The organism is Rosistilla carotiformis (assembly GCF_007753095.1).
GTDB classification, from domain to species: Bacteria; Planctomycetota; Planctomycetia; order Pirellulales; family Pirellulaceae; genus Rosistilla; species Rosistilla carotiformis.
This window is the reverse complement of sequence record NZ_CP036348.1, coordinates 5204125-5261795: the sequence shown is the minus strand read 5'-3', so window position 1 is coordinate 5261795 and position 57671 is coordinate 5204125. Positions and strand designations below refer to the sequence as shown.

Sequence of the window (57671 nt, the reverse complement as noted above, 5' to 3'; positions counted from 1 at the left end):
CGGCGACCAGCCAAGTGGTTGCCGAGGCGATGGGGCTGACCGTTCCGCATGCGGCGCTGGCACCCAGCGGCCAGCCGATTTGGTTGGACATCGCGCGGCAGAGTGCTCGCAGTCTGATGGCCTTGGATGCTCGCGGGCTCACGCTGGCCGATATCGTTACCGACGATTCGATCTACAACGCGATGTTGGTTCACGCGGCCTGCGGCGGTTCGACAAATCTGTTGCTGCACATTCCCGCGGTCGCTCATGCGGCTGGGCTGCGGTCACCGACTGTCGATGACTGGCACCAAGTCAATAAACTGGTCGCTCGGTTCGTCGATGTCTTGCCCAACGGCCCCGTCGGGCATCCGACGGTCCGGTTGTTCCTGGCCGGCGGTGTTCCGGAAATCATGTGGCATCTCCGCGAGTTGGGGCTGTTGCGCGGCGATGCGATGACGGTCGCCGGCGTCAGTTGGAACGAGATCCTCGACGCCTGGCCACAGTCGGCTCGTCGGAGCGCATTGCGCCAGCGTTTGATCGAATCCGATCGCGTCGATCCCGACGATGTGATCATCCCTCCGGCAACCGCTAAAAAACGTGGACTGACCAGCACCGTCTGCTTCCCGCAGGGGAATCTTTGTCCCGAGGGATCGGTGATTAAATCGACATCGATCGATCCGAGTGTCGTTGGCGACGACGGCGTCTATCGTAAGACTGGCCCGGCGCGGGTCTTTGTCAGCGAACGCGATGCGATCGCGGCGATCAAGGGGAACCATCCCCAGCCGGTTCAGGCGGGAGATGTTGTTGTTCTGGTCGGCCGTGGCCCGTTGGGGAGCGGAATGGAGGAGACCTATCAAATCACGTCGGCTTTAAAGTTCTTGCCCTGGGGCAAACATGTAGCGCTTGTCACCGACGCTCGGTTCTCGGGGGTCAGCACCGGCGCGTGCATCGGCCATGTGGGCCCGGAGGCGTTGGCGGGAGGACCGATCGGCCGCGTCCAGGACGGCGACCAGATCGAAGTCGTTGTCGATCGAATCGGATTGCACGGCAGCGTGAACTTAATCGGGACCGCTGACAAATCGCTGACGCCGGCGGAAGCCGAAGCGCTGCTCGCATCGAGGTCGCCGCATCCGCAATTGGCTGTCGACCCCAAGATGCCCGACGATTCAAGACTCTGGGCCGCACTGCAGCAAGTCGGCGGCGGCACGTGGAGCGGATGCGTCTACGATGTCGACAAGATTATCGCCACGCTCGACGCGGGCCGACAGGCGTTGGAAAAGGAAGGCACGTGAGCGAGCTACCTGGGCTGACTCGATGCCAACCGTGTTGAGCGGTCTGCGGTCTGGTGTGCGATGCTGGCTTGTCGGTTGTGATTACTGATTCTTGGCGGATGTTACCGTGCGTATCTTGCGCGGTGAATGATCCTGGTGCTGTCTTGGGCGTTCTCATTTTGCGCGTTTGGCAGACTTATGCGATGTCCCACCTCTCGCCGCCATGGTTGCCATGGAGTCACGGCCGGAGGGATTGAAAGAACTCAGCCTGAGTCGAAAGGCTGCCAGTTGTGGTGCTTCATTGGCGAAGATGAACGCTGATCAGTGCGCCCTCTATTCTGGAAGCGCTGCGTGCAGTGCCGTTTGCAAGAACGCTAATCTTTGCTGATTTGCACTATTGGGAATGTGCATTGAAATTCGTTGACTGTTTCGCTGGCGGAGCGATTGTTGGTCCGGCGGGACCATCGTTCTGTCGGCACGGTGGCGCGAGGCGATTGGCTGTGGGCAAAGACGCTTGAACTGCGGTAGACGAAGTGCGGATTTGTGTTCCGCCCTGTTGAGGCTCTCGATCGCGAAATGCGAGCTGGAGCCAGTTGCGAGTGACTTCGTCGATCGGTGTGCCTTCGCGGCATACCTGATAATCGAGCTTGGCAATGATGTCGTTATCGAACCTTAGAGAATCGAGTTTCGTTAACTGCTCCTGCGTGAACAACGACTCCTTGTCTTTCCTCAGTAACAACACGGCTTTGTCAACAACTCCCAATAGCCCCTTGGGATCGCTTAGGTCACGAATCGTGTAGCGAGAATGTAAAAACTGCGGCTTCCAGAGCGGGACGACGAGCCACTCTTTGTTTGCGACAGCCTTCTCGAATGCGTCAAAGCAATCTTCTTCGGTGCCGTGGTGGAATTGGTAGCCTGCATCGCCAAGTCCGTATTCGTCTATCATCTTGACGGAAAACCGACTGATTCCCGCACCGGGATTAATGCCCTGAATGTCCCGCTTCATCTTCTCAAGCACTTCCGGCTTCAGCAGGTCCGCAACCTCGGCAACCGCCGATTCGGGAACATAATCAGGCACACCCCACAATGCATACGGCTCGTAGTGCAAACCAAGTTCAAGCAGCGGTACCGTCTGCTCGACGTTGGCTTTGTAGCCACCGTGACTGGACGGAAGCCAAGCTGACACGAGCATGTCGGTCTCCCCGGCTTGCAGCTTTTTGAAGTTGTCTTCGTGGGGCGAACAAACACGTTCGACCTCAAACCCCATGTCTTGCAAAACATGGGCAACAAGCGACGCGGTCAGACGATGAAACGAAAGATCGGTCACGCCAATCGTGATTGTTTGAGACACGAAAAACACTCCAGCGTGTTTGGACTAAGAGGAGCCAGAACGATCGAAAGCTTCACTAAGCGATGTGAGTCATTTCGTTAAGTGTGAAATCTTCAACCATTCCGTCAGTGGCCGCCATGTAGTCTTTCAAATGCTGATTGTTCATGTGCGTTTGCCACAGTTCACGCGACTCCCAGTTCTCGTAGAACAGAAAATGCGAGGGGTTTTCGTTGTCCTGATGCAGGTCGTACTGAATACATCCGTCTTCGGCTCGCGTGATCGGAATCAGCTTTTCGAGTTCTGCTTTCACACTGTCGATGTGGTCCGCTTTGACTTTGATGTTGCCGACGATGGTTAGCTTTGCCATGGTTCGTTTCCTCGTAATGGATGAAAAAAAGTGGTTCTGTGTGATCGGACTACTTCCAGCCCTCAATAACGATTTTGCCGATCGCCTTGCCCGTTTCGAGTTTGGCGTGCGCGTCTCGTAGATTCGCGGCGTTGATAGGCGTGACGACGTCGTTGGCCGTTGCTCGAATACGGCCTTCGTCGATCCAACCGGCAATGCGATTGAGCAATCGATGCTGTTCGACCATGTCGGGCGTCTGAAACATCGAACGGGCGAACATGAACTCCCACGAAAATGACGCGGCTTTCATTTTCATGTTCTGCTGATCCAGCGGTTCGCTGTTCTCAACAATCGTGACGATGTGGCCCTGTGGGCGGATTAAGTCCGTCGATGCCGTCCAGTGCCCGTCGGTGTCGTTGAACATGGCGATGTAGTCAACGTGCTTCATGCCGAGGTGTTCAATTTGCGGGCGAAGTGGTTCGCGATGATTGATGACGTGATCAGCTCCGAGGTCGGTGACCCATTGGATCGATTCCGGACGGGAAGCTGTCGCGATCACGCTCAGCCCGGCGATCTTGGCAAGCTGAATGCCAATCGAACCAACACCTCCGGCTCCACCGATGATGAGAATCGTCTCGCCCTTGTTCGCTCCATCAACATCAATGCCCAGCCGGTCAAAGAAAGCTTCATAAGCAGTGATGGAAGTCAACGGCAACGCTGCGGCGTGAGCGAAATTCAGTGACTGTGGTTTAGCACCGACGATGCGTTCGTCAACCAGATGGAACTCAGAGTTCGTTCCTTGCCGAGTGATGTCGCCAGCGTAGAAAACTTCGTCGCCCGGTTTGAACAGTGTGACGTCCGACCCAACCTCTTCAATGACGCCTGAAGCGTCATAGCCGAGCACTTTGGGTGAGTCCTCGATCGTGTCTTTGGGCGCACGCACCTTGTAATCCACCGGGTTGACCGCGATCGCTTTCGTCGCGACCAATACGTCATGCCCCGTTGGCTTTGGCTTGTCGAGTTCGAGGTCCATCAACGAATTCGGGTCGTCGATAGGAAGGTAGTGTGTCAGTCCAACGGCTTTCATCTGTATTTGTCCCTGTATGGATTGTGTTCTGTTTTTGTCGAACGTCTCATCGTCCCAACATGCCTTCGCTAAACGGCTTGAATCGAAAGATATAGAACGGTTTCGATGTTTTGTCTTTGCCGCCATTGAACGCCGATCCCAAGTGGACTTGAGCAGCCGATACGTACATATAGCCGTTTTGGCTGTAGCTGATTCCGTCAGGCCATTGCATCCTCTCGTCAGAGGCAATCATTGAGTACTTACGTTCAGGGGAGGAAACAAAACCGATGCTGTGGCTGCCAACGTTCGTGAAGTAGAGATTGCCCTGCTGGTCAATTGAAAGGCCGCCATTGTTCACTTTGTCGCTGTAAGTCTCGACCTTGTCGCCGAGTTGTTGGTCGGTCATCTCGTGGTCGGCGAGTGCCGCGATCGGCAGGCGATAAATCTTGCCACCGTTGAGAGGGCAGAAATAGAGCCACTCGTTGTTCGCATCGAGCGTAATGCCGTCCGCTCCCACGAAGATTGGCGTCATCTTGCCGTTCGCGCTGACACCCAGCGGTTTGCCATCAATCAATGTCGGCATGTCACGATCGGGAGCCGTCGAATGATGATCTTGCAGGACGCGTCGGACCATTCCAGTTGCCAGATCAACGACCACCAAAGCTGCTTTGGAACCATCGCCGCCCCGAGCGATTCCTTCATCAGCAATCACAATCAGCTTCCGCTTCTCATCAATCGCGAAATCGTTGAGCTGCGAAATATCCAGACTCGCGGGCGCCGGAATGTAGATGATCCGATGCAGCTTGTTCTTCTGAGTATCCCACGCGACCAGCTTGGGCGTGATGTTGTTGCGCGTGCCCATATCGAGCATCCAGACAATGCCCTTCGAGTCATTCCGAATTCCCAGCACATCATCGAGATACCAATCATTCTCATCGCGAGGCGTGTTCCACTGCTTGTTCGGAAACGGCACAACAGTCTTTGCCGTCGCATCGTAAGTCGCTACGCGTATGTCTGGCTTGAAGAAAGGGTGATGGCTCAGAACCAGTGTTCCATCATGCGTGTATGCGATGTTCCCAACCGCTTGGTCGAGCTGAGCAAACAGTTCAAGTTCAACGTTCGGATCTTGCCCCGACGCGTTGCCGCAAAACAGCACCGTCACAGCAAAAGCGAAAATGCAACTGAGTTTGTTCACTTGAAGTCCTCGTTCATGTTTTTAATTGCGACGGCCGCAAATTCGCTTTCCGTCAAATCCCCCTATCCGTTTCCGATTGAACAGATAGTATGGATATCACAATAAATGGCAAGAACGCACATTTTGGACCAGTAGGCACACAATGGATACTAAAGGCAAGAATCGGCACGTTGACTACGACAAACCGGCGTGTCCAGTCGAAGCCACGCTGGAGCTGATCGGCGGCAAGTGGAAAGGAATTATCCTATTCCATTTGCTCGAAGGCCGGCTTCGTTTCAGTGAACTGAAACGCAAGGTGGGTTGCGTAACTCAGCGCATGCTGACCAAGCAGCTGCGAGAACTTGAGGCCAGCGGTCTGGTCAATCGAACCGTCTACGCCGAAGTTCCACCGCGTGTCGAATACGAATTGACGAAAGAAGGCAAGTCGCTCAAGTCCATTTTGAACGCCCTGAAGAAGTGGGGTGAGTCTCACGCGGTCCAACTCATCGACGCACGAGTGTCGAGCGAGTCTTAAGTGCGTAAGATTAGAGAGCGTGCAATTTTTGGCGATTGAGTAAGCTCTACCCGCCACTCATACTGCGGCCGAGCAAATCGACCAGACTCAAAAAGTCGCAACTGTCGAGCCGGATGAACTTTGTCACGTGTTCGGAGATGAAATTGAGGTCACACCTGACCGAAGACTGACACAACGCATTCGACATGGGAGGCAATGACAAAACCCTCAGCCACAGAAGAAGTTGCCATGGAATGGCATTGATTCGGAGCGCGACCCGGACATTTGAAGCTCCCCGTTGCAGACTCGAACGATAGCTGCACCGCCCGCAAGGATAGTGGACAGTGAAACCCAGCAAGTGGTTTGTTGAAAGCCACTTACGAATTCATGCCCCAAATTGCACGAACTGATTGAACTTTTTGAGACCAGCGATTTACACCGAAAAGCCTATGAAAAAAGCCGACGATCGCATTCGATCGGCGGCTTTCATTTTCGAGTGGAGGATAACGGACTTGAACCGATGACCTCCTGCATGCCATGCAGGCGCTCTCCCAACTGAGCTAATCCCCCGGATTTGGGTTCGAGACCGATGGGCCTCGTTTGGTTGGCGGAAATTAACACGGAATCGATCGGGCGTCAAGCGTCACTGGGACTGCGATTTGCCGGGCGATCCTGAAAAATCCCAAGGAATGCTGGTTTTTCCAGATCTTCCGCAATTTCCGTGCCTCGATTTCTAGGCGACCGTTTGTAACGGTTGCACCCGCTGCGAAATTCGCCGGAACTATGTTTGCCTGGCAGGGTTGAATACAATGTCAAAAATTGTGCAACGCGTCGGGCGATGCAACAAATCGCTTGAATCTGGATGAATCCATGGCGATTCGATCCGTTTTGTCCAAGGGAGTATGAAGAATGCGTAAGCAGCGATCGCGCCCTCGCGCGGCGTTTACGTTGTTGGAAGTTCTGCTGGTTTTGATCATCCTGGTGATCATTGGTGGAATTGTGACCGTGAATTTCGTCGGCATCCAAAAGGGGGCCCAAGATGACACCGCTCGGACCCAGCTGAACAATATCAAGAGCGGGATCAAGTTGTATCAGTTGCAAGTCGGCACCCTGCCGAGCAGCTTGGAAGGTCTTCGCGAGAAGCCGAACGACATTGCCGACCCCACCCGCTGGAAGGGGCCCTACTTCGATGAAGAGATCCCTGCGGATCCTTGGGGGAATAACTACAAGTACGCTCCCAGCGGCACCGGCTTCGAATTGCGAAGCGCTGGGGCCGATGGTCAGGAAGGATCCGAAGATGATGTCGTTGTGACCAGCGGTACCGTTTAGGTCTGACGGACAACATCATGCAGCCAACCCCGATTCCAACTCCATCTCGTCGCTGCCCGCGGGCAGTTCGCCGAGGGTTCACCCTGTTGGAACTGCTGTTGGTCTTGGTTCTGATCGCCGCTTTGTCGGCGATGGCCGTTCCGGCGATCAGCGTGCTGATGGCCGATGGGCGGATCAAACGGGCCGGCGATGAAGTTCGCATCGTGCTTGCCCAATCGCGGCTCAAAGCGATGCGAACCGGACGGACGCACATGTTCCGCTGCGAGATCGGCACCAGCCGGTACAGTGTCCAGCCGTGGAACGATGCCAGCGACATGACCGAAGCTGCCGACATGTCGGGGCAGACGTTGCCGGGGACCGCGGGAACTCAAGCCGCTGTCGCCAGCTACACGCCTCCCGAACCAACGGCCGCGGATGTCTTGGAGCTGCCCGAAAACATCGTCTTTGCCGACGAACAAGTCGAATCGTCGCAGCGCAGCATGTTCATTCTTCAACAAGCCGCGATGGCAGCCGAAGAGGGATGGTCGCAACCAATTCTGCTGTACGCCGATGGAACGACCAGCACGGCGGTGGTTCGAGTGAAATCCGAGGATGGCAGCATCGTCAAAGTCCAATTGCGTGGGCTGACCGGCGAAGCGACGGTTTCGGAGGTGACGAGCGATGAAAGTTAAAACCGCCTGGTCACACGAGCTTCCAACCCGTCGCCCCGCAACGTTCCACAAAACAATTCTTCGGACGGGGTTCTCGTTATTTGAGATCATTTTGGCGATCGCGATCTTTGGGATCGCGATGGCGATGTTGGGGAATATAGTTTCCAACGGAGCCAAAGCGGCGATCGAAGCCCGCGACTTGGCCCGCGCCCAGATCATGTGCGAATCGAAGATGGCCGAAGTGATGTTGAATTCTGCCGGTCCGCAACCGATCGCCAACGTATCGTTGGAGTCCAATGACACGCTTCGGCAATGGGAGTATTCGGTGCTTACCGAACCGGCGCCGATGTCGGGGATGGTTTCCGTTCAAGTCAGAGTTCAGTCGGTGTCGCAGGATGCATCGGTGGTGCCTGTTGATTTCACGTTAACGCGTTGGATCATCGATCCGGCGATGGACCTGCAAGGCCTAGAGGACGAAGCGGCGGCATTGGCAGCGGAAGAAGAAGCGATGGCGACTAGCGATGGAGCGGGGATATGATCCGCGAGGTCTTTCACCACCGATCGACGGCGAGGGCTTGTCGCTACCAAGCGACTCGCCGCGGCTTCACGCTGTTCGAAGTTGTCGTCGCGTTGGGCTTGAGCGTCGTGTTGATGAGCATGATCGGATTTGCAATGCAGTTTTATGCGATGCAGTTGAACGTTCGCGATTCCGAAGCCCGCCGAACGCAACTGGCTCGAGCGATCCTGCGAATGATTGCTGAAGATCTGCAGGCTTGTATCTATCCGCAAGAGTTTGATGCCGGTGCGCTCGCCGAAGTCCTGGCCTCGTCGGCGACGGGAGCTGCCGCGGGCGCTTCGAGTGGTTCCTCGTCGAGTTCCGAATCCGATGCGGTGACCGTGGAGGAGGGGGACGAATTAGAAGCGACAGCGATCTCCGATTCGATGGCTTCAACGGTTCGCCCAGGTCTGATCGGCAATCAATATCAGATCCAATTCGACGTCAGCCGGCTGCCGCGGATGGAAGAGTATTTGCCGATGTTGACCAATCCGACCGACGTCGGAATTCAAGACATGCCGAGCGACGTCAAGACGGTCGCCTATTTTGTCCAGCAAGCAAATCTGTCGGGCGTTGGCGACAGCATCGGACAATTGAGCAGCGGCGGGGCGACGAACCTGCAATCTAGCAGCGGCCTTGTGCGACGAGCGCTCTCCCGCGAACTGACAACATACGCCTCCGAATCGGGAGACGTGATGCGGTTGAATCAGACCGGCGACGTGTTGGCGCCGGAGGTGCTGCAGATCGAGTTCGCTTACTTCGATGGCACGCAGTGGATCTACGAATGGAATTCCGACGAATTGCAAGGTTTGCCGATCGCCGTTCAGATTCGGCTAACGCTCGGCAAGCCGCCCGGTTCGGCCGAGGATCCGGCAACTGCAGGCCTTGCGACCGCTGGGGATCCGACGACCGGTGACGTCTATGATTTGATGGTCCGTTTGCCGATGGCGCAGATCGTGTCCGAAGAGGAAATGACCGAGACCGACCTTTCCGCAGCGGGGCTTTAAACCATGGCACAAGTGGATAAATTGCGATGCCCTGTCGAGCTCGATCCCGCGTTGGTGGTCGAAGAGGATGATCGGGCGCCGACAAAGCAGTGCGTCCCGCGTCGCGCCCGTCGCGGGATCTTCCTGCTGATCGCACTTGTTGTGATCGCGGTGAGCACGATGGCTGCTTATTCGTTTACCGACCTGATGTTGGCTTACGACGAATCGACGATTTTGAGCGGACGCAAAACGCAAGCCGACATGCTCGTCGAATCGGGGACGGAGTTGGCGCGGTTGATGCTCGCTCAAACGCCTACCGGCCGCGAGGAGCTGGGAGGCGTCGACAACAATCCGGCGATGTTCCAAGCGATCAATGTGGTACCCGATCTCGATCCGCAGCGTCGCGGCAACGTCACAGTGATCGCGCCGTCGATCGATGCGATGGGAGAGTTTTCGGGAATCCGGTACGGGTTGCAAAACGAATCGGCGCGGCTGAATTTGAACGTGTTGACGGTGATCGAAGAGAACTATGCCGTCGGCGACGAAGCGTTGCAAGCGGCGGCCGATCTGGGGTTGGCGGATACCGATCAGATGGTGGTCAGCGACAGCATCGCCCGCGAGCTGCTGATGGCGCTTCCCAACATGACCGAAGACGTCGCCGATTCGATCTTGGATTGGTTGGACGAAGACGACGAACAACGCGACTTCGGCGCCGAGTACGATTATTACAACGCCCTGCCGACGCCGTACGGTCCCAAGAACGGACCGTTGGACAGCGTGGAGGAGCTGCTGTTGGTTCGCGGTGTGACGCCGGAGCTGCTGTTTGGTGCCGACACCAATCGCAATGGCATCATCGATCCGATCGAACAGACCTACATTACGACGGGCGATCAATCGACCGCATCGCTCGGCTGGTCTGCGTACCTGACGGTCTACAGCCGCGAAGGGAACAAGACCGCCGATGGGGCGGACCGCGTGGATGTCAACGCCGAAGATCTGGAACAATTGCAAGCCGATCTGACCGACGTGTTGGGCAACGAAGATTGGGCCAGTTTTATCGTCGCCTACCGCGTCGCCGGGCAATCGGGTGCCACGGCCACGGCAGGGGGCGATTCGGATGCCGCCGAGGCGGTGTCGCAGGCGAGCGGCGGGCAAGCGTGGACCTCCTCGGCCTTGGGCTCTCTGGATCTATCGGAGGGGAAAGTCGAGGTCTCGCAGCTGTTGGACTTGGTCGGAGCGACCGTGGTCGTTGGCGAAGGGAACGATCAAACGGTCTACCAATCGCCGTTTGCGGACGAACCGTTAGCGATGGCGACCTACATGCCTTATTTAATGGGCTTGTTGACCTCGAAAGACTACGATTCGATGCCGGGACGGATTAATCTGAATGAATGTCCGGCGGAACTGATTTACGGTCTGCCCATCTTGGAGGAAGAGACGGCGCTGGCGTTGGTCGAGGCCCGCGGCGAGCAATCCGAGAGCGAGAACCGACGCTTTGAGACCTGGCCGTTGGTCGAAGGGATCGTGACGTTGGAACAGATGCGACAACTGTTGCCGTTGGTCACCGCCGGGGGCGATGTCTACCGAGCTCAAGTTGTCGGCTATTTCGAAGGGGCGAATCAGTCGGCGCGGGTGGAAGTCGTGATCGACGCGACGACGATCAATCCCGACATCGTTTATTGGCGAAGCCTGAGTCATTTGGGACGTGGCTTTGACGTCGGCACGTTGGGCGTCCGTGGCGAGGACGGGATGCAAACATTAAGTATCGCAGAGTAGTGCAGCGAGAGAATACCGCGGAAGCATACGGCAAAGAAACATGGCAAAGCAGTTAGCAATCGAATGGGACGACAACGAGATCCGCGTGGTCGCGGCGCGGCCGCGCGGCAATCGGTTTGTCGTCACCGATGTCTTTACGGTCGACATCAGCGGAGCGAAGCCCGAAGCGATTGGCAAGCAGTTGGCCGACGCATTGGCAGAGCGTGGGCTGCAGAAATTGCCGACGCTGATAGCGATTGGACGAGGCCGGGCGGAGCTGCGCCAATTGAGTCTGCCGGCGATTCCCGATGAAGAGCTTCCCGATGTGGTGCGGTTTCAAGCGGTTCGGCAGTTCGCCGCCGCGGGGGAACGGGCGGCGATCGATTACCTGCCGATCGCTCGCAGCGAAACGGGAGTCGAAGTTGCCGCGGCCGCTTTGGCTCCCGAACACATCGAAGAGATTCGCCGGGTCTGCGAGCCATCGGAACTGCAGTTGCAGCGGATCGTGCTGCGTCCGACCGCGGCCGCGGCGCTGTTCCAGCTGCTGAAGCAGCCCGATTCGGGCGAGACGATCCTGATCGATACGTTGGCCGACGAGGTCGATCTGATCGTGATGCGTGGCAAGACGCCCGCCTTCTTGCGTTCGGTTCGCGTTCCAACGGACGAGCAAGCTCGGCTGCGGACGATCGTCAACGAAACGCGTCGCAGTTTGATGGCCGTTCGCCGCGACGGCAGCAATTCCAGCCAACGGCAGATCATCGTCTGGGGCAACCCCGCGTATCATGCCGAACTGCGTCAGCAATTGACCGCACAACTGGGAATCGAAGCTCAATCGGTCGATCCCTTCAGTCTGGTCGAAATGCCGGCCGCGCTTCCCAATGGAATGCCACAATACATCGGCCGCTTCGCGCCGCTCTTGGGCCTCTTGGAAGGGGACGTGCTGAAGGGCGAAGGGCTGATCGATTTCCTGAACCCACGTCGTCCGCCCGAACCGAAATCAAATCGCGATCGCTACGCGTTGTATGGCGGGCTGGCCGCTGCGGTGGTGTTGTTGATCGGTTGGTTGGCGTGGAGTCAACTGAGTCGCTTGGATGCCAAGTACCAACAGACATTGGTTGCCAGCAACGATTTGAACGATGCGGTTGCCGCGGCGCAAATCAGCAAAGCAAACCTGGCTCGCATCGACCAGTTCCTCGACGGCGATGTCTTTATGCTGGGCGAGTTGGCATACCTGAGTGAAAACTTAGGTCCGCCTGAACAGATGCAAGTCGAGCAGTTGACGGTCGCTGCCGATCCACGCGGGGGCGCGACGATGTCGATCAAAGGCGTCGCTCGCGAACCGGCAGCGGTGATCGCGATGGAGAGCCAATTGCGCGACGCCGACCACGCGGTGACCGGCGACGGGGTGAAGAGCGATCCGCGGAACGAGACTTTTAAGTTCCAGTTCAACGATACGATCCGCATCCCAGCGGCAAGCGTTCGTGAGCAACGACTCGCCGCGCCGGTAGTTGTCGATTCGGCTGAACCCAAGGCCGCGCAGGCGGATGCGAAAGAGGCGCCTGCGAAAACCGAAGAGCCTGTGAAGACCGAAGCGGATACAACGCCGGAGGGTTCCGGCGAAGAAGAGTCGACCACGACCGAAGCCGCGACGCCAGCAAACGATTCCGATCAAGCAGATCCCGCCGCGGGCGAATCGAAAGCCGACGAATCGGATACGGAAGAAACCAAAGCCGACGCAAGCGATAGCGACGCATCAGAGAGCGACGAAAGCAAGAGCGACGAGGTGTCCGCATGAACCAACGCGAAAAATTACTTGTCTATTTGGTTGGCGGTTTGGTCGTTGCCGTGGGGCTGCAGTTCAGTCTCAGCGGGTATCGATCGGGGCTGCAGACGCGGGCGAACAAGCTGCGGAACTTGGAAGACAAGTTGCTGGATCAGCAAGAGCAGGAATTTGCCGGCTTGCAGGCGGAAACCCAGATCGCCGAATACCGTCGACGTTCTCTCCCCAGCGATCCCCAGCGGGCTCAGGCCGAATACAAGGAATGGCTGGAGAAGTTGGTTAGCGCTTCGGGACTGCAAAATCGAGCTGTCGATTATGTGGGCGAACAGGGATCGAACAAACTGTATCGCGTCTACACGTTCCGGATCGGCGGCGTGGGGAACATTCAAAAGGTCAGTGAATTCCTGACGACTTTCCACGAGAAGAACTATCTGCAACGCGCCAAGAAGTTGGTCCTGCGCCCCTCGAGCGAAGAGGGGAAGTTGTTGATGAACATCGATGTCGAAGCGATCGCCCTGGCCGATGCGGCGCGAGATCAGCCCGCTCCCAGCACGACCGATCCGCGAGTCGATGGGGTTGCGCCGCTGTTGGTCGAAACGATCGTCAACCGCAACATGTTCAGTCCCGCGAACCAGCCACCGCGTTACAGTGGCGAAAAGACATTGACGGCATCGATCGATACCGATTTCTCGAAGCGGTTGAAGTTCGATGACCCCGATAAGGATCACCGCGTCGAATACGAAGTCGTTGGCGATCTTCCCGCCGGCATGCAATTCAGCCGCGGCGAATTGATCGGCCGCCCGAAGGAGAAGGGAGAATTCGATATCAAGGTGCGAGCTTGGGACGACGGTTTGCCAAGTCGCGAGATCGAAACGATGCTGGTTTTCAAAGTGGGCGATCCGCCGCCGGAGCCTGTCGTCGCCGAGGGGCCGCCGCCGTTTGACGAATCGCAACAGGCGGTGCTGACCGGGTTGGTGCAAAGCCGCGGTCAATGGAGTGCGTGGATTCGCGTTCGGACGCAGAACAAGCTGCTGAAATTGAAAGTCGGCGATACGTTCAAAGTCGGTTCGATCGAGGGTACAATCGTGGAAGTGACCGATCGTTTTGCGGTTTTCGAAAGCGATGATCAACGTTTCATTCTGCGACACGACCGCAGCTTGGCCGACGCCAAGGCGGACGATTTGAACTAGTCGATCGTCCGGCGGAAGAAGACGCCGGAACGCGAATCGGTTGCGGATGATTGGTCCGGTGTTCCATCCACTCCCCTACAACTCGGTTCCGTAGCATGTGTTGTCGATCGTCACTTGCCCTGCTGGCGTTGCTGTTTGCAACCGCAACTCCAGCCTCTGCGGCAGACTCCAGTTTTGAGCGAGACGAAATCGACCGCGCCGTCGACAAGGCCGTTCTTTTTTTGGTCGGCAAGCAACGAGCCGATGGAGCGATTGTCGATCGCAGCCACGACACCACGATGACCTCCTTGGCGATCATGGCGTTGGCTTCGGTCGGACATCTGCCGGGCGATCCAACTCCCGCTGGCGAAGCGGTCACCAAGGGGTTGGCTTACGTGCTTGCCGACGGGCGTCAGGATGATGAAGGCTATTATGGTCGGCACGATGGATCGCGGATGTACGGCCACGGCATCACGACGCTGATGCTGACCGAGATGCTGGGGATGGGAACCGACCCGGCGCAAGACCAATTGATCCACGACCGCTGTCAGGCGGCGATCGATCTGATTTTGAAGTCGCAGAAGCATCAGAAGAGTCAAGAGAACCAAGGGGGCTGGCGCTACACGCCCACGTCCAACGATGCCGATCTTTCGGTTTCGGTATGGCAGTTGATGGCGCTGCGATCGGCGAAGAACGACGGATTGCAGGTACCCGGCAGCGCGATCGACGATGCGGTCGACTACTTGAAGCGATCGTACACGGCCAAGTTGGATCGGAACGGGCTGCCCGACGCTGAGAAGCCGGCGGGCTTCAGCTACACTCCCGGCCAACGCCACGCCAGCTTCACAATGACCGCCGCCGGATTGTTGGCGATGCAGGTTTGCGGTCAATACGATTCGCCGCTGGTCGCGGGGGCTGCCGATTGGTTGTTGGAACATCCGCCCAAACAGAACGAACGCTTTTTCCACTACGGCACCTACTATTACGCCCAAGGGATGTATCAACGTGGTGGCGAGTATGCCAAGGAGGCGGAGCAGAATGTTGCCAAGGTCCTGTTGCCGCGGCAGCTGGGAGACGGATCGTGGTTAGCCGAAGGGGGCGATGAGAAGCGGATCGGTCACGTCTATTCGACTTCGTTGGCGATGTTGACGCTGTCGGTGAAGTACCATTATCTGCCGATCTATCAGAAGTAAATCGATGGGGGGCAGGCTTGAAGCGCGGGCCCAATACGGCGATCATGCCCCGATCGAAGACCGCACCAGGGAAGGCTTCCCAAAGAGGAAGACTTCCGGAATCGCCGGAGCATGGATTGGTGCGGTCGGTCGTTTCCTCTAGTCACTCGAAATTCGAAGACCCCCACGATGAGCAACCCCGTCAAGATCGAGCCCCTTTCCTGGCAGCAGGAGACGACCGGCTTTCTTCGTTTGATCGACCAAACGCGTTTGCCGACCGAGCTTGTCGAAATCGATTGCCGATCGGTCGAACAGGTTTGGACAGCGATCAAACGGCTGTCGGTCCGTGGGGCCCCCGCGATCGGTGTTGCTGCGGCCTACGGCGTTTGCATCGGCGCGGCGGAAACGACGCGGCAGAGCGTCGATCAGGCGAAGCAGCAGGCTCACGCCGCGGCCGACTATTTGGCGACCAGCCGGCCGACAGCTGTCAATTTGTTCTGGGCCTTGGACCGCATGCGGCAAGTGATAGACCGCGACGGTTTCGATCAGACCGATGCGTTTTTGGAAGCTCTCCTGGCCGAAGCGCGTGCGATCCATCAACAGGATCGCGACACCTGTCACGCGATCGGCCGGAATGGTGCCCCGTTGATCGCCGCGGCGAAAAATGTGCTGACGCATTGCAACGCCGGGGCGCTCGCGACCGCGGAATACGGCACGGCGTTGGCGGTGATCTATTCGGCTCACGATTCGGGGCAATCGCTGCACGTCTTCGCCGACGAGACGCGGCCGTTGTTGCAGGGAGCGCGTTTGACGGCGTGGGAGCTGCAGCAGCATGGCGTCCCGGTGACGGTGATCTGCGATTCGATGGCAGCTTGTGTGATGAAAGAGGGACGCGTCGACGCGGTGATCGTCGGCGCCGATCGGATCGCGGCCAATGGTGATGCGTGCAACAAAATTGGAACGTATGGATTGTCGGTGCTCGCCAAGCATCACAACATTCCGTTTTACGTTGCCGCACCGTGCAGCACGTTTGATCTCACACTGGCTAGCGGCGATTTGATCCCGATCGAGCAACGCGCCGACTACGAGATCTCCGAAGCATTTGGCAAGCGAACGGTCCCCGAAGGGGTCGATGTCTACAATCCGGCGTTTGATGTCGCGCCGGCGGAACTGATCACCGCCATCATCACCGATCGTGGCGTGATCGATCCGGTGGATGAAGCTAACGTTCGCCGAGTGGTGCAAGATGCCAGCTGAAGAGATCGCAAACCGGTCGCAAATGGAATCCGAATCGCAACACGAAACCGCTCCCGCTGGGCGGCCGTATCGGAATTGGGCACGTCGCTGTGTCCGGATGTCGATCGCCGTCGTCGTGGGACTTTACCTGGCGATGCTGCTGATGTTGACCTGGCTGGAAACCTCGTTGGTCTACCCCGCCCCCGCGGTTGCGGCGGCGAATTGGAATCGTCCCGACCTGCAATTCGAAGACGTGAACTTTACGTCGGCCGATGGCACCGCATTGCACGGTTGGTATTTTGCGCATCCGCAGCCGAGGGCTCAGCTGCTGTTTTGCCACGGCAATGCGCAACAGGTGGCCGATCTGGGGGACTGGATTTCGGAGCTGCGCGATCTCTACCAGGTTTCGATCTTCGTGTTCGATTATCGCGGCTACGGCAAGAGTCAGGGGCAACCGACGGAAACGGGAGTGCTTCAAGACGGCGAGGCCGCGCAGCGGTGGCTGGCCCAGCGGGCAGGGATCGCCGACGACGAAGTGATCGTGTGGGGGCTCAGTCTTGGTGGTGGAATCGCCACACATCTGGCGTCGGATCTGGGCGCGAAGGCGTTGATCCTCGACCGGACGTTCCATTCGATCGTCGAACTGGCACAGTCGATTTATCCATGGGCGCCGATCCGTTGGCTGATGCGCAACCGCTATCCATCGGTCGAGCGGATCCAGAACTATCGCGGTCCCCTGTTGCAAATCCACGGTCCGATCGATGAGATCGTGCCATTTACGTCGGGCAAGCAACTGTTCGACGCTTGCCCTTCCCAGGACAAACGCTTCCTAGAGCTGCAGAATTTTGGGCATCTTGATTCTCCCACGGCCGAATTTTACGCGGCCGTAGGTGAACTGATCGATTCGGTTGCCGACCCGCGAGAAACTTCGTCGGCCGCCGAGTGATCGGCGACCGGAGTGGGATCGGAATCGCTGTTAGAGAGATTACAGTAACGATTCGGTCAAGCGACGCAGTTTTCGCAACTCCACGCGGTGGTCCAAACCATCGATCGGAGTCATGTGGATGCTGAATGCGCGGTCGTATTTTTCGTGCGAAAGTTGGCCGATCAGCTTGGCGTAATCAAGGTCCCCCTGGCCGACGCTCACTTGAAACGCATCGGGCTTCGAATCGCGCAAGTGGACGTGGAAGACGTACTTCATGATCCGGTCGAGGCTCTTGTTGCTGCAAGGACCGCACATGAAGACGCTCGGGTCCAGGGTGATCCCCAAACCGTGCACGTTGTCGCACAGAACCATCAACGTGTCGGGATCTTCGCTCAACCGACCGATCTGCGTTCGCACGGCGACGCGGCAGCCTTCGGTTTCCGCGACATCGACCAGTCGTTGCAGATGCTCGACTTCTTCATTAAACGGAGTGCCTAGTTCCGCCGAAGGGACCGTCAGCGTGACGACTTTGCACATCTTCGCGAACTTGCATAGCTCGGCGAACTGTTCGTAGTGTTCGTTGCCGGTCGATTGCAAGCGGATACTGAAGCTGGCGATATCCAACCGGTGCGACAAACGCACCCGATGGTAGGCGGTGTCGGCATTGTCAAGGATTTCGCTCGGACGAATGTGCCCTCCATCTTCGTGCAGGTCGATTTCAACGGCCGCAAATTCCAAATCGTCCGCGATCTCCACCGCGTCTTCAATTGACAAATCGGGCATGCTTTCCAAAGAGACGGCCACAAACACAATAACATTCCTTCATCGAGTCGAACAAACTTCTACCGGCTTTAAAGCTTAGCGATCGCGCAAGGTCTGTCCAATGGCGATTCTGGGTAGGGTGGCTCAGAATTTGCGTCGCAGACTCCTCGGCGCAGGGTCCAGGGCGCCATCGTCGTGGATTTTCAAGATAGGAAACGGTTTCCAGCCCCCCCAAGCATCAAACCGTATTTAACAAACGGAAGTGCCCTGCCGTGGCGTCTGGCGTTTTAATCCCTCGCGAATTCGATCGTCTACCGCAGGGAGGGCGTTTGGTGTGGGCAGGAGGTTGCAAATGCTAGCAATTTACGTTTTGCGAATCGATGGTGCTACTGGAGCGAAACTTGAGTCAAATCTGATAGGAATACCAATTTTGTGGCAAACCGCTCTTTGTGCCTTGTCGACCGCTCGTTATTCTGGACGTTCCCGTAAATCGATGGAATCGGTTTGTATTGTGGCCAAGGAGGAGCCAGACCCATGTTGTTGGAACGCTTAGACATCGACGTCTACGGCCCGTTCGGTAAGAAAAATATCGGGCCATTTTCAAACGGAATCAACGCAATCTGGGGCCCCGAGGGCTCGGGCAAAACTGCGATTGTCGATTTCATTCGCGGCGTGATGCTGGGCAACCAATACGACCGCCACGGTGCAACCGTTGGCCGCGTGACCTGGGCCGATCATCGCGGGCTGTATCATTGCCAACGCGAATCCGACGGCACCCATGATGGCCGGTTGTTGATCGATTTCTCTCCTCGCGACGCCGCTTACGCCGACGAACGCTACCGACATTACGGTTACCATTCGCGCCGTCCCGATGCGATTCCACCGGCGCTTGTCGACATGGTGGTCGCTCCCGATACCAATGAGACGTCGATCGCCCGCGTCTTCGAAGCGGCCGCATCGGTTGGCTTTGAATTGAGCCACGCGGTCAATCGTTCCTCCGAAGAGATCGAACGGATCAAGATGCGCCTGGTCGACATCGACGCGCAGATCAGCCGCGATTACCGTGGAACCGAGAATCGCGACGAACTGGAAATGCGTCGTCGGCGATTGACCACGGAGTTGGAAACTCTGGAACGTGATTGCGTCACCAGCGAACCAAGCTTGGATCGCCAAGATCGTGGCCGGTTGGAACAACGTTTGCGAACATCGCAACAAGAATCGCTCCGTTTGCGTCACTACCAAGACGATCTGCGGGAATCGATCGCCGACATCCAAGACGAGATGGATCGGTTGAGCCAAGTTCCGCACCACGAACCGCAACGCTGGACGATCGCTGAAGATTACCGTTTGCAGTTGGAAGATCTCGACGCCCAACTGGTTCGTTGGCGTCGCACGCTGCAAGAGGTTCGATCGCTTCGCGAGCGTCTACAAAGCTCGGGCGATGCGCCCTTTTACGCGGAATCCACCAACCGTGGTTCGTATCGCGCCAGTAGCGATCCATCCAGCGATCCGTACGAATATTTGAGCAGCCTGGAAGGCCGTATCGAACATGCCCAACGCCAATTGGATGCGTTGGCCGGATGTTATACCGATGGTTATTACCGGTATGGCAACGATGCGTCGGGACAGGCTCGCAACCTGCACGCGATGCGTGACGAATTGCATGCGATCCGTGAAGGCTTGGGGCGTCGCGACGCGCACCATCCGCACGCACACTTCGACGATGAACTCGCTCAACTGCGCCGCTGCGAACAAGAACTGATGTCGGCGATCGAGCGTCTAATCGCCGATCGCAGCGAATTGATGCGACTGGCATCTCGCGAACATGGCGTTCCCATGGACCAGTTGTCGTCGGCGTACGGCGATTGGAATCCGTACACCGACACTCCACATCTGCGCGATTGGTTGGTCAGTGATCATTGCCCACCCAGCGTCGGTTCGGTCGATGCGGCGATCGCGCGTCGCCAGCGTTTGCAAGATGAATTGACCGGGTTGCGGACCGAATTGCAACGTGCCGACGATCAATTGGCGACCGTGGTTCGCGACATCGACAATCTGCAACGCGAGTTGTTGTCCTTGCCGACCGATCGTAAGCCCGTTGTCGATTCCGCTCGGATGGCCCATCTGCGGAACGAACTGGCGGAAGTACGGCGTCGTTTGGAGTGGCTCGATTCGTTGGACGGATTGCGTCGCGAACGAACACGATTGGCCGACGAACTGCAACGTTTAGAAGCCGCTGGTCACGCAACGCAGTCGCCTCTGACCGCGTGTGCAAATCACTGGCTGACGCGATTGACCGCCGGCCGATTGCGAATGATCGAATTGGTGGGCCCCGATCAAGTTCGCGTCGATGGACGCCGTGAATCGGATATCTCGTCGGACGATCGCCGTACCGCAGCGCTCGCCGTTCGGATGGCTATCTGTTGCTTGATGAACGAAAACCGAACGGGGATGCCGTTGATCGTCGACGATCCCGTCGTGCATCACCACGATCACCGTAGCGTCGCCCGCACGCTGGTTGAATTTTCGGCGGGCGGTAACCAAGTCGTTGTGTTGACTCGTTCGCAAGCGTTGGTCGACGATCTGTCGGAGCAGGGTGCTTGGACCGATGCCCTGCCTGCCCGTAACAACTTGCAGAACGGAGCGGCCAGCAGCGACCTGTACGACGTGAATCGCTTCCTCGATATGGCTTGGCGTGAATCGAACGGTTTGTACGACAATCCGTCGCACACGCCCGGCCGTGGCTGGAGCCCCGCTCACAATTATCCGCGGCGCCGCACGATGCGTGGTTTGTACGAACCCAACCATCGCAAGGAATCGCGAACCGGCACAACGATCGACGGGGAAACCTTGATCGGTCGGCACTTTTTGACTCCCGAGAGTCACATCGACTTGGCCCCTTCGGTCGATTCGGTCGCCGCGGCTCGCTTGCGTGGAATCGGTGTCGAATCGGTGGGGGATCTGTTGACCAGCAACGCCGCCAACATCGCATCGCGAATTGGATTGGCTGGCGTTAGCGATCGCACGATCCGCCGCTGGCAGATCGAATCCGATCTGGTCTGCCGCGTTCCCGGCCTGCGTCCTTTCGACGCTCGGATTTTGGTCGGCTGTGGCGTCACGACGCCTAAGGAATTGGCTCAACTGCATCCAACCGAGTTGTTGGTGAAAGTCGAACGCTTCCTGGCGACCGATTTGGGACGCGAGACGCTCCGCAGCGGAACCAGTTACGAATTGTCGCGAATCACGACGTGGATCGCTTCGGCCAGTCGCGCCGTCCTACGCGGTCATCGCGATGGCGATCGTCAGTCGACGCGAACCACACGGACCTCGACACGCAGCCGTGACGGTGAACTCGCCGATGAGTCGCGTGGTGGGCGAACGACCCGCGTCACCCGCCGTCGTCGCACCTCGTCGCGAGATGGGCAAACCGGTGAAAGCACCAGCCGTCCGTTGGCAAGCGATCATTCGGCGTTCCCGAATCCGTACGAACACGATTCGGTTCGTCAGCGGACCGGTTCGGCAAACAGCTATCGAGAAACTTACGACTACGATGGTGATGGAATCGCCGACTTGGAAGTCGAATACGATTACGATCAACACGGCAATCGCGTGGTCCGCAGCACCAAGCGTTCCAGTTTGCGAAACGGTTCGGGCGGCAGCAGTTCGTCTTCCGTGTCGGGTAGCCGATCGTCTTCCCGTTCGAGCAGCGGGGACAGTAGCCGCGATGGTTCGTCCAACGGGCGAAGCCAACGTTCGACGCGGACTCGCGTCACGCGCACCAGTCGCGGCGAGCGATCGGAGCGATCGACCGTCCCGATCGATGTCGATAGCAAGACGCGGACTCTGCGGTATTACTTGAGCCGGGAGAGCGACGTTGTCGACGCTCCTTCGATTGGCCCATCGATGGCGAAGCGATTGGAGAAGGCGGGAGTCTATACGGTTGCCGATCTGTTGGATGCCGATCCGGCGTTTGTCGCCGACAAATTGAACCATCGCCGGATCACGACCGAAACGGTTCGCGATTGGCAGATGCAATCCAAGCTGATGTGCACTTCTCCGATGCTGCGTGGCCACGACGCCCAGTTGTTGGTCGCTGCGGAAATCACCAGCGTCAAGCAATTGAGCGAGTGCAATCCACAGTGGTTGTTGGACGAAGTCACGCCGATCGCTCGCAGCAGCGAAGGGAAGCGAATCCTGCGTGGTGCTCCGCTGCCCGATTTGGCGGAAGTCACCGACTGGATCACCTGGGCCGGCCAACGCGACCAAGTTGTCGCCGCCTAACCCAAAGCATTCTTACGGTCTTTGCCGTTTCAAATGAAACATCGCCTCAGCTCGCCGACGCACTTTGCGTTGGCGAGCTGTTTGTTTTTGGCGACTCGATTCCACCGCGCGGTGGCAGCGACTAAGATGGGCGTTTCTACCCCCCCAATCACCTCGCAAACCAGGATCGAACCTCGATGACCTCGCGACGAATGACCACTGTTACTTGTTTTCTGATCGCTGCGATGCTGACCTCGGTCGCAAGCGCTCAAGCCACCGCAACGAAGCACGATGCGATCACTCCCGTACCGCGCGACGGGAATTGGATGAAGCGCCACGAATCGATGAACGCTCGCGTTGCCAAGGGGAACGTCGACCTCGTCTTCATCGGCGACTCGATCACTCAAGGCTGGGAAGGCCGCGGCAAGAAGGTCTGGGCCGATTTCTACGGCGATCGCAACGCTGTCAATCTGGGCATCGGTGGCGATCGCACGCAGCACGTCATGTGGCGGTTGGACAATGGCAACTTGGAAGGGATCTCGCCCAAGTTGGCGGTTGTCATGATCGGCACCAACAACTCCGGCCGCAATAAGCCCGAAGAGATCGCCGAAGGTGTCACCGCGATCATTCACCAATTGCGTGAGAAGACTCCCGAAACGAAGATCCTGTTGCTGGCGACCTTTCCCCGCGGTGCCACGCCAGCTGATGCGAAGCGTCAGGCCAACGAAACAAGCAACGCGATCGTCGCCAAGCTGGCTGACAACGAAAACATTTTCTACTTGGATATCGGCGACAAATTCCTCGGCGACGACGGTTCTCTTTCCAAGGAGATCATGCCCGACCTGCTACACTTGAGTGAACAGGGCTACACGATTTGGGCCGAATCGATCGAGCCGAGCGTCTCCAAGCTGATGGGCAAATAGTCGGTTGGTTTTCTGCCCTTTCGCTTTTCATCCCCGCATTGCCGCGAAAGGGCAAGACATTGAAAACCTCGGAATCTTCGGACCCGCATCGGCCGGTCTCTCATGATGCCTTACCCGCCGCGATGCAAGCTTGCACGCGGCCGGGTTATCTGTTGATCGGGCATGGAACGCGGGACCTCGGCGGGACGCAGGAGTTCTTGCAGCTGGGGGCGGTGTTGGGCCAGTTGCTCGCTCCAGCACCTGTCGAAGCTTGTTTCTTGGAGCTGCAGCAGCCGACGATCGGCGAGGCATGGCAGCGGATGGTTGCGTCGGGCGTCGACGGCATCTACGCGATGCCGTTGCTGTTGTTTGCTGCGGGGCACGCCAAGCGGGACATCCCCGAGGAGTTGCAGGCGGCTTGCGATGCGGCAATCGGCGAGAGTCGTGGGCTGCCGTTTGTGCAGACGCCGCCGCTGCAGTGCCATCCGAAATTGTTGGAGCTGTCGGCGATTCGAGCTCAGCAGGCGATCGATGCCGCGGGCGGAGTCGATCGGGCGCGGACGGCGCTGGTGATGGTCGGCCGCGGCAGTCTGGACGACGGCGCGACAGCGGAGATGTATCGCTTCAGCGAATTGCGTGGCCAATCGTTGCGGCCGGCGGTCGTTCGCACCGGGTTTGTGGCGATGGCGCGCCCCGATCTCGCTGCGGTGTTGGACGAAGTCGCTCAGCTGCCCGAGATCGATACGATCGTGGTCCAACCCCACTTGCTGTTCCAGGGCGATCTGAACCAACGTGTAATGCAGATGGTCGATGTGGCAGCGGATCGGCATCGGGATCGACGCTGGATCGCCGTCGATCGACTGGGCCCCGACCCGCGGTTGGCTCAGGCCCTGATCGAATTGGCTGCAGAAATCGACTGATGAGCTAATCGTCTTGCAGCTGACCTTCGGTTCGCTCGGTCGCTGGATCTGGCATCGTGCTCTGGTAGTGTCGGAAGGCGCACCAGAAGACGACGCCGTTGAGCAGGTGCCAGAGTCCATGTCCGGTCAGGATGTGATTGTCGGGATGGCAGACGATGTGCATGTAGTCCAACCACCAGAAGCCCCAGGCGATCAGAAACGTGATCACCATCGCGTAGGCCCAGCGGGTGAGCATGCTGTCGTACAGGCCCCGAGCGACAACGATCACCACGATCACGGCAAACATCGGGCTGGCGAAGGCTGTTGATACCGAAGAGAGACCGGTCAGCAGGAGCGTGCTGACTAGGACGATCGCGATCAACATCCGGTTTCCCGGACGATTCGGATCGCTGCGTTGTTGCTGCAGCGCAGCGATGCTCAAGATGAACATGAACATCCCGCTGAGATCCAAGGTCTCGCCGAGGATCGTGTTGGAGGCGTGGAAATATCCCGACGCGACGCCGGTCCACATCGCGGCAACCCCCAGCAACCGAGCCAACGGGCGGTTGGCGTAGATCAGAATGAAGATACCGGCGACCAGAGGACCGATATTGGTCCACGTGTCGGCCGGATGTTTGATCGGTCCGTCGAGGGTCCGTTCGCAAAACTGCATTCGGGCCGGTTCAAGTAACCATTCCATCGTTCACCGATTGGTAAAGCGCCGCATCGTCCGTGGTTGCCCCAGTGAGCCCGCAGACGCGCGATGCGAAGCGTGTTGCGGTGCGGATTGTGCGTTGCAAATCCCAACCGCTCAATAGACCGTAAATGGTCGTCGCGGCAAAGGCGTCGCCAGCCCCCACGGTGTCGCGCATCGGATTGGGGTTGGGAGCATCGGCAACGATCAATTCACCCCCGGTGACGGCGTAGGCACCGCGCGAGCCACAGGTGACAAAAAACTGTTCCCCACCAAACTCGACGCTCAAACGTTGGACACCCGCACGGATTTCGTCGGCGGTCTTGCAGGGCGTGTCGGTTAACTGCGAAAGCTCTTCGTCGCTCAACTTGACCCATTGCGCTCCATGCAGCAGCGTGTGCAGCCATTTTTTGTCGAACCATGGCATCCGAATGTTGATGTCGACAAAACGAGGTAGGTCGCTGTCGGCGATAATTTGGCGGATCGTGTCGCGGCTGACGGCATTCCGACTCGCCAAGCTGCCGAGATACAACATGGCAAACCCGGTCGAGGTGACTGGAAACTCGGGCATCTTCAGGAAATCGAATGCCCGATCGGGAACGATCTCATACGACGGTTGGCCATCTTGAAACGTAACCTGAACTTCGCCGGTCGGTTGCTCATTGGTTTGCAAACCCGCCGTCGACATCTTCCATGATTTCATCCGGTCGGTGATTCGCTGTCCCGCGTCGTCATCGCCGATCGCCGACACAAACTCCGGCTCCATTCCAAAGCCTTGCAGATTCCAAGCCACGTTGAACGGAGCCCCGCCCAAGATCGACTGGCCATCGGGAAAGTTATCAAACAGCACTTCGCCAACGATCAAAGGTCGGCGTTCGGGGTAAGAGGTCTTAATCGTTCATTCCTTGCTTATTGAATAGATGAAGCCGACCACCAAGCCTACCAAATTTTCGTTGACTCAGAAACGAAGGGGAGGTTGTCACTGCATTCGATTCTCTTTTTCGTTGTCGCGGGAATCACTTGCATCGCGCTCGCACTTCGTCACCGCAATCGTAACGATCCCATCCTCACCGTATTGCCTGCGGTTGATGATATCCATTCATTGATCCTCGCGATCTCACCGCGCCGTTCGCATGTTGCGGCAACGCATCATGTACCGTGACAACGCAACGGGCGATCGATTTTGATGTTGCCAAAAGACAACACGGCGGTTCCGTTTTTCAACGGGGCACGCGACGCAAGTGCTTTGATAGACATGGTTTATCACGGTGGAGAGCGGTGGTTGTCGCGGCGTTGGCATGGCGACTGCTTTCTCTGATTGCAACCTCCCACCATCGCTTCACTCCATTCCCAACGCGCTCCCGCAATGTATCTACTTCTCTTTTTATTGCTCGCGATCGGTCCTGCGACCGAAGCTTCGGAACCTCAGGTTCCGATCGGGCAGAGAGATCCGTATCGGGCGGTCGCCGATGGTTGGCGACGGACGAATCGAGGCTGGGAAAATACCGCGTTATGGAATCACGGACTTGTTGCCGAAACGCAATCGTTGGCTCACCACACACGCCCCTATCCCGCGATCACTGCCTGTGTCGACTTTGTCGCGGGACTGCACCCGGCGTTGATTGCCGGCGTGCAGTTGTTGTCGGCCAGTTATCTATTGCGCGGAACACGCGCCCCGTTCCAACAGAACCATGGGACGCGTTCCGGTGCACCGGTGCGTTAGGCGTTGCCGTCTTCAAACGCCTGATCGAACGCGCGTCCGCTGGGGGCAAAGTCCAATTCTTTGGTGAACTTGCACGCTTCGGTCGCTCCGAAGCAGCGTTCCATGCCGCTGTCTTCCCATTCGATCGACAACGGTCCTTGGTAATCGATGTCGTTCAACGCGCGGATGATTTCTTCGAAGTTAACCCCGCCACGACCTGGCGATCGGAAATCCCAACCGCGACGATGGTCGCCAAAGTTGATGTGGCTCGACAGGATGCCCGACGTTCCGTCCAGTTTGACGATCGCGTCTTTGACGTGAACGTGATAGATCCGATCGGGGAACGCGCGGATGAACTTTTCAGGATCCATGCCCTGCCAGATCAAGTGGCTCGGATCGAAATTGAATCCGAATTCGGGACGGTGATCGAGCGCTTCGAGGGCTCGTTGGGCGGTGTGGATGTCGAATGCGATTTCGGTCGGGTGAACCTCCAAGGCAAACTTGACGCCACACTCGGCGAAGACGTCCAGGATCGGATTGAAGCGATCGGCGAACAGCTTAAAGCCGTCGTCGATCATTTGAGCCGAGACGGGAGGGAAGGAATACAGCAGGTGCCAGATGCTCGATCCGGTGAAGCCGTTGACGACGCTGACGCCCATCTTTTGTGCTGCCCGCGCGGTCTGCTTCAGCTCTTCGATCGCACGCTCGTTGACGCCCGCTGGATCGCCATCGCCCCAGACATAGCTGGGCAGGATCAATTGGTGACGTTGGTCGATGATGTCGCAAACGGCTTGGCCGACCAAGTGAGCGCTGATCGCCAAGCACTGCAGGCCGTGGCTGTCCAGCAATTCGCGTTTCTTTGCACAGTAGTCGTCCTCGGCGTTGGCGCGGTCGACTTCGAAGTGGTCGCCCCAGCAGGCAAGTTCGATGCCGTCGTATCCGAACTCGCTGCACATGCGAGCCAGGTCTTGAATGCCAAGGTCGGCCCATTGGCCTGTGAATAGAGTGACGGGACGCGCCATGCATCTGCTCCTGATTGAAGTCGTGGAATCGAGTGTGGGGGGTAAGCCAATCGGTTAGGGCCGCTAGCTGGCAGGTATTGTGATGGATCGACCCGCGACGATCAACGGGCGGGCGGAGGATGCCCCGGGAGTCGAAATTTGTATACTGGAAAGTTCTGATGTTTGTCTGATGAACAGAAACGAAGGAAATCTCATGAAATACGCTTTTTGTTTGGTGCTGACGACGCTGGCCGGATGCCTGTTGTCCCCTGCGGTCAACTGGGCCGCCGATTTACCCGCCGAACGCCAGTGGTCGGAATTCCGTGGCCCCAGTGGAAATGGACACAGTCCCGACACGAACGTCCCCGTGAAATGGGACGCCCGTTCCCTGCGGTGGCAGACCGATCTGCCGGCACGGGGACATTCGTCGCCTGTGATGTGGGGCGACAAGGTCTTTCTCAGCGGGGCGGTTGCGAACGGGTCGATTGCCGAGCGTCACATGTTTTGCGTCGATCGCAGCACGGGCAAGCTGATCTGGGATACCCCCGTTGCAACCGGGAAAGGGGAACAGATTCACAAGATGAACAGCTGGGGCACGCCCAGCTGTGCTACCGACGGCACCTGCGTCGTCGCCTTCTTTGGTCCGGGCGGACTGCATTGCTTGGACATGAACGGCAAACCGCTTTGGTCGCGCGAATTGGGCAGCTTCCCCGGCGTTTGGGGAATCGGTGCATCGCCGATCTTTGTCGGCGACACCATCGTCCAAAATTGCGACGCGGAAGGAGCGTCCTATTTGGTGGCCGTCGACAAACTGACTGGCCAGGATCGCTGGCGTCAACCGCGCGCCGATACACCTCGGGGCGGTTGGAGCACGCCGGTGCTGTCGGTCACGCCACAAGGTACTGAACTACTGCTGAACGGTGAATTTGGAATCGATGCTTACAATCCCGAAACAGGCCAACCGCTGTGGAACTGTCGCGGGTTTAACGGTCGCGGTACGCCAATGCCCGTCGTCGGTAATGGTCTGGTCTACGTGGTCAACGGAAAGGCAGGAGACGTTTACGCGGTGCGATCGGGGGGGCGTGGCGATGTCACGCAATCGCATATGGCATGGAACACGCCTCGCCGCGGCGGTCGCGATTTACCGTCGCCGATCCTGGTGGGAGATACATTGGTCGTGTTTGGAATGGCGGGAGTGGTCACCGGCTATGACGCGCATGACGGGACCGAATTGTTCAAAGAGCGGCTGGGAGGGAACTACTCCGGGTCGCCGATCCTGGTGGACGGTTTGGTCTACGCCCTGACCGAAACCGGCGAAGTGAACGTCCTGAAGATCGGCCGCACGATGGAACTCGTCAGCCGCAATCGGATCCCTGTCGACGACGATGAGATCTTCCGTTCGTCCCCAACGACCGCCGAAGGGATGCTGCTGATCCGCAGCGACCGCCGCCTGTATTGCATCGGAAATCCATAGATCGATCTGGCGCGATGCGGGTTCCGTGACCGTGCCGGAAGATAATCCGACGCCCGCAACGTATCGATCGCATCTCGCTGGCCCCTCGCGCTCACGCAGGGGGCCAGGAAGTGGCCGCTCCTTGCGACGAAACTACTTTGCTTCCCGATTCAGCGGCTGGTCGACGACGATTGCCGCGGGGAAATCGGCTGCGTCCTTTCCACCGCGTTCCGCCCAGCGTTTGTTTTGCGAACCGCCGCGCGGCTGATTCATCGGGATGTCCATCCCTCCAGCATCACCCAGCATTTCGTACAAGCGATTCTCCATCGCCTTGGCGACCGATCGCATCGCGGGATCGTTGATCAGGTTCTTGGTTTCGCCTGGATCGGCTTTCAGGTCGTACAGTTCGTCGACATCCCACAGGCCGTAGTAGGTGATGTACTTGTACTGATCGCCCCGCAGCGCGAACTGGGTTGGCGATTGGGGAAAGTTCTTTTCCCAGTAGTAGACGTACAAAAAGTACTTTCGCCAATCCATCTCTGGCTTGTTGGGCAGCTCGAGAAAACTCTGGCCGTCCATGTATTCCGGTGTTTCCAGGCCAGCAGCGTGCAGGATCGTCGGGCCGACATCGATGTTGCCGATCACCGAATCGACGACCTTTCCACCTTCGTAGAGGTCGGGACATTGCATCACCATCGGGACGCGGATCGATTCTTCATAGGCGACGCGCTTGTCGATTAAACCGTGCTCGCCCCACATGAATCCGTTGTCTCCCATGTAGATCACCAGCGTGGATTCATACAGTCCCATCGCCTTGAGTTGTTCCATCAAGCGGCCGACGCTGTCGTCGACGGCGAGAACCGATTCACAATAGCGTCGGTACAGGTAATCCAATCCGTTGTCGCTGTGGTAGGAGAAGTCGATCCCGTGCCAGCTGTTGCGTTGATCGCGCACCCAGCGCGGCGCGTTGTTCTCCGCCGAGATCTCCTTGCCACGAGGCAAGAAGCTCAGGTCGGCATCGGCATATCGCCTGGCATGTCGTTTGGCCGGTGTGAAGTTCGAATGGACCGCTTTATGCGACAGGTACAAAAAGAAGGGCTTTTCGGAATCCTGTTGCTGTTTCAGCCAATCGATCGCATAGTCGGTCAGTTCATCGGTGATGTAACCCTTCTGTTTGACCCGTTTCCCGTTGACGTTCAGCGTGTATTTTGGGTTGGGGGCCAGGTAGTTTCCTTGGCCGCGAAAGCTGATCCAATGGTCGAAACCGGGACGTGGATCGTCGTGTTCGCCCCCCATGTGCCACTTGCCGATGAAGGCGGTCGAATAGTCGGCTTGCTGCAAGTACTGAGGAAAAAATCGCGTTCCCGCGGGGACGGTCCGATTGTTGTCGATCACGCGATGCTTGTGCGTGTAAAGGCCCGTCAGGATCGAAGCTCGGCTTGGTGAGCACAGCGATGTCGTCACGAAGGCATTCTTAAGATGAACGCCTTGGGAAGCTATCGCATCCAGGTGTGGCGTTTCCAAAAACGGATGCCCCATGAATCCCATCGCATCGTAACGATGATCGTCGGTCAGGATGAAGACGACGTTCCTTGGTTTGACTCCTTCCCGCTTGCCCAGTTCCGGCAGTTCCGGTGTCTCAACAGCCTGGGCTATGGAACCACCGATCCCTAATAAAACAAACCAAGCAATGACAAAAGAACGCAGGCGCATAGGGGCCTCTCCAAGCAAATAACTCTGGGCGAATCAAAACATCACAACGGGCATCGCATCTGCCCCAGAGGTGATGATAACGTCAACGGATTGGACATTGTAGTCGAATCACGCCGGCGTCGTCGCTCAACCGATGCTCGTCTTGGAAAGTTGTGGTGCCGCGGTTTGCGAAGCGGGCAACACCGCTTCGAAGGTCGATCCCTTGCCGGGCATGCTTTTCAGCCGCATCGTACCTCCAAACGACTGGACGATGTTTTTCACGATCGCCAGTCCCAGGCCGGTGCCACCATACTGTTGATCGCGAGCCTTCTCGACACGATAAAAGCGTTCAAAAACGCGTTCCTGATCTTCCAGCGGAATTCCCAGTCCGTCGTCGGCAACCGCGATAGAAACCAGTTCGTCTTCGGTTTGACAACTGACCGTGACGTGCCCCCCCTCGGGAGTGTATCGCAGTGCGTTACCGACCAGGTTGTTGGCGACGGTCAACAACGCCTCGCGCTCGGCCAAGATCGCTATCGATTCATCAAACGGTTGCAGCGTCAGTTCGATATTTTTCTGCGCCGCGACCGGTTGGTACGTCTCGCAACATTCTTGGATCACCGGCAATACGGGAACGTCGGTAGGTTCGGCGGGCTGGGAGCGATCTTGTGCCCGTGCCAGATGCATCATGTCGGCGATCAAACGTTCCAAGCGATCGGCTTGAGCGAGAATCTGGTTGACAAAGTGGGGTGCCATTTCGGTGTCGTCGATCGCACCCAATTGCAACGTTTCGGCGTAACCCTTGACCGCAGCCAACGGCGTTTTTAGTTCATGCGACACGTTGGCGATAAATTCCCGTCGCATCGCTTCGAGTTGTTTGAGATGCGTTTGGTCGTGGATCGTCAACAGCACACCGGGGCGCGATTGCGATGGCAACGTGCTCGCTTTGACCAACAATTGTCGCATGTCGCTCAATTGAATTTCCGCTTCGGCATCGTCGTTGGTCGCCAGCGTTTGGTTGACCACGGCGGTGACTTCGGGCACGCGGACGACTTCTAACAATTGGCGGCCAACCGCAGTTTCGCTGTTCAGTTTAAGAAAGTGGCAGGCGGCTTCGTTGACCAACAACACGCGACGCGTATCGTCGATCGCGATGATCCCTTCGACCATGTGCGCCAGAACCATAAAGCTGCGTCGCCGGTCGGCCTGCAGTTGTTCGATCTGTTGTTGGGTTGCTTCTTGCAGTCGATTGAGGTGGTGGACCACGGCGATCTGTTCGTCGCCGAGCCGGGGCGATCGGAGTCGCGAGGCGAGGTTCCCGTTGGCCAAATCGTTGACCCACCAAGATAGTTCAGCGTCGGCGTGAGAACGTCGCGCCTCGCGTTGGGCGAACCAAAAAGAAAGGCCCGCAGCGATCACGCCATACGCCATGACAAAGCGGAACACGAGGCGGCTGCGATATTCCATCGGCACCGAAGCGACCAGGATGATGCACAACGGCAAGCCGATCAGGCCCGCAGCCAAGAGTGCCATCAATAGCTTCCGCAGCATAAACACGTTTGCAATCCTATCGGCGACCTAGAGTCCAATGATTCAACCGACACTCGGACCGAATTCGAGCGGTGGGGGGAATCGACGCCTCGCTTCGAATGGGTTCGTCGTTGAATCCTGTTAGCCAATGTAGACAACCGCCGCCGTTTTCAACAATCGGGGCATCTGTTTGTCGCATTGAATAGACGGTCCATATATCGTCGCGGAAACACGGGGCGAGGTGTGTTAATTGTGTGTTAACTTTTGTCCGGCGCAACGGAAGCGAGGGGACTTCGGTCGACCGGTTGTTGCATGAACGTCCACAGCGCTTGCAGGGTTTTGCGGTGAGCTGGATTGACGTTTCGATTCCCATATACCACCACATTGTACATCTCCGCCGTCAGTGTGATGGTTTTGGATTGCGTTGGGAAACGGCGGGCTAATTGTTGCGTGAACTCGCTTGGTGTCAGCTGATCGGGACGTGGACAATCGTGTTCGCGGGCCCAAGCGTTCAATGCATTGAAGGAGATCACGACAGCGCGTTCCATTGAGACCGAAGCATCTTGCAACGGGTTTTGATAAGTCGAAAACGGTCGTGCCCGAACGGCCGGTGCGACCGCGGCGGAAGCCTGCGGCTGTGGGGCGGTTGGTTCGGTTCCACCCCAACCTCCCAGCAATTCTCGAAACCACTGGACGATCTCATCCCAATGTCGCATGCCATAGAAGGCGACGATTCCCGCCAAGACCGCGAAGATCACGAACCGCAGCAGGCCGGATAGCTTCGATAAAATGTCGGGCATCTTCCAGCCATCGTTCGGTGGTGGTGGAGGAGGTTCTGAAGGGGAGTTTCCCTGCTGGTCGCGAGTCTCGCCCGTATCGGATTCCGATTTTGGATCGCGCCCACCGGATGCTGGCTCCGAATCGTCGTCAGGCTCGGCGTCGGAGTCTGACTTCTCGCCACCCGACTTCTCACCGCCCGACTTCTCACCGCCCGACTTCTCGCCACCCGACTTCTCGCCACCTGACTTCTCGCCACCTGACTTCTCGCCACCTGACTTCTCGCCACCTGACTTCTCACCACCTGACTTCTCACCGCCTGACTTCTTACCGTCCGACTTCTCACCGCCCGACTTCTCACCGCCCGACTTCTCGCCACCCGACTTCTCGCCACCTGACTTCTCGCCACCTGACTTCTCACCACCTGACTTCTCACCGCCTGACTTCTTACCGTCCGACTTCTCACCGCCTGACTTCTCGCCAGCACTCCCCTGCTCCCCTTCTCCTCCTCTGGCATCGTCCGGCTTCCCCTTCTCGACTCCTTCGTCACCCCATCCTTGTCGGTTCGATTGAAGTCCCTCGGGCGAGCGGACCGAGGCGGGAAGTTCCAGAGATGCCAACAGCTTGCCAGGCATTGGCAGCAGGAAACACAACGTCAGCAGCCCTGCCACCAGAATCGCTCCGGCCACCAGCCAACGGACGCTGATTCCCGCAGGCATGTCGACGCCCCGCTGTCTCAAATACCGTCGCATTCCAAGAAAGCTGGTGGTGACCAACAGCAGCAGCGAACTGGCGAGATAAATGCCCAAACTGGTCAGCGCTGAATCGCGCGAAGCCGTATCGCTGGGGAGCAGCACTTGGCCCAGTCCATAAAGCGGGATCGCCGCGAAGGCCAGATACAGAATCCACATTCCCGGTCGATGGCCGCTCTTCGGTTTGCTGTGTCGCTGCGATTGGGGCGATTCGAGGGAGGTCTGGCCGCGCGCTGGCGGAAGGTCGGGTTGTTCGGTCGTCCCATCGAGCGAAACATCGGTATCCTGGATCGATGCATTACCAAACAATCCTCCCTGCATCAGTCCGGCACCACTGGCATCGGAATGTTCGTCGATCAGGGTGCAATCAATCGTGATTCGATCGGCCAGGTACCAGATCACCGCCAGCAACGCGACGACCATCAACACCCCTTCGCCGACGAAACGCATCGTCGATAGAAGCGTTGCGGCCCCCAAGGCCAATGCAAATGCAGTCGCGCGGCCGCGTCCCTGTTCGATCGCGATTCGCGCGATCCCGACTGCCGCGACGATAAATAGGAACAGGATGTAATTGATGCGGGCCAAAAATTCGCCGCGATACATGCACAGCGTAAGAAAGTAGACGAGGCTGGCGATCATCGTGACGATCAACAACGGGTTGAGCGCAATCACGATGTAATCGATCGTCGTCTTGTCGCGTCGTTGGACCATTCTTGACAATCACCTTTCCCCAATCGGACACCGCACGCTATTCGCGGAAAGCGGCCCGTTTCAATCGATCCATGATCGCGCGGCCGACTCCGTGAGGCGGGCATGTATCGGTCACGATCGCATCCAATGCCATCGAGTCCAGTTCACGCATCACCGCAAACAATCGCTGGCCGACTTCTTCGAGGTCCCCGGTAGGGCTGAGCACACGGACGACGGCAAATTTTTCTCGTTCATTGTCGGGAAGCGGCGCAAACGCGATCCGTCCGATTCGGCCCTGGAGAGTTGAAGCGGTCCGTTCCGCGAACCAAAGCGGCGTTTGAGGCGAATAATGTTGCAGCATCATTCCCGGGGCTTCCAAGACGACCGGCTGCTGGTCGACCGGCAAGAGTGCTTCGACCGGCACGTTCCAACGCGAAGCGAGCGTTTCCGCTGTGATCGCACCTGGACGCAGCAATCGCGGTCGCTCGCCCAAGGCGACGATCGTCGATTCCAATCCGACCGAACACGCTCCCCCATCCAGGACCATCGCCACCCGATCGCCCAGTCCATCGACCACATGTGCCGCCGTGGTGGGGCTGACATATTTCGATCGGTTGGCACTCGGCGCCGCCAGCGGCAAACCGCTGCGTCGCAGCAACTGTTGCATCACGGGATGACTGGGGATCCGCACGGCAACCGTCGATTGGCCGGCAGTGACTTCGGCGGGCAACCGATCCGAACGTGGCAACACGATCGTCAGAGGGCCCGGCCAAAGATCGACGATCGCATCGAACTGCCGCATCGTGATCGGATCAAGCGGCCAGCGAACCACCTGTTGCATCGCGTCGAGATCGGCCACATGGACGATCAATGGATTGTTGTCGGGGCGTCCTTTGGCGGCAAAGATCTTCCGCACCGCCGCTGCATCCAAAGCGTTGGCCGCCAATCCGTAAACGGTTTCGGTGGGCACGCCGATGAGTTCGCCAGCGGCTAAGAACCGGCATGCCGAATCGATCGCGTCGTCGGTCGGCGGCACGGAGCGAAATGTTTGTTGAGTGCTCATGAGAAGAACGCGTCGACCAATTGGGCATCCAGATCGTCATCGTCCTTTTCGTCTCGGTGAATTTGCGGGGCCGAGAATTCCGCCGGAAACGACTGGGACGCGACGTCCTCCTGGCCACTGAAATGTTCCCCTGACAACGAAAGGATGGACAATCGATTGATCACTCGCAACGCGTCGATTGGAGTCACGCGGCCATCGCGATTCGTGTCGTAAAATCGGCCAGGAAAGCTTGTCATTGTTGCGATCTCCGGCAATACGCGGGTCACCGGATCGATAAACATTTGTCTATTCAGTTCGTTGAGTATGTTTAATGCATCGAGAGGTTCGATGCTTCCCGATCCGTTGACGTCCAGAGGATCCGATGGATTGGTCCAGGTAGGTCCCCCCGTTATACCGATCGTTGCGTCGCCATCGACCAACTCTCTTTGCAGACCCTCTGGACCGATTTGCGTCGCGAGGATCTCCCACTTGCCCAATAAGGTCAACGTTTCGTGATCGCGAATCGACAGATCCAATCGAGCGGCATCGGGTGCTAACCGACCGAAGCCGTTCCGGTCGATGGTGATTCGACTGGCATCTTCGGTCGTGATCGATTCGATCCCAGAATAGAGATGTTCCTCCCCCGACAGATCGATCGTCTGGTCGAAGTTCGTCGTCGTCAGCGCATCGTGACCACCGCCGGCCTGAATCGTAAAGTTTGCACCCTCAGGCAGGATCGGCGACAAATTTCCCAAGCGGATATGGCTGTCTCCGTCGCCATGCTTTACGGTCACCGAAGCTCCCGCCGCGGCACGGAACATCGTCACGCCATCCTGTTGCGCCAACAGTTGGTTCTCGGGCGTTGCCCCAAGATCGATACTTTGGCCGTCCAGCGCTACGACGATAGGGCTTCCTGCGTCGACAATCGAAACACCATCAAAACGATCTCCATCGGCCCACGTGCGGTCGCCGTCGGACGAGATCGTATAGGCGAAATCGATTTCTCCCGACGTCGTTCCCGCTGGGATCGCAAACGGCACGATGGCAGTCTGGTTGGAAACCGGAGCATCGCTAACAATATGTTCTCCCGGGTCGTTGAAGCTCCCGTTGCGATTGAAGTCAGCCCAGATGTCGACGAGTCCCGTCGTTTCGGTTTGGATCGTCAGGTTCGAGACGTTTTCAAAATCGGCGTCGGCAACCAGGCTGCTGGAAAAACTTAACTGCATCGGTTCAGGCAGCTTGGAAATTTCAATCTCAACGCGTCCATAATCGATTTCCTCGACGGCGACGGGAACGCTTGTATCGACCATCAACAATTCGTGGCCAATCCCTTCGGGAGCATCGCCGACAGCCGTAAAAAGCCCCGGCGCGATCGCTTGCATCCGGATGGTCGCCAGCAAGGCGTTACGAATATTGAAGACGTCTGCCACGGCACCGAGTTCGTCGACCAAGTTGCCGCTGATCGATCCGTCGGTCGAGTAATTAAACGTCGGTCCAAATTCGATCGCATCGCCACCGACAGGAACCGCGACCGAGGAATCAAAAATCAAATCGAGATAGGCGGAGAAAACATGACGTGAACTGAACACGCGATTGTCAGCGACGTGGACGGTCAGCAGGAACTCGTCTCCCACAACAAGATTGTCGATCGGATCTCCTGCGATGTCCGAAATGCCCAAATAGAAGATCGCCTGCGGTGTGCCCGCGACCTCAATCGACAACGACTCATCAAACGTGTTCCCTGCCAGGTCGGTATAACGGATGTCGACCGATTGGGGTCCAACATCGGCGGTGCTAGGCGTCCATTGGATGCGACCGGTCGTTGGATCGAGACTCATTCCTGTCGGCGCTGCGATCAGGCTGTAAGCCAAACCATTCCCTTCTTCATCATGATCGATGTCCAGCACAAACGGTCGAGTCGCCAATGCTCCATTGTTGGTCGACAGATTGGATTGCGAAGGAACGCTACGATCCAGAGTGATCATCAACGGAGTTTCGAGCGTCGTGACGACCTGCGCAAACGTTTGACGCGCTTGCAACGCCAGTTCGCCGTCGGCACGTCCCGAGAGGTCAACATTTGCAAATGAAACGGTTGCTCCGGCGGCAACGGAACTGGCCAGTACGTCCTCACCGATCATCAGATCGACGGTTGCCCCCAGTTCGGTCCCCGTGACGGTGAACGATGGCGAGGAGGCGGATGTCACGTTGTCGGTGTTGCTGGTACCCGTGTCGCTGGCCACGTCCAATTGCAGGCTCTGCAAACTTGGGGGCAGCACCGTCACTCGGATCAGTTGCAGATCGAAAGCGGTCGAATGGGGACTGGTCGTTGGGTCGCCAATCGCCTTAACGCCCACCTGCACCTCAAACGTACCGACAAAATCCGCCGGCGGCGTCACGGTGACCTCACCCGTCAATGGGTTCATTGAAGTCGTGTAACCAACCGTCCCGACGTTGAAAACGGCGTAGGTAACTGGGTCCGCTTCGACATCGGTGCTGGACAAGGGAATCGTTGCTGGCTGCCCGGCGACGGTCACGACGTCGCTCAATTCGTCCAAAAACGGTTTGCTATTGGCACTCGATTGGTTGTCTTCGGTAACCATCACCGAAATCACCTGCGACGTTTGATTGCCGTCGCTGTCGGTGACCGTGATCGTGACATCTACCGGCCCGGTGCCGCTTCCGGTCGGCTTGAGCATGATCACCGAGTTTTCGTCGTCGGTGAAGATCGACGCGGTTTCGATCGTGATCTGGCCAAAGGCATTTGCAAACGCTGTCGTCAGACTGTCGCTGCTGTCGGTCGGCAACTCGCTGATCGCTTCGCGGACCGATTCCCCTTCAACCAACTGACCAAAGATCGAGTGATTGAAGTCGAGGTGTCGCGAGTCCCCTTCGGTGATAAAGAACTGCGAATCGTTGGTGTCGTCGAACGTCTTCGCATACGACAGGACCCCTGTCGCGTTGTGCTGTAGATCCTCATGGAACTGATCGTCGAAAGCGCCCAGGCTCGAGCCTCCCGCTCCTGTCCCCGTGGGATCCCCCGCCTGCAAGACAAAATCGTCCACGATGCGATGGAACGTAACCCCATCGTAAAAACCGGCCTCGGCCAATTCGATGATCCGAGCCGTCGGCCGCTCGGCCCGCTGTTCGTACAATTCAAAGACCATATCGCCGTAATTGGCGATCTTCAGTCGCAAGCTGCGATTGCCGCTAATCACCGACGCCTCCAACAGGCTCGGGGCCGAACTGGTCACCGTCACGGTCAACGGTTGCCCATCGGGATCGTAAGCGTCGATCGGGAGATGTAGCGGAGATCCCATGCCGACGCTTTGGTTGTCGACGGGAACAAAGCTTGGGGTTTCTCCCTGCGGAATCGCAATCCCACTGCGTTGGGAAATCTCGGCCAGCGACAGAACGCCTTCGACCTCGGTTCCGCCTTGGAATCGCCAAGTTGGGAAACTGGAGATCCCTTCGGCCGTACCGGTCGCGTTGAGCGAATGGTCGGGATGGGTGACTTCGACAAACGGCAGGTAGTTCTGGCCGTCTTCGAACAGTTCCTTCTGGTCGGTGCAGATCGGACACCAGGCCGCTCCGAAGAAGACAACTCCACCATCACGGAGCGCTTTGGCAAAAGCGACCAAGTCGGGAGCTGCTTCCCCTTCGGCGCTGGTTTCGGAATGTAGCGGCTGGCCGACGAGTTGGTTGTCGTGCAGTGACGTTTCCAATTCAAGGGGCGCCAGATCGACGGCCAGCAGTTGCCGTTGTGTCAAGCTTTCGATCAGCAAACGCCGGTTTCGCCGCCGCCCGGAGGCACTTGTTCGATTGGATCGGGTCTTCATAAACAAGCTACGCCGCCACGAAAGGATGTTTTTGAATGGGAGGTGAGGTGGGAAATGGTTCGCGCAACCGCCCTTCGTCGAGGCTGCGGAGGTTGGTCTATTCTAGGCAAGGCGGGGGAGATCGTAAAATGCCTAACAAAGAATTCGTTGTGAAACTTGGTGGGCATTTAGGGCGTTTTGCTCGGAAAAGCTTCGCTCGATCCAGCCGATTTACCAGCTGAGTAGGAAGACGCCCGCCAGCAGCCCGCCGATGCAAACCGCTTTGGCACGCCAATTGACTTCACCAAACATCAAGATCCCGGCGGCAAACGCGATCAAGATCGAGGATCGGCGCAGCGGGGAGATTACCGAAATCAAAGCGTCCGGCTGAGCGATCGCGGTGAAATACAAGAAGTCGGCGATCAGCAGACCGATCGCGATCGCGGGGATCTGCCACCGCCAAAGGAATGGCGTTTTCGTTCGCTCCCGAAACCACCAATACAGGCACAACGGCGTCATCACGGCGACCAAGTAGATCGAAAACCAAGCCTGTACCGTCGACGGATCGAATCCGGCGCGCTGCAGCAGATATTTGTCGTACAACGCGCTCAACGCACCCAACAGCGTCGCCACGATCATGCATCCGACCCAGCGATTGCGATCGAAGCGGATCCCTTCGCGAAGGCCGACGAAGGAGAAGGCGTAAAAGGCGGCCAACACGATCGCCACGCCAATCCACTGCTGCACGCTGGGCCTTTCGCCCATCCACAGCGTGGCGATCGCAATCGTCCACAACGGGCTGGTCGCTCGGATCGGCGATGCGATCGACAGCGGCAGATGCTTCAGCGCAAAGAAGGCAAAGATCCATGACGTGCCGGCCAACACCGCTTTGCAGAACAGGTACAGATGTTCGCGCAGATCAAGCGTCGTCACGCGAAACGATTCGCTGGGGATCGCGTCGGGAGCGACTTGCGACAAGACGATCCAAGGGAGCCACAAGATCGCGGCGGTCGATGTGCTGAGCATCAGGACCGGCGGGACGGCATTGCCGCGAACCGCCGATTTTTTGGCGATCTCGTAGAGTCCCAAGAAGAGGGCCGACAGAATGCTTAACCAAATCCAAGACATCGACTTATCGGCTCTCTTCTCGCGCGTCGCGATCAAAGTCGCCGCTTTTCCCGCCCGACTTGTGCATCAGTTTTAATCCGTCGATCTCGATCGCGCGGTCGATCGATTTGCACATGTCGTAAACGGTCAACGCCGCCACGCTGCAGGCGGTCAAGGCTTCCATTTCAACCCCGGTTCGCGCTGTCGTTTTCACCGTCGATCGACAGACGAGCGTCGCCGAATCTTCAAACTGGAAATCGACAGCGACCGCTTCGATCGGAATCGCATGACACAGAGGGATCAGCGTCGACGTCAGTTTGCTGCCGCTGATCGCGGCCAACCGCGCGACAGCCAACACGTCCCCCTTTTTCAAACTTCGCTCGCGAACCTGTTGCAGCGTTTCGGGCTGCATCCGCACGCGGACCTCCGCGACAGCGGTCCGAACCGTGATCGCTTTGTCGGTGATGTCGACCATCCGCGCGTTCCCCGCGTCGTCAAAGTGGCTGCTCGATGGTGACATGGGCGGATCGTGTGCGTTAGCGATTGGAGCGTTAGACGATCGCCGTCGATCGTCGACGTTCAATCTACTGCAACGATGCGATCTTCTGAAAGGAGTCCTTCAAGGCGACGTAGAGATCCTGATAGATGGGGAACAGGGCGTCCATCGCCGACGCCGCTTTGCGATCGACCTTGGTCTGCTCCTTCACCTGGATCGTCGCTTTGCAAGCTTCACCGATCGAATCGTAAGCCCCATCGCCCACCGCGGCCAACAGCGCGACGCCGTACGCCGGCCCTTGTTCTGCGTTGAGCGTGACGACGTTCTGGCCAAAGATGTCCGCCTGCATCTGTTTCCACAGCGGATTCTTCGACCCGCCGCCGCTGACTCGGATCTGATCGACCGGAACGTTCAGCGAGCGGATGATTTCGAGACTGTCTCGCATCGCAAAGACGACGCCTTCCATGACCGCTCGCGTCATGTGAGCTCGCGTGTGGGTGAGGTTCAAACCGACGAAGGCGCCCCGCGCCGAAGGATCGGCGTGCGGCGTTCGCTCGCCGTTCAGATAAGGCAAGAAACTCAAGCCGCCGCTCCCCGCAGCGATCTCCGCCGCTTCGGCCGTTGCCGCTTCGTAGCGTTTCCCTTTCGGGATTCCCGCCAGTCCTTGGACGACGTTGTCGATCCACCATTGCAGCGATCCGCCGCTGGTCAGATTCACGCCCATCATGTGCCATTGGCCATGGACGGCGTGGCAGAAGGTGTGCAGTCGTCCTTCGGCATCGTATTCGGGTTGGTCGCTGTGAACGAACATCACGCCGGAGGTTCCGATCGACGTGCTCAAGACGCCACGCTCGACGACCCCGTTGCCGATCGCTCCGGCGGCGCAGTCCCCCGCTCCGGCGACCACTTTGCAATCGGTGCTCAGTCCCAATTCCTTGGCGACCGCCGCCGTCAGTTGTCCGGTGACCTGTTCGGATTCAAAAACCGGGGGCAGCAGATCGGGATCGAGTTCCAGTTTGGAGAGCAGCTTTTTGCTCCATTGGCGTTTCACAACGTCCAACAACAACGTGCCGCTCGCATCGCTCATGTCGCCAGCGAATTCGCCGGTCAAGCGTCGGCGGATCTCGTCCTTGGGCAACAGCACCTTGCGGACCTTGTCGAATTTCCGCGGTTCGTTATTTCGCAGCCACAAGATCTTCGGTGCCGTGAAGCCGGTCAGGGCGGGATTGGCGACCATCTTGATAAGCGCCTTGCGGCCGCCGGCACGCTGAGTGATCTCATCGCATTCGGCGACGGTCCGTTGATCGTTCCACAGCAGCGCCGGCCGGACGACTTTGTTTTTCGCATCCAAGAAGACCGATCCGTGCATCTGGCCACTCAGCCCGATCGCGCGCACGTCGGCCGGTTTCGCCTTCGCTTTGCGAACGACTTGGCGAACCGTCGCCACGGTCGCCTGCCACCAATCCTCGGGATCCTGTTCGGTCCAGCCCGGCTTGGGCTGATGCATCGGGTATTCGGCGACCGCTTCGGCCAATACCTTCCCCGTCGCATCGATCAACAAAGATTTCGTTCCGCTGGTGCCGACATCGATCCCGAGATAATAAGCCATCACATTGTCCCGCTGTGGGTGAGGAAAGGTTGCCTGGGGTTCCCGTAATGCCCGATCGACGGCAGTGAACCGAGCGATACTATAATGCGTAGCTTTGGTACGTTGTACCTGCCACGACAGGTTGCCGTTTTCCCGTGCGACAGGCCCGCTGGGGTCGCGTCGCGTTGAACGTTTCGTTTGCGAACCCCAAGATCCGTCCTCATGCGATTCCTTTGCTCCGTTTTGTGCCTGCTGCCGATCCTGTTGTTGTGGGGATGTAAAACCGAGACGACGACGGTGGAATCGGACGGTCCGCCGCAGGCGTCGTCCACCGTTCCGCTGCGCGTGGCCGTTTACGAATCCGAAGCGTTTGCCAAGCGAATCGAAACCGGTTGGAAGGGCGTTTCGGAACAACCGCTGCAGGCGACGGTTGTTGGTGACCAGACGCTGTCGGATGTCGCGGCCAACAATGATCTCATCGTGATGCCGGCGCGGCTGTTGGGCCAGGCGGTGAAAGAGGGATTGATCACCGCGTTGCCTGAAAAGTTTCTGGCAGATGAGTCGCTTGCGTTTCAAAGTTTTCTGCCTCAGTTGCGGGAAACGCAAACGCGTTGGGGGGACGCTGTGTTTGGATTGTCGCTCGGGTCGCCGGTGGCCATGACGCTGGTTCGCGATGAAGTCGGCGCGTTCGATGGCGACCAGACGCTGACCTATGAGCAGTACGGATCGCTTGTCGAATCGCTAGGTACCGAGAGTCCTCAGGCGGCCGAGGCGTTAGCGGACGGAGGCGCGGCGATTGCGTTTCTGCGTCGCGCCGCAGCGGCAGCGGTGACGCCCTGGTTGTTTGAAGGGGACCGCTTTGAACCGGTGATCGATCAACCCCCGTATGTCCGCGCGTTACAGCAATTGGTCTCCGCTAGGCAGCACTATCCTAAAGAACTTTTGACGGTCGAAGAGGTTTGGCAACGCATCGTCGCTGGCGATTTGAAGCTGGCGATCGGTTGGCCCGTGGAGACGGCCGAAGGGGCTGATGACGCATCGGTGCGCATCTTCGACGCGCCGGTCGCTGCGGAGGTCTACTTGAACAAATGGCTCAGCAACGATGGATCGATCCCTTCGCGGTCGTTTCTGTCGGGCTCGGGGCTGATCGTCGCGGTCTCATCAGCGTGCCGTCAAACGACCGCGTCGCGAAACCTCGCAACCTGGATGACGACCGAAGGTCATGCAGCCCTGCGGCGTACCAGTGTCCATGTGGCGGTCGCTCGCGATGATCTGGCGACATCGGAAATGGCCACGATGCAATCCGCTGCCGTCGTGCAATACGACCGGCTTGCGCAATCGAGTCTTTCGCGTACCCTCGCGCATCCCCCGCTGCGGATTCCCCACGCCGATGAATATCTTGCCGCATTGAACACCGCGATTTTGAAAGCGCTCGACGGATCGATGACCGCCGAAGCAGCGCTCGCGGAAGCGAAGGCCGCGTGGCAGCAGATCAGCGATTCGGCGGATGTCAAAAATCAAAGGAATGCTTGGAACCAAGCCCGTGGTTTATAGATCGCGATGCGATGCGACGGGCTGGAGGTGCACGACCCGGGCATGACGAACGGATGTGACCAAAGCCAGGAGGCTGCGACGCGCGGACCTGGAAGATGGAGCGGTTGAGCCGCAGAGTGCGCTTTGCCGAAGGTTCGTGGCGAGTCGTTTCAAGAGCTGCTTTTGGAGCGCACGGTGCCCGCAAATGCCCCCTAAACTTCCTAGCTTCTGTGGCGGGGAATTTGCCATTGGCTTTTTCCGTCTGAGCCCGAACGCCCATAGTGGGCGAGCACGTTTCTCGGTAGGATTAATCGTTACATTGCTGTTTGTCGGCAAGCTGAAGGGCTGCGAAATCGCAAGCTCTTGAGTTTGGCAGGTGGGAAAGACTGCAAGTCGCAATGGATTCGAATTTGCCAATAACACGCATGCCCCCTAAACTCTCATGCAACTACCTCGATCTTCTGGCATCCTGCTGCACATCACTAGTTTGGACAATGAATTTGGGATTGGGGATCTCGGTGAAGGGGCGTATCGCTTCATCGATTTCCTGCAACGGTCGGGGCAGACGCTCTGGCAACTGCTGCCGCTAGGCCCCTCGGCGGCGGAGAATTCTCCTTACAGTTGTTACTCCGCCTTTGCCGCCAATCCGCTGTTGATCAGCCCGACTGATTTGCAGCGCCGCGGGCTGCTGACGACTGCCGAAGTCGAATCCCTGCATGCGGCCGCGGGCCCTGTCGATTATGGCACCGTCAACAAGCAACGCTTCGAAATGCTGCGGACTTCGTTCGAACGCTTTAAGTCTCCGGTGGGAGATCCGTTGCGTGAAGGCTTCGCGACCTTCTGTGCACTGAACCAGACTTGGTTGGTCGATTTTGCCCGCTACAAAGCGTTGACCGATCATTTTGGAATCGGCGATTGGAGCCAATGGCCCGACCGCGATCTGGTCGCGCGGCGGGATGCGGCGCTCGAGCATTGGGATCGGGAATTGGCCGAGCCGATTGAATTTGCGAAGTACCTGCAGTTCCTGTTCATGCTGCAGTGGCAGGCTTTGAAAAGTTATGCGGGCGAACATGGCGTTCGTATCTTTGGCGACATGCCGATTTTTGTTGCCTACGACAGCGCCGATGTCTGGGCCCACCAGGATCTGTTTTATTTGGATGAAGCCGGCAAACGCAGTGTGGTCGCCGGGGTGCCGCCAGATTATTTTTCGGCGACAGGGCAGCTATGGGGAAATCCATTGTATCGTTGGGACGCGATGCAGGAGCGCGGTTACGAGTGGTGGATCGATCGCCTGCAATCGGCGTTCTGTTACTTCGATCTGCTGCGGATCGATCACTTCCGGGCCTTCGAAGCCTATTGGGAAATCCCGGCCGATGCCGAAACGGCGGTCGATGGAGTTTGGGTACCGGGCCCGATGGACGGACCGTTTCGCGCGGCCCGCGCCGCTTTGGGGCCGCTGCCGATTATCGCTGAAGACTTGGGGCTGATCACCGATGAAGTCCATCATCTGCGCGACCAGCTGGAGTTTCCTGGGATGCGTGTCTTGCAGTTTGGCTTCGACAGCTACGATGATCCCTACCATCGGCCGGTCTCTTATCCGCAGCAAAGCGTTGCGTACACCGGAACCCACGACAACGATACCGTCTTGGGGTGGTTCCAGCAGCGTCGCCAAGAGCGGCACGAGGATCCGCTGTTGGACGAAGTGATCGACCTCAACGATCCGTTACCTCATCGCGCGCTAATCTACGTCGTGCTGGCATCGAAATCGGATACGGCGATCGTTCCGATGCAGGATGTCTTGGGCTTAGGCAGCGAAGCGCGGATGAACGTCCCAGGTGAAGCGGCTGGCAATTGGACGTGGCGTTGTCCACCCAATGGGTTGAATGAAGATGTCAGCGGTTGGTTGCGTCACATGACCGAAGTGACAGGGCGAATCTAGATCGTTCGCGCGCACCGCATCCGCTCGCTAGTTGGCGGCGGTGTGCCGCGGCAGCACGCCGCGGGTGGCGGCAAGCTGTTCGATCGCGTCGACACTTTGCCCAACCGTGTTCGAGGTCGTCATGCGGTCACGAAGTTCGTGGCATCGTGCCCGGATCGAATCGTCATTCAATAGGTCGGCCAGTTGCTGAGTCAGCCTTCGGCGCGATAGCTTGCGATGCAGCAGCGATCGCCCGCATCCGAGTCGTTCGACGCGGCGGGCGTTGTCGAACTGGTCGAAGGCCATCGGCACGATCAGCTGAGGCGTTCCCGCGGCGAGGGCTTGGGATGTCGTTCCAATGCCACCGTGATGGACGATCGCGCGGCAATGTGGCAGCAGGGCTCGGAAGGGGAGATACGATTGGTGTACGACGTTTTCCGGCAGCCGATCGGGTAGCTGTTGAGGGAATTCCGTCAGCAGGATCGCCGGAATGTTGAGCGTCTGGCATGCGTCGGTGGCGATCTGAAAATACTCGGATGCCTGGCGGTTCGCCGTTCCCGGTGCAAAGATCACCGGCGGCTGTGCGTGCTGTTCACGAATCGCTTCGGCCGCGGCGACGTTTGCCGACGCCATTTCTCCGGCGGCGTCTTCCAGTGGGAAACCGGTGCATTGCAATTGGGACGGCCAGTGGTCGGGGTGCGACGCAAACCAATCGGGAAACAATCCCAACACGAGATCGGGCGAAAGATACCAGGACTTCAAGACGCGCTGGATCGGCGGCAGTCCGACTTGGCGTCGGAAACGATTCACGGGGCGGCCGAGCCATTTGCGGATGAACACCCAATCGGCGGCGAGGTAAGACGCTTCGACAAGCCAGGCGGGACGGCTGATCTCAAGCGGCCAATCCGTTAGTTTCGCTGGATCGTGCGGTGTGCGAATCGCCATCGGGGCCAAGACGGTGCCGATCAATGGCACCTCGGGGTGTAGGTCGCGATAGATCCGCGATGCCATGTCCAACGGATGGGTGACAAGGATCGTATTGCCTGGTTCGACGCGGTGTTGCAGGAGATCAAAGGTCGGCTGCAAGAGCATCGTCGCCGTTTCGCCGAGCACGACACGCAGTCCTTGGACCGGCTGCCAGAGTCCTGGTTTGGCGATGAACGCATCGAATTCCTCTTGCGAGACAAGCGATTGCGAATCGAAGCCTGCCGCTTCGGCCAAGGCTTGGTACGGCGCGCTGGTTAGGAACAGGATCCGCCACCCGCGGCGGTGCAGTTCGCGGGCCAGTGCTAACATTGGGTTGACGTCGCCCCGGCTGCCGAATGCAGACACGATCGCCAGCGGTTGTTTTGAAGCGGCGTCGGTCATGCTTCCCTTGAGCGGTGCGGTTTCGAAGCCGCCACGCAGTGCGTTTCAGAATGGTTGCCGAAGATCAAGCTTCCGGAGTCGGGGCGGGCGGTTCGTAATTGAACTCCTGCCACTTGACCGCTTTGTCCATCGGTTCGATCCGCATCACCAGTTCGCCGTTTTGATACAAGCGAACCGTTCCGGTCGACTGGCTGACCACGACGGCGACAGCTTTGGTTTTGGCGGAGATGGCCGCCGCGGCCCAGTGCCTCGCACCGAGTCCCTTGGACATCGTCAGGTCTTGATGAGCGACTTCCAGCATCTGTCGCGAGCGTTCGATGTTGCCGTCGGAGTTGACGACAAAAGCACCGTCCATCTGAGCGATCTCTTTGACGTCCTCTTGGACGCGGCGATCGTACAGATTGCGGGCTTTGCGATTGGCACCGCGAAACGGATCCAAGCCGCCATCGTTGCAGTGCTCCATCACGCGGCGGGAGTGTCCGACGACAAACAGCGTTCCAACCGCTTTGCCCTCACGTCCCTCGCGCCCGATTTGAACCGCGAGATCGACAACCGCCTTGATCGTCTTCAACGGGACGCTACTTTCGAGCCGCTGCAGATCGCGAACGGTCAGCCGTCGCATCCGTTCATCCAGTTGCAAATGGCTGATCGAATCCATCCGTCCCTGTTGGAAACCGCTGTAAATCGCGATCACATCGCCGTTGGTGCGGATCAATTCGTCGGTCGCCGCTTCCAGCAAAGCATGCTGCAGGCGTTCCAGCAGCGGCGCCTTCTCTTTGTTCAAGACCAGCGGGATCAGGTTAAATTCGCTGGCCCCTTCCAGGTCTTCCGCGGTGTCGGCGGCAACCAGAATTGGTGTTTTGGTTTCTTTGGTTTCCGAACGCAACCGTTTCCAGTCGGTCGATCCATCCAGCAGAATTAAGATCGCATCGGCCGACAAAACCTCGGCCATGTTAACGGCTACGCCAAGCACGGCGCCGGAGTGTTTCGTGAACCGTTGGGTTGCCATGCTTTGGCGTTCCGAGAGATGCGAGCGTCAGGGAAGGAGAATTGCTGACAGGTTGCAATAACAACACGTCAAACTTTAACGCGCACATTGGCATCGGGCAAGTTACGATTGCATCGAGAACCTACAACAAGGCAACAAAGTTGTCGCTTGTTGTCGATGCCGCTGAACTTGCCCATCGAAATCTCTTTGTTCGTTCGCTACGGCTTGGTGCCGGAGATCAGGAATGATGGGTTCACCGCTTCGAATCGCAACCGATCAAGTTGGTAATTGCCGCGGGCGATGTTCACCATCCGGACGCTTGGTTCGATGTTGCGACGTTGGAATGCCGTCTGCACGCCGACCAAGTTGTCGGGGCTGGCGACGTTCACGACGAACCGTCCGCCGGGGCGAAGCCGGTCGAAGATCTGGTCGACCAATTCACCCACCGCGCGGCCGGTGCCGCCGACAAAGATCACGTCGGGATCGGGAAGCGCCGCGAGCGCTTCGGGTGCTTGGCCGTGAACCGGGATCAACGTATCGCAACCGTAACGCTCGGCGTTGTCGGTCATCAGGCCAAAGTCTTCGGCGTCCATTTCGATCGCATAGACTTGTCCCCCGTTGACGATCTGGCTCGCTTCGATCGCCAACGATCCGCTTCCGGCCCCCACATCCCAGACGATACTCGTAGGCCCCAGGTCCATCACGGCCAGCGCGATGCAACGGACTTCCATCGGTGTCAGCAACCCGCGTTTGGGTTTCGATTGGAGGAACTGGTCGTCCGGATTTCCGAACAACCGTTTTCCTTCCATCTGCTGTGGGCGATCGGCAACGCCCTGTCGACGAACCAAAACCATCACGTTCAAAGCACCAAAGGTTTGCCCTTGCAACGAACTGAGGTCGCCTTGGGTGACCCGTTCGTCAGGCGATCCGAGGTTCTCGCAGACATAGACGTTGAAGTAGTCGATGCGTCGATCCAGCAATGCGGCGGCAAGCGCCGAAGGAGTGATCTCTTCGGTCGTGAACAGCCCCACGCGGTCGGCGGTACGAATCCGTTCGACCACGCGATCCAACGGTTGCGTTGCGAGGTTGGTCAGGTAGGCATCGTCCCAACTCTCTTTGACTCGCGCGAACGCCAACTGCATGCTGCTGACATGTGGCACGACTTCGAATTGGTCTTTGCCCAAGGCGTCGCAGAGAAAGCGAGCGGTTCCGTAGAACAAGGGATCGCCGCCAGCCAGGAGCACGACGTTTCGCGACGACAATTCGCGAAGCGTCTCGCCCAGCCGGTGTAGGTCGCTACCCGATTCGATGCGTTCATCGGGGCCGATCGCAATCTTCGGCAGCAGGTTGGCGGGGCCTACCAAAACGTCCGCCGTTTCGATGATCGCTCGGGCGTGGTTCGTCAAACCTTCGACGCCATCGTCACCAACACCAATAATCTGGATTTTGTTCATTGTCCACCTACGAAAAAACCGCGTCACACATCAACCGATGCAGGACGCGGATCATAAACTTTGAAATCAGATCTGGACAGCCACCCGCCGCTGGCGGTCGTTTGCAAACGCGGCGGTGGCAGGCCGAACTAGGCTTGGAAAGAGCTGCCGCAACCGCAAGATTTGGTCGCGTTGGGGTTCTCGAAAGTAAAACCTTGCTTCTCCAGGCTCTCGAACCAATCGACGGTGGTTCCGTCCAGGTACAAAGCGCTCTTCTTGTCGACAACCACGGCAACACCGTGCGATTCGTACTTCGAATCGGCCTTGGCGTCGAAGTTGTCGTCAAAGTTCAGCGTATAGTTAAAGCCGCTGCATCCGCCGCCGGCAACACCGATTCGCAGAAACATTGCGTCTTCAAAGTTGTGCTCTGTACGAAAGCGTTTTACTTCCTCCGCAGCTCGTTCAGATAATTGAATAGGCATCAAGAACCTCTATTTGGAAATGGAAGTGTTGTTCTAATTTTCTCAGGCGAATGCATTGTATTCCGCTGGCAAGCAATGCGGCAAGTCGAAACGGACTGATTTTTGCATGCTTTCGCCGGCAAAAGGGGCGGTCGGTTACGACGGTTTGTCAAAATGGACCCGATAGACCGGGATTTCATTCTTTCGGCTGCGACGTTCGAAATGCGTGCGGTAATCCAGGTCGTGTTCCGCTTCCGAAGCGACATCTGGCAGCGGCGGCCCCAGTTCGGGAACCACCATCGCCATCAGTTCCAGCGTCGATTCGAAATAATCCAAGACGTCGGTCCAGAAGTAAAATCGTCCCCCGGGAGCCAATGTGCGGCTAGCGCTGCGGAGGAACGCCTCGTTCAAGACCCGACGCTTTTTATGCTTTTTCTTCCACCAAGGATCGGGGAAATAGACGTGCACGGCGGCCAAGGATTCGTCGGCGATCTGTTTCTCGAAGATCGGAAGGGCGTCTCCCGAGGCCATGATCGCGTTGGTGCGGCCGGCATTCTTTAGCTTCGTCGCGGCATGCTTGGCGTATTTGTGGGCGATCTCGATGCCCAAGAAATTTTGGTCGGGTTGTTCGCCTGAGGCCGTTAATAGGAACAGCCCTTTGCCCGATCCCACTTCGATCTGCAGCCCCGCATCGTTCTGGAACAGCGTTTGGCTGGAGACCTGCTGCGGCAACGCATCGACCATCCGAAAGTGCTGCGACAGATCGATAGAAGTACTGGGCGTGCGAAGCTGTTGACGGGGCACCGGCAGATTTCCTGAATGCAATGCGATGGGAACGGTCTCAGTTTGGCCGTCCATTGTTCGCCGATTCGCCGCATCCAGCAAGGCGGCTCAATTTTCTTCGCCCCCGCGGATTCGAGCTCCGCGAGCTACGCGGCGGCTTTCCACAGCGTCTGCATCATCGCCCGAGCCGCCTTCCGGCCTTCGCCGATCAATAGTTCCGAATCGGTGAAATCGAACCACGGAACCCGCGCCACATCGGGCCGGATCATGATGTCGGCCGATTCGTGGGCGGTCTGCCGCATCAGCCCTTGGGCGATTTCATTCATGCGAATGAACGTTTCAAAGGCGTTTTTAACCTTCGGTTTATGCTTGATCGTCGAACAGACATCGACAGCGATCGTCAAGTCGCTGGCCATCCGCTGGGCAACTCGCGACGGAACCGGATCAAGCACGCCGATGTCGCACAGCAACATGTCGTCCCAGGGAACGGGGGGGAAAATCCCAGGAATCGCCGTCGACGCGATCACCGCTTCGCGAAGCGGACCGCGATCCAAGACGACCGGGCTGCCAGTGCGCAGATCGACGGTGACGATGTGCAGCGGACGATCAAGGTCTTCGATGTTGATGTCCGGCAGCAGGCCTTCGACCACGTGTTGCATCACGTCGCGCGCCAACAGCGACGGACGGCTGAGGATGTGGATCAACTTTCGTCGCGTGCCGACAAACTGTTTGATCGTCTCATACCAAGCGAAGACGCCCGAGTTGGAACTTGCTTCGGACTTGGGAGCGACCGCAAACAATTTGTCCTGCATTCTTAGAAAGCCTTCGCTGTGCAGGTACTGGTTGACGTTGGCGTGCAACCGTTCGCTGTCCGGTTCAATCGCACACAGTGCGCCGACCAATGATCCGATGCTGACGCCAACATAGCGTTCGATCCGCAACTCCATCGACCGCAGAACTTCGATCGCACCGATGTGTGCCAAACCCCGTGCACCTCCGCCACCCAGTGCCAGAACGGCCGATCGCTTTCGTAACTGCATGGTCTTTCCTCGTCGAAATTGATAACTCTGAACAGGCAAGCCCCCTTATCCATTTCGGTATGTGGCGTTGATCGCCTTCCGGATTTTCACGAACCAACCGGTCGTGACGGCAACAGATTGATAGCAAACAGAGCCGTGGGTACGACGGCACGTGCTGTCGAAACGACGCGAAACGCGTCGGGATGCAGGTTTTTTTCAAGTCGGGCCGTCGAGCGCGGAGGCTCGGTCAACTGCAGCGTAGTACCGCATTAAAATCGGATCGCCTGGGATACTAGCAATTTCCGACCAGCCCTCGTCGGCGATCGATTCACCCAGTTCAGTGACGCGGCGGAAGTCGGCCGAAGTGGGCCGTGATCCGCGTAGACGATGGCGCAAATGCCAGCAAACCACATCGGATGCCGACTGGGTGATCGGGTCGGAATGCTGGGATCCGTAGAGGCTGGTGCACAGGATCACCACGGCGTCCTGGAGTCGTTGCGACACGGCGGCCATGGCGCACTGCCGGTCGGCTAACTGTAACTGGAACCGGCGCATCGTTCCCGAAATTTCGAACCCGGCATCGGCAAGGTATTTCTGTGCAAAATGGGCATGGCTGCGAAGCACCGAGGGCATGGAGTCCAGCGAATCCAAACTTCGCCCGGCCCAACGTTGTCCCATATACCAGCGAGCGTAATGTGTCAGCGGTCCTTTCAAATGCCAAGCATGCAGCGGATTGGCGGGGTTGGGTTTTTGAATTCCCGCCGCTTGCACGGCACGGCCGATCGGTTCGAAGAAATCTTTGCCATGCTGTTTGACCAGCGATTTGAAAAAGGCCATCCCTAACATCTCCCCTTCCCCTTCATAAATGCAGGGGGCGAGAAATTCGTGGACGTTGTCGCCAAAGGTGTGTCCGTGCAGGAATGAACGACCGCCGTGCGTTTTCATGTACAGTTCGATCGCCGCTTCTTTGAGCGCTTCGCTGCCGAAGATCTTGGCGATGGTACATTCCATCTCGCCACGATATCCCATGTCGATCAAACCACCACACCAATGGGTCAAGGCGTCGCAGCCTACGATCAACCCAGCCATGTGGCCGATGCGACGTTGCACCAATTCCCGGCGATCGATCGATTGCCCGTAGGTGCGGCGGTACGCTGCCCATGGCAACATGCTAGCCAACATCGAACGCATCGTCCCCGCTGCATTGGCGCACAGAGAAACTCGCCCCAGGTTGAGCCCGTGGTAAGCGATCGTGAGTCCGTCGCCAGTGAGTGGACGCAGCAAATTTTCCGCCGGTACACGGAAGTTGCGGAAGACCAGACCGTTGTTATGCGCTCGGCGAAGCGCATAGAGACCGTAACGCTTCATTTGGAAGTGTTCGTCTTCCTGAGTCGGCAGTTCGGCGATCAACACTGCCGGTTGATCGTCGATCTTGCATACCAGGCCGATGGTTCGTCCTGGGACTGCATTGGTGATGAACAGCTTCTCGCCGTTAACCACATAGTCATCTCCATCCAGCACCGCCGTCGTCCGTAGTGCCGTTAGGTCGCTGCCGGCACCTGGTTCGGTCAAGGCAAAGGCGGACAACCGCGAACCATCGGCCAGCCCCGGCAAGAAGCGTTCCTTCTGTTCCCGGTTGCCAAAGGTCCGCAGAGGATCGACGGCGCCGATACAACCGTGGACCGACGCCAAGCCGGCAACCGTTGGTTCGATTGTTGCCATCTCCGTTATAAATTTGGCGAAGTGTTGGAACCTTAAACCGCTGCCCCCATACTCCGCATCGACCAACATGCCCCAATATCCAGCCTGACCAAGCTGCTGCAGCAACGTGTCGGACAGTTTGTTTTGGTCGTTGTAGATCGTCCCATCTTCGATCGCGGTACGCACCACGTTCAGGCAGCGGTCCATGATCTGCCTCGCTTGTTTAGGGACCTCGCTTTGGGGTAATGCGAACATTTCGATCTGAACACGACGTTCCCAAACGCTTCGATGGATCGGGCTATTGGCCGTTTGGTACTGCGGCGCAAAAAGGGCTTCCACCTGATCGTCCGCGGTGTCGAGCACGCCGGTGCGCCTCGCTTCATCGTCACTCTTGCCCCCCAAACGCAATGCGGTTTCGGCGAACGAAGTTCCCGCCGTTGGACGAGCGACCTTGCCGTTTTCCTGTCGTATCCCATCGGCAGCCGGAGCGGTCGAGCGGTCGGTCGTGTCGCGGTCGGCGCGAACTTCGTCGGCAAGCTGCGACAACTTTTCCTCGCGCTCGGCTGCTTCTACGATCTCGTCGTAACATTTGTTATGGATATCAAGGCTCATCGATCAATCCTCCAAGTAGTTCGCATCAGGGGACGGGCGCTCTCGACGATGCCACGTTTTTGCATCACGAGCGCGCCCCGCGGTGCACGGGAACCTAGTGGCGTGTGAGCCGTTGGGTCCCAAAGCCCGAACGGTCTTCGTTGGCGACAAACAGCGTGCCTCCGGTCCTCGCCAGCTCTTCTAAACGCGTCGCCGGTTCAAATCGAATGCCATACATCACCTCCAAGGCCTTCATGTTGCGGGCAACATGTTTCCATCCGATATGTTCCCCAAAGCTCAACGGGCCGCCGCGAAACGGAGCGAATCCGGTTCCTAGCACCATTCCCAAATCAACCATCCAGGCCTCGGCGACGACACGTTGTTGCAAGCACTGGATCGATTCATTAATCAGTGGATAGATCAAGCGACGCTGGGAATCGGTCAGTCCGTCGCTGGCCATATCCAAATGAGGAACCAGAGGTGCGGAAACGCCCGACAGCAGCGGCTTCATCGGTGTCGCGGGACCGCGATGTTTGCCATCGTATCGATAGAAACCCAAACCACTTTTGCGGCCGATCCAACCACGGGTCACCATCTCGCCTAGCAATTTGACGACGCGTTCATTGTCGCGAAGCACTGAATCAAGCGATCCCGAAACATGATAGGCAACGTCCAACCCGACTTGATCTAACAGTTCCAGCGGGCCCATCGGCATCCCAAATCGACGCGCTTCGCGATCGATCACTTCGGTTTCGACGCCGTCGCAGATCATTTGAATCGCTTCCCCGATGTAGGGGAACAAAACACGATTCACCAGAAATCCGGGAGTGTCGGTGGTAACGATCGGTGTCTTGCCAAGAGCGCGAACGAATTGGACCAGTTCATCAACCACGGTCTCGCTGGTCGTTGAAGCCCGCACGACTTCGACAAGTTCCATTCGATGAACTGGGTTGAAAAAGTGAAGGCCGCCGACCTGTTGGGGACGGTCGGAAGCGTCGGCCATATGCGCGATCGAAAGCGACGATGTGTTGGACGTCAACACACCATGCGGGTTAACGACTCGACTGAGTTCACGAAAGACCTTTGCCTTGACGTCATCGCGTTCGACAACCGCTTCGATGACCAGATCGACACTCTCCAACGGGGCCCAGTCGCACGTCGCCGAAATCCGTCCCATCGCCGCTTGTGCATCTGCTTCGGGTAGCCGTCCACTGCGGGCTGATTGCGTCAGCTGATCTTCAATACGCTTCATACCTGCCGAGGCCAGTTCTTCACTGATCTCTTTGATGACGACATGAAACTTTTTCAGCGCCGCCAACTGGGCGATCCCCGCTCCCATCACCCCGGCGCCGACGATTCCAATTTTGTGGATCGTCGTGTGATCGGCGTCGGAATCATGCGCGGCATCCGATTGGGGGGACGCCTGCCAAGTGGATACGGTGCGAGCGCGTTCGCGTCGGAAAAACAGCTCCAACATATTGCGGCAGGCGGGCGTTTCGATCAGTCGGCTGAATTCAAATCGCTCGGCTGCGAAGCCATCTTTTTTACGCTTTGTGCCCGCTTCGACGGCGCGGATCGCGGCAGGGATCGCTGGATAGTGAGCGCTTTGTCGGGCCGTGTGATTCCGCGCCATATGCAGCACGATCCGGCGTCCGATTGCCGTGTGATCGAAAAACCAGGATCCGATGCGGCTAGGGACCTGATGGTTGGGAAGTCGCGGGCGTTTCAGTAAATCGTGAACAAACTGATCCACCGCCGATTTCCAGTTCGCTTCATTCGCCACGCGGTCGACCAATCCGATCTCGAACGCTTTGTTGGCATTCAACTTTTTGCCCTGCAAGATCATGGGCAACGCTTGGCTCAGTCCCACGCGTTGCGGCAGGCGTTGGGTGCCGCCCCAACCAGGGATCACGCCCAGTTGAATTTCGGGCAACCCGAGTCGCGTGGTGCTGCTGTCTTGAGCGATTCGGTACCGGCAAGCGAGTGCGAGCTCCAGTCCTCCGCCCAGACATGGACCGGCGATCACCGCCAGCGTTGGGATTTCGAGGTTCGAGATTCGGGTGAACAACGCTTGCCCGGTTGCCAACGCTTCATCGACTTCGACCGCGGTCAATTGCGCGATTTTGGTGACATCGGCCCCCGCCATGAATCCGCTTTCGTGAGCGCTACGGATCACCACCAGTTTGGCCAACCGATCGTCTTCTAAATCGCTGACGATCTGCCATAGCTCGGCAATCACTTCATCGTCGAAAACATTGACCGATCGACTCGCGTGTTGGATCCATACCGTCACCACATCGCGATCGTCGCGATAGACACGAAAATGTTTGTAGTCGTTGCCGTTCATTTGTTCTTCTCCCATGATTTGGCGACCGTCGTAGCGACCGGGCGCGGCGTTCACTCTCTCTCGAGCTATCCACTCGTTTTCATCCAGGTCGCGACCTTCCGTCGCATCGCCCGGCTATCGATTTTCAAGTTTCCACGACCATCGCGAATCCTTGTCCTCCGCCGATGCACAGCGTTGCCAAGCCACGCTGTAGGCCGCGTTGACGGAGTGCCCGCAGCAGCGTGATTACGATACGGGTGCCCGTGGTTCCCACCGGATGTCCCAAGGCGATCGCGCCGCCGTGGACGTTCAAGCGGTCGATCGGCAGCGCTCCCATCGCGGCGCTCAATCCCAGTTCCTGTCGGGCGAAGGCTGTCGATTCCATTGCGGCCAAGCAAGCCAAGACCTGCGCCGCAAATGCTTCGTTGATTTCGTAGAGATCAAAATCGGCCAGCGTCAGTCCGGTTTGTCGAAGCAGTTTTGCCGTCGCATAGACGGGGCCCAGCCCCATCCGTCGTGGATCGCAACCCGCAATCGCGTAGGCGGTGATTCGACCAAGCGGCTGTTGGGCGGATGCCAACGGATCGTCCGCATCGACCAACACCACCGCCGCGGCACCATCGGTCAACGGACAGCTGTTGCCCGCGGTGACGGTCCCTTCCCGGTCGAAGATCGGTTTCAATTTGCGCAGCTGGTCGATCGATTGGTTCGCTCGTGGGCCGTCGTCTTTTTCGATCGTACGGCCGGCGGTTTCGATTGGGGTGATCTCACCCGACAGAAAGCATTGCTCACGCGCGGCCACCGCTTTTTGGTGACTTTGCAACGCAAAGCGGTCCTGGTCGTCGCGACTGATCGCAAACTCTTTTGCCAGCACTTCGGCGGTCTCTCCCATGTTCAGCCCGCTGACCGGATCGGTCAGGCCCAACATCACGCCAGCGACCGGCTTGAAGTGCTTCGGACGCAATTTCGCCAACAACGCCAGCTTGGCTCCGATCCGCTTGCTGCGATTCAGTTGCATCAGCAGCTTGGCGGCGGAGGGGCGAACCATCAAAGGAATGCCCGACATCGATTCGGTGCCCCCCGCGACCACGACGCGCGATCTCCCTTCGCGTAGGATCTGCCAGCCCGACACGATCGATTCCATTCCCGA

44 protein-coding genes and 1 tRNA gene (2 of these 45 only partly in view) are annotated in these 57671 nt (G+C 58.0%); 19 read left to right on the top strand and 26 right to left on the bottom strand.

All coding sequences use genetic code 11. From position 1 onward, the window contains the following. Positions 1–1271, top strand: partial view of a YjhG/YagF family D-xylonate dehydratase gene (locus Poly24_RS19035; RefSeq protein WP_197452601.1) — the 3' portion only. It extends 715 nt beyond the left edge of the window; only the last 1271 of its 1986 coding nucleotides appear in the window; the start codon falls outside the window, past its left edge; it ends in the stop codon at positions 1269–1271. A 373-nt stretch (positions 1272–1644) separates the two neighbouring features. On the opposite strand, the gene Poly24_RS19030 is transcribed toward Poly24_RS19035, so the two are convergent. From Poly24_RS19030 to Poly24_RS19015, 4 genes are read right to left on the bottom strand one after another with little or no spacing between them, the layout of a single operon-like run. After that, on the bottom strand, positions 1645–2601 hold the full coding sequence (locus Poly24_RS19030) for a glycine betaine ABC transporter substrate-binding protein (RefSeq protein WP_197452019.1): 957 nt from the start codon (positions 2599–2601) through the stop codon (positions 1645–1647). A 55-nt stretch (positions 2602–2656) separates the two neighbouring features. Continuing rightward, positions 2657–2947: a putative quinol monooxygenase gene (locus Poly24_RS19025; RefSeq protein WP_145099140.1), complete on the bottom strand. Its 291-nt coding sequence runs from the start codon at positions 2945–2947 to the stop codon at positions 2657–2659. 49 nt (positions 2948–2996) lie between these two features. Beyond that, entirely contained in the window at positions 2997–4013 is a 1017-nt protein-coding gene (locus Poly24_RS19020) for a zinc-binding alcohol dehydrogenase family protein (RefSeq protein WP_145099137.1), read from the bottom strand. A 46-nt stretch (positions 4014–4059) separates the two neighbouring features. Next, entirely contained in the window at positions 4060–5187 is a 1128-nt protein-coding gene (locus Poly24_RS19015; protein ID WP_145099134.1) for an L-dopachrome tautomerase-related protein, read from the bottom strand. A gap of 142 nt (positions 5188–5329) precedes the next feature. On the opposite strand from Poly24_RS19015, the gene Poly24_RS19010 reads away from it, so the two are divergent. Next, positions 5330–5701 (top strand): winged helix-turn-helix transcriptional regulator, encoded by a 372-nt coding sequence (locus Poly24_RS19010; protein WP_145099131.1) that lies wholly within the window; start codon positions 5330–5332, stop codon positions 5699–5701. 476 nt (positions 5702–6177) lie between these two features. Here Poly24_RS19010 and Poly24_RS19005 read toward each other — a convergent pair. Further along, positions 6178–6250: transfer RNA gene (locus Poly24_RS19005), tRNA-Ala, on the bottom strand. A 339-nt stretch (positions 6251–6589) separates the two neighbouring features. Here Poly24_RS19005 and gspG point away from each other — a divergent pair. The 10 genes from gspG to Poly24_RS18955 all read left to right on the top strand — a co-directional run bounded on the left by gspG (position 6590) and on the right by Poly24_RS18955 (position 17259). Then, positions 6590–7009 carry a type II secretion system major pseudopilin GspG gene (gene gspG / locus Poly24_RS19000; RefSeq protein ID WP_145099128.1) on the top strand — a complete coding sequence of 140 codons (420 nt, stop codon included), beginning with the start codon at positions 6590–6592 and terminating at the stop codon, positions 7007–7009. 17 nt (positions 7010–7026) lie between these two features. Continuing rightward, positions 7027–7680: a prepilin-type N-terminal cleavage/methylation domain-containing protein gene (locus Poly24_RS18995; protein WP_145099125.1), complete on the top strand. Its 654-nt coding sequence runs from the start codon at positions 7027–7029 to the stop codon at positions 7678–7680. Then, the gene (locus Poly24_RS18990) at positions 7670–8197 is read left to right on the top strand and encodes a type II secretion system protein (protein ID WP_145099122.1); all 528 of its coding nucleotides are present in this window, start codon (positions 7670–7672) and stop codon (positions 8195–8197) included. Before Poly24_RS18995 ends, Poly24_RS18990 begins: the two co-directional genes overlap by 11 nt. Beyond that, on the top strand, positions 8194–9222 hold the full coding sequence (locus tag Poly24_RS18985; RefSeq protein ID WP_145099119.1) for a prepilin-type N-terminal cleavage/methylation domain-containing protein: 1029 nt from the start codon (positions 8194–8196) through the stop codon (positions 9220–9222). The genes Poly24_RS18990 and Poly24_RS18985 overlap by 4 nt, the downstream gene beginning before the upstream one ends. 12 nt (positions 9223–9234) lie before the next feature. Beyond that, entirely contained in the window at positions 9235–10977 is a 1743-nt protein-coding gene (locus tag Poly24_RS18980; RefSeq protein WP_231753228.1) for a type II secretion system minor pseudopilin, read from the top strand. Between the two features lie 40 nt (positions 10978–11017). Further along, complete coding sequence (locus Poly24_RS18975) at positions 11018–12751, top strand: hypothetical protein (RefSeq protein ID WP_145099114.1); 1734 nt, start codon at positions 11018–11020, stop codon at positions 12749–12751. Further along, positions 12748–13926, top strand: a complete 1179-nt coding sequence (locus Poly24_RS18970; protein ID WP_145099111.1) for a hypothetical protein — start codon at positions 12748–12750, stop codon at positions 13924–13926. Before Poly24_RS18975 ends, Poly24_RS18970 begins: the two co-directional genes overlap by 4 nt. Positions 13927–14021: 95 nt before the next feature. Then, on the top strand, positions 14022–15098 hold the full coding sequence (locus Poly24_RS18965; protein ID WP_145099108.1) for a prenyltransferase/squalene oxidase repeat-containing protein: 1077 nt from the start codon (positions 14022–14024) through the stop codon (positions 15096–15098). A 168-nt stretch (positions 15099–15266) separates the two neighbouring features. Then, positions 15267–16334 (top strand): S-methyl-5-thioribose-1-phosphate isomerase, encoded by a 1068-nt coding sequence (mtnA, locus tag Poly24_RS18960; protein WP_145099105.1) that lies wholly within the window; start codon positions 15267–15269, stop codon positions 16332–16334. Beyond that, on the top strand, positions 16294–17259 hold the full coding sequence (locus Poly24_RS18955) for an alpha/beta hydrolase (RefSeq protein WP_145099102.1): 966 nt from the start codon (positions 16294–16296) through the stop codon (positions 17257–17259). The genes mtnA and Poly24_RS18955 overlap by 41 nt, the downstream gene beginning before the upstream one ends. A 39-nt stretch (positions 17260–17298) precedes the next feature. Here the strand turns inward: Poly24_RS18955 and Poly24_RS18950 are convergent, their stop codons facing one another. Then, positions 17299–18021 (bottom strand): sugar phosphate isomerase/epimerase family protein, encoded by a 723-nt coding sequence (locus Poly24_RS18950; RefSeq protein ID WP_231753227.1) that lies wholly within the window; start codon positions 18019–18021, stop codon positions 17299–17301. A 513-nt stretch (positions 18022–18534) separates the two neighbouring features. Here Poly24_RS18950 and Poly24_RS18945 point away from each other — a divergent pair. From Poly24_RS18945 to Poly24_RS18935, 3 genes are all read left to right on the top strand, one after another. Continuing rightward, positions 18535–22281, top strand: a complete 3747-nt coding sequence (locus Poly24_RS18945; RefSeq protein ID WP_145099096.1) for a DUF4332 domain-containing protein — start codon at positions 18535–18537, stop codon at positions 22279–22281. Between the two features lie 176 nt (positions 22282–22457). Then, positions 22458–23183: a platelet-activating factor acetylhydrolase IB subunit gene (locus Poly24_RS18940; RefSeq protein ID WP_145099093.1), complete on the top strand. Its 726-nt coding sequence runs from the start codon at positions 22458–22460 to the stop codon at positions 23181–23183. A gap of 122 nt (positions 23184–23305) precedes the next feature. Continuing rightward, entirely contained in the window at positions 23306–24082 is a 777-nt protein-coding gene (locus Poly24_RS18935; protein ID WP_231753226.1) for a sirohydrochlorin chelatase, read from the top strand. A 4-nt stretch (positions 24083–24086) separates the two neighbouring features. Here Poly24_RS18935 and Poly24_RS18930 read toward each other — a convergent pair whose 3' ends face one another. Together Poly24_RS18930 and Poly24_RS18925 are read right to left on the bottom strand one after the other, a co-directional pair. Beyond that, positions 24087–24761, bottom strand: a complete 675-nt coding sequence (locus tag Poly24_RS18930; protein WP_145099087.1) for a ceramidase — start codon at positions 24759–24761, stop codon at positions 24087–24089. Further along, positions 24745–25620, bottom strand: coding sequence for a PfkB family carbohydrate kinase (locus Poly24_RS18925; RefSeq protein ID WP_197452018.1), 876 nt, complete (start codon positions 25618–25620; stop codon positions 24745–24747). Before Poly24_RS18925 ends, Poly24_RS18930 begins: the two co-directional genes overlap by 17 nt. 501 nt (positions 25621–26121) lie before the next feature. Here Poly24_RS18925 and Poly24_RS18920 point away from each other — a divergent pair. Beyond that, positions 26122–26478, top strand: coding sequence for a hypothetical protein (locus Poly24_RS18920; RefSeq protein ID WP_145099081.1), 357 nt, complete (start codon positions 26122–26124; stop codon positions 26476–26478). Here Poly24_RS18920 and Poly24_RS18915 read toward each other — a convergent pair. Next, the gene (locus Poly24_RS18915) at positions 26475–27479 is read right to left on the bottom strand and encodes a sugar phosphate isomerase/epimerase family protein (protein WP_145099078.1); all 1005 of its coding nucleotides are present in this window, start codon (positions 27477–27479) and stop codon (positions 26475–26477) included. The genes Poly24_RS18920 and Poly24_RS18915 overlap by 4 nt on opposite strands. A 193-nt stretch (positions 27480–27672) precedes the next feature. Between Poly24_RS18915 and Poly24_RS18910 the strand changes: the two genes are divergently transcribed. Beyond that, positions 27673–28932, top strand: coding sequence for an outer membrane protein assembly factor BamB family protein (locus tag Poly24_RS18910; RefSeq protein WP_197452017.1), 1260 nt, complete (start codon positions 27673–27675; stop codon positions 28930–28932). A 132-nt stretch (positions 28933–29064) separates the two neighbouring features. Here Poly24_RS18910 and Poly24_RS18905 read toward each other — a convergent pair whose 3' ends face one another. The 8 genes from Poly24_RS18905 to xylB form a co-directional block, all read right to left on the bottom strand. After that, on the bottom strand, positions 29065–30624 hold the full coding sequence (locus Poly24_RS18905) for a sulfatase family protein (protein WP_145099072.1): 1560 nt from the start codon (positions 30622–30624) through the stop codon (positions 29065–29067). A gap of 126 nt (positions 30625–30750) precedes the next feature. Continuing rightward, positions 30751–32136, bottom strand: coding sequence for a sensor histidine kinase (locus Poly24_RS18900; protein ID WP_197452016.1), 1386 nt, complete (start codon positions 32134–32136; stop codon positions 30751–30753). Between the two features lie 254 nt (positions 32137–32390). Next, the gene (locus Poly24_RS18895; RefSeq protein ID WP_145099066.1) at positions 32391–34373 is read right to left on the bottom strand and encodes a DUF4129 domain-containing protein; all 1983 of its coding nucleotides are present in this window, start codon (positions 34371–34373) and stop codon (positions 32391–32393) included. 37 nt (positions 34374–34410) lie between these two features. Further along, positions 34411–35415, bottom strand: a complete 1005-nt coding sequence (locus tag Poly24_RS18890) for an L-threonylcarbamoyladenylate synthase (protein ID WP_145099063.1) — start codon at positions 35413–35415, stop codon at positions 34411–34413. Beyond that, positions 35412–39176 carry a peptidylprolyl isomerase gene (locus tag Poly24_RS18885; RefSeq protein ID WP_231753225.1) on the bottom strand — a complete coding sequence of 1255 codons (3765 nt, stop codon included), beginning with the start codon at positions 39174–39176 and terminating at the stop codon, positions 35412–35414. The genes Poly24_RS18890 and Poly24_RS18885 overlap by 4 nt, the downstream gene beginning before the upstream one ends. A 264-nt stretch (positions 39177–39440) precedes the next feature. Beyond that, a complete protein-coding gene (locus Poly24_RS18880; RefSeq protein WP_145099057.1) occupies positions 39441–40337 on the bottom strand; it encodes a DMT family transporter in 897 nt (298 codons plus the stop codon). 4 nt (positions 40338–40341) lie between these two features. Further along, complete coding sequence (gene moaC / locus Poly24_RS18875; protein ID WP_145099054.1) at positions 40342–40836, bottom strand: cyclic pyranopterin monophosphate synthase MoaC; 495 nt, start codon at positions 40834–40836, stop codon at positions 40342–40344. A 64-nt stretch (positions 40837–40900) separates the two neighbouring features. Then, on the bottom strand, positions 40901–42421 hold the full coding sequence (gene xylB / locus Poly24_RS18870; RefSeq protein WP_145099051.1) for a xylulokinase: 1521 nt from the start codon (positions 42419–42421) through the stop codon (positions 40901–40903). A 201-nt stretch (positions 42422–42622) separates the two neighbouring features. On the opposite strand from xylB, the gene Poly24_RS18865 reads away from it, so the two are divergent. Together Poly24_RS18865 and malQ are read left to right on the top strand one after the other, a co-directional pair. After that, positions 42623–43954, top strand: a complete 1332-nt coding sequence (locus Poly24_RS18865) for a hypothetical protein (RefSeq protein ID WP_145099048.1) — start codon at positions 42623–42625, stop codon at positions 43952–43954. 421 nt (positions 43955–44375) lie between these two features. Then, positions 44376–45872 (top strand): 4-alpha-glucanotransferase, encoded by a 1497-nt coding sequence (gene malQ / locus Poly24_RS18860; RefSeq protein WP_145099045.1) that lies wholly within the window; start codon positions 44376–44378, stop codon positions 45870–45872. Positions 45873–45899: 27 nt separating this feature from the next. Here the strand turns inward: malQ and Poly24_RS18855 are convergent, their stop codons facing one another. The 9 genes from Poly24_RS18855 to Poly24_RS18815 form a co-directional block, all read right to left on the bottom strand. Continuing rightward, positions 45900–47219 carry a glycosyltransferase gene (locus tag Poly24_RS18855; RefSeq protein ID WP_145099042.1) on the bottom strand — a complete coding sequence of 440 codons (1320 nt, stop codon included), beginning with the start codon at positions 47217–47219 and terminating at the stop codon, positions 45900–45902. 64 nt (positions 47220–47283) lie between these two features. Beyond that, positions 47284–48228 carry a DNA integrity scanning protein DisA nucleotide-binding domain protein gene (locus Poly24_RS18850; RefSeq protein ID WP_145099039.1) on the bottom strand — a complete coding sequence of 315 codons (945 nt, stop codon included), beginning with the start codon at positions 48226–48228 and terminating at the stop codon, positions 47284–47286. A gap of 197 nt (positions 48229–48425) precedes the next feature. Then, positions 48426–49661 (bottom strand): precorrin-6y C5,15-methyltransferase (decarboxylating) subunit CbiE, encoded by a 1236-nt coding sequence (gene cbiE, locus Poly24_RS18845; protein ID WP_145099036.1) that lies wholly within the window; start codon positions 49659–49661, stop codon positions 48426–48428. A gap of 128 nt (positions 49662–49789) precedes the next feature. Then, positions 49790–50122 (bottom strand): HesB/IscA family protein, encoded by a 333-nt coding sequence (locus tag Poly24_RS18840; RefSeq protein WP_145099033.1) that lies wholly within the window; start codon positions 50120–50122, stop codon positions 49790–49792. A 135-nt stretch (positions 50123–50257) separates the two neighbouring features. Then, positions 50258–50905 carry a tRNA (guanosine(46)-N7)-methyltransferase TrmB gene (trmB, locus tag Poly24_RS18835; RefSeq protein ID WP_145099030.1) on the bottom strand — a complete coding sequence of 216 codons (648 nt, stop codon included), beginning with the start codon at positions 50903–50905 and terminating at the stop codon, positions 50258–50260. Between the two features lie 125 nt (positions 50906–51030). Continuing rightward, positions 51031–51924 (bottom strand): patatin-like phospholipase family protein, encoded by an 894-nt coding sequence (locus Poly24_RS18830; RefSeq protein WP_145099027.1) that lies wholly within the window; start codon positions 51922–51924, stop codon positions 51031–51033. Positions 51925–52119: 195 nt separating this feature from the next. Further along, positions 52120–54216, bottom strand: coding sequence for an acyl-CoA dehydrogenase family protein (locus tag Poly24_RS18825; protein WP_145099024.1), 2097 nt, complete (start codon positions 54214–54216; stop codon positions 52120–52122). Between the two features lie 94 nt (positions 54217–54310). Next, positions 54311–56596 (bottom strand): 3-hydroxyacyl-CoA dehydrogenase NAD-binding domain-containing protein, encoded by a 2286-nt coding sequence (locus Poly24_RS18820; protein WP_145099021.1) that lies wholly within the window; start codon positions 56594–56596, stop codon positions 54311–54313. Between the two features lie 70 nt (positions 56597–56666). Beyond that, positions 56667–57671, bottom strand: partial view of a thiolase family protein gene (locus tag Poly24_RS18815; protein WP_145099018.1) — the 3' portion only. It continues 279 nt past the right edge of the window; 1005 of the gene's 1284 nt are visible here — the last part of the coding sequence; the start codon falls outside the window, past its right edge; the stop codon is at positions 56667–56669.

What these genes read in the sequence shown, in the direction of transcription:
- Poly24_RS19025 (WP_145099140.1), bottom strand. Translation starts at nt 2,947, where the DNA reads ATGGCAAAGCTAACCATCGTCGGCAACATCAAAGTCAAAGCGGACCAC.
- Poly24_RS19020 (WP_145099137.1), bottom strand. Translation starts at nt 4,013, where the DNA reads ATGAAAGCCGTTGGACTGACACACTACCTTCCTATCGACGACCCGAAT.
- Poly24_RS19010 (WP_145099131.1), top strand. Translation starts at nt 5,330, where the DNA reads ATGGATACTAAAGGCAAGAATCGGCACGTTGACTACGACAAACCGGCG.
- gspG (WP_145099128.1), top strand. Translation starts at nt 6,590, where the DNA reads ATGCGTAAGCAGCGATCGCGCCCTCGCGCGGCGTTTACGTTGTTGGAA.
- Poly24_RS18995 (WP_145099125.1), top strand. Translation starts at nt 7,027, where the DNA reads ATGCAGCCAACCCCGATTCCAACTCCATCTCGTCGCTGCCCGCGGGCA.
- Poly24_RS18990 (WP_145099122.1), top strand. Translation starts at nt 7,670, where the DNA reads ATGAAAGTTAAAACCGCCTGGTCACACGAGCTTCCAACCCGTCGCCCC.
- Poly24_RS18985 (WP_145099119.1), top strand. Translation starts at nt 8,194, where the DNA reads ATGATCCGCGAGGTCTTTCACCACCGATCGACGGCGAGGGCTTGTCGC.
- Poly24_RS18975 (WP_145099114.1), top strand. Translation starts at nt 11,018, where the DNA reads ATGGCAAAGCAGTTAGCAATCGAATGGGACGACAACGAGATCCGCGTG.
- Poly24_RS18970 (WP_145099111.1), top strand. Translation starts at nt 12,748, where the DNA reads ATGAACCAACGCGAAAAATTACTTGTCTATTTGGTTGGCGGTTTGGTC.
- Poly24_RS18965 (WP_145099108.1), top strand. Translation starts at nt 14,022, where the DNA reads ATGTGTTGTCGATCGTCACTTGCCCTGCTGGCGTTGCTGTTTGCAACC.
- mtnA (WP_145099105.1), top strand. Translation starts at nt 15,267, where the DNA reads ATGAGCAACCCCGTCAAGATCGAGCCCCTTTCCTGGCAGCAGGAGACG.
- Poly24_RS18955 (WP_145099102.1), top strand. Translation starts at nt 16,294, where the DNA reads ATGAAGCTAACGTTCGCCGAGTGGTGCAAGATGCCAGCTGAAGAGATC.
- Poly24_RS18950 (WP_231753227.1), bottom strand. Translation starts at nt 18,021, where the DNA reads ATGCCCGATTTGTCAATTGAAGACGCGGTGGAGATCGCGGACGATTTG.
- Poly24_RS18945 (WP_145099096.1), top strand. Translation starts at nt 18,535, where the DNA reads ATGTTGTTGGAACGCTTAGACATCGACGTCTACGGCCCGTTCGGTAAG.
- Poly24_RS18940 (WP_145099093.1), top strand. Translation starts at nt 22,458, where the DNA reads ATGACCTCGCGACGAATGACCACTGTTACTTGTTTTCTGATCGCTGCG.
- Poly24_RS18935 (WP_231753226.1), top strand. Translation starts at nt 23,306, where the DNA reads ATGCAAGCTTGCACGCGGCCGGGTTATCTGTTGATCGGGCATGGAACG.
- Poly24_RS18930 (WP_145099087.1), bottom strand. Translation starts at nt 24,761, where the DNA reads ATGGAATGGTTACTTGAACCGGCCCGAATGCAGTTTTGCGAACGGACC.
- Poly24_RS18920 (WP_145099081.1), top strand. Translation starts at nt 26,122, where the DNA reads ATGTATCTACTTCTCTTTTTATTGCTCGCGATCGGTCCTGCGACCGAA.
- Poly24_RS18915 (WP_145099078.1), bottom strand. Translation starts at nt 27,479, where the DNA reads ATGGCGCGTCCCGTCACTCTATTCACAGGCCAATGGGCCGACCTTGGC.
- Poly24_RS18910 (WP_197452017.1), top strand. Translation starts at nt 27,673, where the DNA reads ATGAAATACGCTTTTTGTTTGGTGCTGACGACGCTGGCCGGATGCCTG.
- Poly24_RS18905 (WP_145099072.1), bottom strand. Translation starts at nt 30,624, where the DNA reads ATGCGCCTGCGTTCTTTTGTCATTGCTTGGTTTGTTTTATTAGGGATC.
- Poly24_RS18900 (WP_197452016.1), bottom strand. Translation starts at nt 32,136, where the DNA reads ATGGCACTCTTGGCTGCGGGCCTGATCGGCTTGCCGTTGTGCATCATC.
- Poly24_RS18895 (WP_145099066.1), bottom strand. Translation starts at nt 34,373, where the DNA reads ATGGTCCAACGACGCGACAAGACGACGATCGATTACATCGTGATTGCG.
- Poly24_RS18890 (WP_145099063.1), bottom strand. Translation starts at nt 35,415, where the DNA reads ATGAGCACTCAACAAACATTTCGCTCCGTGCCGCCGACCGACGACGCG.
- Poly24_RS18880 (WP_145099057.1), bottom strand. Translation starts at nt 40,337, where the DNA reads ATGTCTTGGATTTGGTTAAGCATTCTGTCGGCCCTCTTCTTGGGACTC.
- moaC (WP_145099054.1), bottom strand. Translation starts at nt 40,836, where the DNA reads ATGTCACCATCGAGCAGCCACTTTGACGACGCGGGGAACGCGCGGATG.
- xylB (WP_145099051.1), bottom strand. Translation starts at nt 42,421, where the DNA reads ATGGCTTATTATCTCGGGATCGATGTCGGCACCAGCGGAACGAAATCT.
- Poly24_RS18865 (WP_145099048.1), top strand. Translation starts at nt 42,623, where the DNA reads ATGCGATTCCTTTGCTCCGTTTTGTGCCTGCTGCCGATCCTGTTGTTG.
- malQ (WP_145099045.1), top strand. Translation starts at nt 44,376, where the DNA reads ATGCAACTACCTCGATCTTCTGGCATCCTGCTGCACATCACTAGTTTG.
- Poly24_RS18855 (WP_145099042.1), bottom strand. Translation starts at nt 47,219, where the DNA reads ATGACCGACGCCGCTTCAAAACAACCGCTGGCGATCGTGTCTGCATTC.
- Poly24_RS18850 (WP_145099039.1), bottom strand. Translation starts at nt 48,228, where the DNA reads ATGGCAACCCAACGGTTCACGAAACACTCCGGCGCCGTGCTTGGCGTA.
- cbiE (WP_145099036.1), bottom strand. Translation starts at nt 49,661, where the DNA reads ATGAACAAAATCCAGATTATTGGTGTTGGTGACGATGGCGTCGAAGGT.
- Poly24_RS18840 (WP_145099033.1), bottom strand. Translation starts at nt 50,122, where the DNA reads ATGCCTATTCAATTATCTGAACGAGCTGCGGAGGAAGTAAAACGCTTT.
- Poly24_RS18830 (WP_145099027.1), bottom strand. Translation starts at nt 51,924, where the DNA reads ATGCAGTTACGAAAGCGATCGGCCGTTCTGGCACTGGGTGGCGGAGGT.
- Poly24_RS18825 (WP_145099024.1), bottom strand. Translation starts at nt 54,216, where the DNA reads ATGAGCCTTGATATCCATAACAAATGTTACGACGAGATCGTAGAAGCA.